Below are 57,671 nucleotides of genomic sequence, written 5' to 3' on the forward strand. Positions count from 1 at the left end.
TCTAAGATACACTTTATGGACACAACTTTTTTGAGGAACCTCATAAAAACGAAAAAAAAATAACACCTTCCATTTAATAAACAGCAAAAATAGTTGATATTAAACAACTTACATGTTTTTACCGTATTTTTTTAAGGAAACTCCAGTTTTTTAACATCAAAAATATTCATCTTGTTTTTCTTTTTGTTTGAAATATTTTTATAATTTTGAACGTTTTAATCAATTATTCAAAAATATAAGGATGCAATATTCTTACAGAAGGTAACATGAAAGAGACAATTATGCATGCGGCAAGGGAGGTCTTCAGTAAGTTCGGCTTCAGGAAAACAACGCTTGAGGATATTGCGAAACATATTGGTAAGGGAAAAACCGCCTTGTATTATTATTACAAAAACAAAGAAGAAATATTCGGGGCGGTGCTTGATTTTGAAGTTGAAAGGTTCAGCAACGAAATGATAAACACCCTTGAACATGAAACAAGCCCTCAGAAGAAACTGAGACGTTACATCACGAAACGCATGGAATTATACAATTATGTTTTAAATTTCTATAGCGCCATAAAAAGTGAATACCTGGAAAATGTCGCTGTCTTTGAGAAAATCAGGCAAAAGTACGACCAGATGGAAATTGAAATCGTTTCGGACATTCTCTCGGAAGGAATTGCGAAAAATGAATTTGTTGCCCGCGATGTTCATCTGACAGCCTATGCTATCATCCTTGCCATGAAAGGCTTTGAATACCCTTTTTCATACCAGCAGGATATCATAAAAATGGAAGAGGATATTGATAAACTCATGGATGTACTCTTTTACGGAATAATAAAAACCCCAACAAAATAATAAAACACTTTTTCAAACTTCCCATCAACTCAAAATTTATGTTTAAGTTTTCATCGTTTGTAATAAAATTCAGGTCGGCCATTATTGCCGTATGCCTGTTGTTTACGGCAGTTATGCTGTTTTTTCTTAAAGATATAAAAATTAATGCAGATATAACAACGTATCTTCCCGAAAGCGATTCGGTAGTGGCAAGGTTTAATTATATCAGCAAGCATTACTCCACAAGCCAGCTGGCAGTTATTATTGTTGAAGCTGAGAAAGATATTTTTACCAAAGAAACCCTGGAGCATATCAGCACACTGACCAAGGAACTGGAAAAATTTAACGGGGTAAGTTTTGTTACGAGCATCACCAATGTGCTGGATATAAAACTACCGGCTAATATTAATGAGATGCTGGCTGATAGCTCTCTTACAAAAACTAACATTGATATCTCCGCACTGCCTCAGAATTTCGAAGATTTGAAAAAAATGCAGAATAATGCATCTTTACAGAAATCTTTAGCTCAGTTTGCCAGTTTTCAAAATACGCTTACCATTCCCCGCCTCATTGACGAAAATAATATTCCTCAATCTGCTGAGGAACTGAAAAAGCTTAAGGATTACGCACTGTCTAAAAAACTGTACAAAGACCGCCTGATATCTTCTAACTCCAGATATTCGGTAATCATATGCCATTTAAGCGAGTCGTCAGAACGAAATGATGTTGCCAAAAAAATAAGGGAGCATGTAATTTTGAAAAATTTCCCTGAAAAATTTTATTTCGAGGGAATGCCTTTTCAGGTGCTGAACATATTGGACTTTATCATGAGAGATTTGTTTTTTCTTACACCTCTTATTATTTTAGTTATCACTTTAGCTTTGCTGTTTAGTTTCAGAAGCCTGCGGGGCATTTTGGTTCCGGTGCTGGCTGTGGGTATGGGGACGATATGGAGCATGGGTATTATGAGCCTAGCAGGGGTGAAGCTTTCACCTATTTCTGATGCAATACCTGTTGTGCTTTTTGCTGTGGGGGCGGCATACGGCATCCATATTGTAAATCGCTTCCGGCTGATGGTAAACTCCAGAGAAGAAAAAAAACAACAGATTGTCAAAGCGCTTTCTGAAGTGGGAATTTCAGTGTTGCTGGCAGGGATTACAACCGTAATGGGTTTTATGTCGTTTATCTTTGGTTCTTACCTGAGCGTTATCACTGAGTTTGGCATTTTTACAGCCATTGGAGTTTTGTTCATCCTGATGCTTTCCGTAACATTTACACCGGCTCTATTATCTTATTTTCCTGCTGAAAAGAAAGCGGTAAGCATTGGAAAGACTCATAAATATGATTTTTTGGGAGAATTTATTATCAGGTTATCCAAAGTTATTTTGCGCCGCCCGCTTATGATAATTATCATCGCTGCCGCCGTAGTTATCGTATCGGTTGTCGGAATTCCTTTTCTTCAGAATAAGATTGACATACTGAATTATTTTAAACCCAATTCCGATATCAGACGTTCGGCATCAGTCATGAACAAAGAGTTTGGAGGCTCACTGCCTATCATGGTTCGCGTAAGGGGCGATATCATGAATCCGCAAACCCTGGCGAAAATGAAAATGGTGCAGGGATTTATGGAACAGCAGCCGGATATCAGCAATGCTTTCTCTGTTGTTGATTTTTTTGAAGTGCTAAATAGTGGAGAGGATAAGGTCAACGTGCCTGAGACAATGAACATAAAAGATATTCAGAAACAAATACATCGTAGTACACCCTCAGAAGATAATTTTAAAGGCATGAAGGAATTGATAAATCGTATATGGCCATTGATACAGGGGGAGGAAATGATTAAACAAATGATAAACCCGCAAAAGACAGAAGCTATCATACAGGCTTCGGTCCGTAATGTTGACACGGAACGTTACCGCGAAATTTATAATTCGCTGAACACATTTCTGGCGCCGCTCAATACCTCAAATCTTTTGTTCGAGCAAACGGGTATGCCGGGTGTGTATTCAAACTTTGATAACAGCATGAAGAAAAACCTGATTCAAAGCATTATACTTGCGCTGGTACTTGTTTATATATGTATGGTTTTTTTACTGCGCTCTGCCAAAAGCGCCATAGTGGGAATGATACCCCTGCTGGTTACCATGGTGCTTATTTTCGGTTTTATGGGATTTTCGGGTATCGCACTGGATATTGCTACCATCCTTATTGCAAGTATAACGGTTGGCGCAGGCATTGATTATGCCATTCACTTTATAACCGAATACAAACGGCAAATATCGAAAGGGCTGAATATTGATGATGCCATCACAAATACATTAAAAGTTACCGGCAGGCCGATAATAATTAATGTAATAACTATCATGCTGGGGTTTCTGGTGCTTATATTCGCCAGTATGATGCCACTAATCAATTTCGGAATACTCATTGCCATTACCATGTTTTTTAGCGGCATGGGCTCTATCACCATTTTGCCATCTATTATAAAGCTCTTTAACCTTAGACTTGTGAAAAAATTACCTGGGGAAAAAACATAATTTTTAAATAAGTTTATAAACGGTTTAAAAAACTAGAAAATTATATTATTATCAACTCTTGTATTATAAATTCTTTTGCAGAAAATAAAAAATTATTATGGAACCCAACAGCAGCGTGAAGATTTCAATACTTAAAGCAGCACAAAAAGTGTTCAGCAGGTATGGATATAAAAAGACAAATCTCGAAGATATTGCAAAAATCATTGGAAAAGGCAAGAGTCATCATCGTCAGCATGAAGGGTTTTGAATTTTCTTTTTCAAGTGAAAAAGATATGAAACAAATAGAAAATGATATTGACCAGTTGCTGAATGTATTGTTTTATGGCATAGTGCCGAGGTCATTTTAATCTGGTGTTTCAGGCTTATGAGAAAATTTTCAACATTGGTTATTAAATTCAGGGCATTCATAATAATTGCCTTTACACTACTTACGGCTTTCATGGCGTATTTCCTTAAAGATTTAAAAATAAACCCGGACATCACAACCTACCTGCCGAAAAGCGATTCTGTTGTTGCAAGGTTTAATTATATAGGCAGAAATTATTCCTCAAGCCTGATGGCGATTGTTATTGTGGAAGCTGAAAAAGATGTTTTTACAAAAGAAACTTTGGAACATACCAGCGAGCTTACAACATCCCTGAAACTCGTTGAAGGTGTTGATTATGTTACCAGCCTTACCAATGTACTCGACATAAAAAAAACCGATGATGGTTTCGAAATATCTCGTTTGATTGAAGAGAACAACCTTCCGAAAAGCAGCGAGGAATTAAAAAAAATTAAAGAATATACTTTAGGAAAAAAGCTTTACAGAGGAAACCTCGTTTCGGAAGATTCAAAATATACCGTAATCGTATGCCGCGTCAATCAGGATGTTGACAAAAACAGCGTGGCTAGAAAAATAAAAGAATCCGTTCTTTCAAAAAAATTCCCTGAAAAATATTATTTCGAAGGCGTACCTTTTCAGTTAATGAATATAATGGATTTGGTTATTAAGGACTTAATGCTGCTGACGCCTTTAATTGTATTGCTTATTGCTTTTACTTTATTTATCAGTTTTCGGACATTTCGAGGCATATTGATTCCGGTTTTAGCTGTGGCCATGGGCGTTATCTGGAGCATGGGGCTGATGAGTATTTTACATGTAGAGCTTTCACCGATTTCTGACGCCATACCGGTTGTGTTGTTTTCTGTAGGAAGCGCATACGGGATACATATATACAATAGGTTTAAGAGAGTTGTAAGGGATAAAAGCCTCAAAAAGGAACAATCGGCATCAGCATTGCGTGAAGTTGGGCTGGCTGTTTTATTGGCGGGCCTGACTACCGTTATGGGTTTTCTTTCTTTTGTCTTTAACGCCTACCTGAACATTATCAAGGAGTTTGGAATTTTTTCTGCATTGGGTGTTTTCTTTGTACTTATAATTTCTATCACATTTTCTCCGGCATTGCTGTCGTACTTTCCTGTAGAGAAAACTCATTTCCAACCTTTAAAAGCAGGGAAATTTCATTTCCTGGAAAGATTTCTCAACAAACTCTCCGCTTTTATCACATTTCACCCTAAGAAAATACTTATCTCTTCGCTGTTATTGTTGTTGGGTATGGTTGCAGGCATCCCGCTGATAAAAGATAAAATTGACATTTTAAATTATTTTCGCCCGGAAACGGATATGCGTATCACGGCATCCATAATGAATAAAGAATTTGGTGGCTCACTACCCATTATGGTTCTTGTCAGGGGTGATATTCAGAACCCGCTTGTACTCGAAAAAATGAAAAAAATAAAAATATTTTTGGAACAGCAACCCGATATAAAAAATGTTTCTTATGTGGGCGATTTTATTGAAGAAATGAATGATTGCATGGGCGAGGGAAAAAAGATTCCTGACAGCCGCGATAAGGTTTCGAACCTGATGTTTCTTATTGAAGGGGACGATATGCTGCGCCAAATGATTAATAACGATAAAACAGAAGCGGTTATACAAGCCTATGTCAGGAATGTTGAAACGAAGAGATACAGAGAGATTTATTCTTCTTTGAATAAACTTATAGAAAGTTTAAGCACTAATGAAATTACTTTTACACAGTCGGGAATGCCGGGGATTTATTCCAATTTTGACGACAGCCTGATGAATAACCTATTGCAAAGCCTTGTTCTTTCCCTGGTGTTGATTTTTATTACCATGATATTCTTGCTGCGTTCCATCAAAAGCGCTTTTGTGGGAATAATCCCGCTCTTATTCACTATGGTTGTTATTTTTGGCTTTATGGGTTATGCGGGAATCGCGCTGGATATTTGCACTATCTTAATAGCAAGTATTACCGTCGGAGCAGGCATTGATTATTCCATACATTTTATTACAGAATACAAAAATCATATTATTAAGGGCCGAAGCATTAAAGATGCTATCTCTAATACCATTCTTATATCAGGGAAATCCATAGTAATCAATATCATAACAGTTATGTTGGGATTTTTGGTGCTGATTTTTGCCAATCTTCTTCCTCTCGTCAATTTTGGCATTCTGGTTGCAATAACTATGTGCTTTAGTGGTATTGGTGCCATAACGATATTGCCGGCTGTTATTACTTTGTTTAACCTTAAACTCGTTAATAAAAATAAAATAATTTCCAATTAATAGTTTTAATAAATACTTATTACATGAAAAAGTTTTTAATAATCGTATTAGTATCTTTAACAGTACCTTTTTTCACTTTTTTTAGCGCTTCTGCTCAGAGCGCTTCTGACATTCTCCAAAAAGTGGACGATATCATCAATGCACCAAAAGATCAGTTTATTAACATGACTATTACTATTTATGATAAAAGTTTAAAAGAAAGTGTCCGTACAATGGTTACTAGGCAAAAAGGCAGTGATAAACGCCTGGTAAAGTTTCTGACTCCGGCCGACCAGAAAGGAATCGGGTTTCTTTCGTTGCCAAACGACAACCTTACCGTTTACTTGCCTGCTTTCGGAAAGACAAGAAAGATAGGCTCTTCTGTGAAAAATTCAAAATTTGCCGGTACCGATTTTTCTTATGAAGATATGGAAGCGAAAAGGTATTCAAGTAAATGGAATCCGAAACTTATAACCACAGCAGGAGGGTATTATGTTCTGGAGTTGACACCTAAAACAGGTATTGTTACTGATTATTTAAAGCTCATGATGTATGTCCGTACACAGGATAATTACCCCGTAAAAGTGGAACATTACGATAAAGGCGGAAAACTTTATAAGGTGCTCACAGATAATAAAATTACAAAAATAGGCTCATATACTATTGCCAAAGAACTGGTTATGGAGGATAAAAAGAACGGTACAAAAACAAAAATGGTAATGACCAGTATTAAATTTGATAATGGGTTTACTGATGATATTTTTTCTGAAAGGGAGCTAATAAAATAAAACTTTCTTGTTCAATTTTAATTCGGATATGAAACTGAGAGTTTTTGCAATCACTTTTCTGATATTTATATCATTTGAAAAGATTTATGCACAGCAGGATACATCATTGATTTCATTACCCGATACTTCATTTTTATTTTCTGCTGAAGAATTTCCTGTGGTGGAAGAACCTGTAACAGTGCTGCCCGAAGAGCCCAAATTATCTGTTTTCGGTTACATTCAAACTGATGACAGATTAAAATTTTACGGTGGGAAATTAAATCATCAGGAATATCGATTGGATGTTAAACTGGAGTATAAACCTTTTGAAAGAGGAAAATTATTTGCAGAGGTTTGGCTGAGGTCATATAAGTTCCCCGAAATATACAATATTAGCGATTTGTCAGAAAAGAAAAAGGTGCTCAATTTTGATGCAGATATCCGGGAAGCCTATTTTGATATTTACGGATTGTTTACAAAAAACCTTGATATCAGGATTGGACGCCAGAGAATTGCATGGGGAACAGCTGACAAGCTAAATCCTACAGATAATCTAAACCCTTATGACATGGAAGATATCTGGGATTTTGGCAGGCACTTGGGTTCTAATGCAATAAAACTGACATATTATGCCGGGTCTTTTACTTTTACAGGAGTAGCGATACCCTGGTTTACACCGGCGGTGTTACCTAATTCCGAGTGGACGGCTGCTTACATGCCCTCTTTTGAAATCCCTGAAAAGTTAGTGGATACAAGTTTTATTTCCGGTGTGGCTTTACCAATATATCTCACCCCGGGAAATATCTCCGACACACTCGTACTGCCTCAGCGAACCATCAAACATTATCCTTCATTCGGCTTAAAAGCACAAAAAAGCATAGGGAATTTTAATATTTCGCTTAGCTACTCTTATGGCCGCGATGCGCTTCCTCTTCCAACGGAAATGAGCACTACCCTCACAATTGATACTTTTATGCTGGCGCCTGAATTGCGTGCCGATGCTACCATTGATATTAGAACGAAAGTGGAGTTTCCCGTTATGAAAGTGATAGGGCTGGATTTTGCCGGCTCGGTGAAAGGTATAGGTATCTGGGGCGAAGCAGCCTGTTTTCTTCCTCAGAAAAATTATATGAAACGCTACCTGCATTATACCCTATATGGAGTAACTATTGATTCTGTGCTTTCGGATTCGCTGGTGTTGGATAACAAACCTTATGTGAAATTTGTTGTGGGGCTGGATTATACCTTCAGACATGGATTTTACCTTAATTTTCAATACCTTCACGGCTTTGTAAATGAACGTGGACCAAAGGAACTTAATGATTATTATATCCTTGCCTTTGAATGGACGTCCGATAACGGAAAACTTAAAATCGGAATACTTAACGGTGGAATACAGGTTAACAATTATAAAAAAATCAATAGTAATTTTGCATGGATTTATATGCCGGAAATTTCATACAAACCCATGGATAATGCAGAGCTGATACTCGGAGCTCATTTGCTTGATGGTAGCCCCACCACCAGTTTTGGTAAAGTAACTAAAAACGATGATATTTACCTAAAGCTTAGGTATAGTTTCTGACAACTTATTTTTTAAGCTGATGTGCTATTGCTGTGTTTATGATTTAAGTGCAAAACATTTTTTTATTTAATCATCATTAAACCAAATAGAATTTCCATTGAAAGCACTGTAATTTTGAAAATTTAACCTCGTTTGCTAACAATGAACTTGTTAAAACAATAAAACCGGCAATAAATTTTGAACAAATATTCTTTTGTATATTTGTCCGTAACAAAAAAAATCACATGGCATCTTTAAAAGACAGCGGATATTTTAATTATACTGCCCTAAGCGATACAGGGCTTTTATGTTCTCAAAATAAAGATGAGTTCGCATATTTTGAAAGTATCAACGGTCATGTTTTTATCGTATGTGACGGACAGGGTGGTTGTAACGATAAGCCTGCAGCATCAAAACGTGCGGTGGATTGCATACGTGCATACCTTGAAAATCATTATTTTGATATGCCTGAAGATGCTTTGAAAGCAGCCATTGAATATGCCAACGCCATCGTATTTAAAAATTCAAAGGAAATTTCTGCCTTTGGAGGAATGAGCACTACTATTGTAATGATGATAGTCCGTTATGAAAAAGTATATTATGCTCATGTCGGTAATAGCAGGATTTATATCTTTTCTAATGGAGAATTATCATGTTTGACACAAGACCATTATCTGGTGGTTTTTCCTTCGGAACAAACTGACAAAGAATCTTCTGATAGCAGAAATGAACGAAAACCAGCTTATTTCCCCAGAACCCTTGGGAGCGGGCCAAATATTGATATTACCATTTGCAGTTCTCCCGCTTTTCCCGCCAGGGGCGATTTTATATTAATGTGTACCGATGGAATTACATCAAAACTTGAAGACAATGAAATAGTTTCAGTGTTGGCTGACAGTGCTGTGCCTGAAGAAAAAGCAAAACGCCTGATACAGCTTGCTAATTCTAAAGGTGGAACGGATAACATGACGGTAATGCTTGTGGATTTTTATAATGTTTCTAACCGAAAGTCCAGGTTTGTTAAAGCTACTCAGCAAACAACGGCAGAAATTCCTTTGGTTAAAAGCCCTATTCTAAAAACTCCTGACTTATTCGAACAGGAAATCATTGTGGATAACGGAGAACAAAATGAAGTTGAGGAAATTTCGCCACAGAAAATAGTATCAAACGAAATCTCAGCGAAAGAAGCAGAACCGCTTACACCAGATGAAGAAACGTCTGTAAGTGTTAAAGATATAAATACTGAACCTGAGCCTCAGACATATCAGGAAACAAAAGTATTTCAAGAAATTAAAGCGGAACCATTATTTGAAGAAAGTCCGGAGCCTCAGGAAAATAATAAAATACCTGATGATTCGGAAAGTAATGCCGGTAGTTTTTTTTCGCGCTTGTTTAACCGGCTGAATGTTATTGGTAAGAACAGACCCAGGTTAAAAGTTGTATTGATTGTTTTGGGAGCCGTTTTGCTTGCATATATTGTTTGGGACCTGTTCATAAAGCAGGGAGCGACATCAAAAATCAGTAATAAACCAGACACGATGCTAAACGACACTTCTGAACCTAGCAGGAAGAGTCCAGAAAATGATAAAATAGCCGAAGAAAAAAGCACGGCCCCGGATACAATCTGGATAAGTTATTCCGTAAAAAAAGGAGATTTTCTGGGGACTATTGCTGCCAAATTCGGGCTTACAGTTGACTATATAAAAAAGAAAAACAAGCTAACTAACGACAATATCCGTGAAAAACAAAAACTGGATATCCCAACTAAAGCAAACTACCAGGTAAAAGCCGGAGAAACTTTTGATATGATAGGAAAAAGATTTCAGGTGGATAAAAAAAGAATCATGAAAGCTAATGATATCTCTGATGAGAAAAATATCAGGGAAGGCAGGAATATTATCATCCCATTTAAATGAGCTTTCTATGGCAGGGGAAACATCTAAAGGCGGAAAGAAAGCGTCTTTAAAGCAAAAAGCATCACAGCACAGGCCTCCTATTACCATAGAAAATAAACAAAAAAGAGGACTGCCGGCTAAATATATAAAATGGCTTGTTTTTGCTTTTGCATTAGCGTTATATGCAAATACGCTTGACCTGAAATATGCTTCCGATGATTCATTGATGATTACCGGAAATGAGTTTACAAAAAAAGGAATATCCGGTATAAAAGATATACTTACCAATGATGCGTTTGTAGGTTTTCTTGGTAAAAACAACCTCTTGCCCGGAGGTCGTTACCGCCCCCTGACTCAAGTTATGTTTGCTGTTGAAAAAGAATTGTTTGGCTTTAACCCATTTGTAGGTCATTTGCTTAACATAATTTTTTACGCCATCACCTGCATGCTTCTTTTTGTAATTCTGCAAAGACTTTTTCGAAATTATACAGCAAATTACTGGTATCTGAGCATTGCATTTATTGCTGCGATTTTGTTTACGGCACATCCCCTGCATACCGAAGCTGTTGCAAATATCAAAGGGCGTGATGAAATTATGAGTTTGTTTTTTTCACTGCTCACGGTGTGGCTTGTTCTGGTGTACCTCGAAAAACAAAAACTGTGGATGATTATTTTAAGTGCAGTCACATTTATTATGGCTATTTTGTCCAAAGAAAATGCTGTTACATTTATATTAATTGTTCCCCTGATACTTTTTGTTTTTACAAAGTCAAAAAAAAGAGACCATATACTTTGCCTGTCTTCGCTCATAGCTGCTGCCCTTATATATTTTGTCTTCAGGATAAGCATGATAGGGTTGAGGTTAGGTGATATTAAAGTAGTGGAATTACTCAATGACCCGTTCACAGACGCAACATTTATTGAAAAATATGCAACTGTTTTTTATACCTGGTTAAAATACCTTGGACTGATGATTTTTCCACACCCGCTGACTCATGATTATTACCCAAAACAAATTCCAATAATTAATTTTTCGGATGTCAGGGCTTTGCTGTCTTTTTTAATATATACCACTTTACTTGTGTTTGCCCTCTGGAAGATAAAAAACAAAAACATGTATGCTTTCGGAATATTGTTCTTTTTTATAACTTTTTCTACCGTATCAAATTTTGTGATTAATGTCGGGACTTTTATGAACGAGCGTTTCTTGTTTACTTCTTTGACAGGATTCACAATAATTGTTGCATATTTTCTTGCTGTTACTTTGAGAAAAAAAATTAAAAACACTAGTACATACAGAACATGGGTTATCGTAGTTTTGGTTTTGGTTTTATCGGCTTATTCAATAAAAACTGTTAGCCGCAACAGAGTATGGATGGACGATTTCACGCTTTTTACCACGGATGTTAAGGTCTCGGCAAACAGCACAAAATGTAACACCTCTGCAGGAGGCAAGTTGCTCGAAAAAGCCGACTCCAATGACAACGAGATTCAAAAAAATAAATATATAACACAATCGGTAAAATATCTTACCAAAGCTCTGGAAATTTATCCCAAAAATCTTAATGCATTGATATTGCTCGGCAATGCAAAAATCAAACAAAAAGAATATGCGGCTAGTCGAAATTGCTATGCGGCTTGCCTTGCATATAACCCGAAACATAACCATGCCCTTAACAACTTACTGCACCTCGCACAATATACTTATGATAAAGACGTCTATGATGAGTCAGCGAAAACATATACCCTTTTGTTGAAATACCAACCCGATATACCTGAGAACTATTTCGGCTTAGGCCTTGCATACAGGGGCATGCAGAAATATGATTCCGCCTTATCTTTTCTGAATCATGCACAGAAATTAAAACCTGATTATGTGGAAGCTATAAGCAAAATGGGCGAGATTTATGGGCAGGACCTACACAATCTTGATAGTTCCGAAGCTTTTTTTCAGAAGGCTTTAACAATCAAACCCGATGATGAATCATCACTTGAAAACCTTGGAATTGTTTTTGGCATACGGCGTAACTACGAAAAATCATTATTTTATTTTCGTAAAGCACTGGAATTAGAACCCGACAAACATCAGCTTTATATGAATATTGCCGAAACATACCGCCTTATGGGAGATATGAAGTCATACACTGAGTATAAAATGAAATCTGAACAAATTTTTAATAAAAAACAATAATTTGTAATTCTTTCAGAACCTCCTTATAATTAGCTTCCGCACGTTTTCTTCATCAATTGTATTATATGCAGGTTTAAAAATAAAAATGGAGTATTTTTGCAAATAAATTCCATGTTGAACTATCTGAAACTGATACGTCCTTTAAACCTGCTCATTATTGCCGCAGCACAATACCTGACATTATTTTGCGTAATACTACCTTGGATAAAGATGAGCGGAGCAGTTATGTCTGTGAACCATTTAGATTTTGCACTGTTTGTTTTTGCCCATGTCCTTCTTGCGGCTGCCGGTTATGCCATAAACGATTATTATGATACAGATGTTGATGCCGTGAATAAACCCGGGAAAAATGTTTTAATTGCACGTATTCATAAGAGGCGCGCTTATAACATGAACCTGGTATTGAATATCATCGCAGGAGCTATTGGTTTTTACTGTGCATATAAAGCGGGGTCTGTCAAACTTGGTTTTTTGTTTGTAATAATTGCTTTATTGTTATTTTATTACTCACTTAAATATAAAAGGCAGTTTATTACCGGGAATCTGGTAGTTGCGCTGCTTGGAGCATATATGATACTTGTGGTTTGGCTTTTTCAGTTTTTTATCATAAAAATGCATCCGGATGTTTTCGCCTCATTGATAGGAAGCTTAGGAACAATCACTATATGGGTTGGGGGCCTGGCACTATTCGCTTTTTTAACAACCTTTATCCGCGAACTTGTTAAAGATGCTGAAGATTATGAAGGAGATAGTTCAGCTGGGTACCAAACTATTGTGATAAAACTCGGAATTGGAATTTCCAAAAAAATCATCTTGTGGCTGACTATTTTTACAATGATATTGCTTTTATGTACCCAATACTTGTTATTCGAAACATTTTCTATTGTTTCTCTGTATTTATTTGTAGTGCAAATATTGTTTGTATATTTTTTGATAAAGCTGGTAAAGGCCAATGATAAAAATCATTTTCATTTTTTAAGTGTTTTAGCCAAACTGATAATTATCGCAGGTTTGTTAGCCACACAAGTATTATACATAAGCCAGTAATGATATTAAACGAAAAATTAAAAAATTACAGAATCATCCTCGGATCATCTTCACCAAGAAGAAGAGAATTATTAGAAGGTCTGGGTTTAAATTTTGAAGTAATTGTTCGGGAAGTTCATGAAGATTTCCCCGGTGGGCTGGTTCGGGAACAAATTCCACTTCATCTTGCGGAGCAAAAAGCTTCGGCATTTGTTCCTGCAGAATTTGGTGATAAAGTATTAATCGTCACTGCGGATACTATCGTATGGTTAGAAGATACATTGCTTGGCAAACCAGATAATTACCAGCTTGCCATCGAAATGCTCAAAAGGATATCGGGGAAAACACATGAAGTTTTTACAGGAGTATGTATTAAGACAAATACACTGCAGTACAGTTTTTTTGCTGCATCAAAAGTTAAATTCCGGAGCCTTAATGCCGAGGAAATAATATGGTATGTTAAACACTTCAAGCCTTATGATAAAGCCGGAGCCTACGGAATACAGGAATGGATAGGGTTTGTCGGTATTGAGTATATTGAAGGTTCGTTTTACAATGTGATGGGCTTGCCCACACAAAGGCTTTACAGGGTACTAAATGATTTGTTTTAACTTATGATATCTGTCAACCAACTTTCAATCCACTTCAGCGGGGAATATATTTTCGATAATATTTCTTTTCTTATCAATCCGCGTGACAGGATTGGGCTTGTGGGGAAAAACGGTGCAGGTAAAACGACTTTGTTACGTATTCTGGCCGGCCTTATAGAGCCTGAAAAAGGTTCTGTTGCTTATCCTACGGGGACAAAAATAGGATACCTGCCTCAGGAATTGCAGACGGGAAGCACTGAGACAGTATTCGGAGAAGCCCTGAAAGCTTTTTCTTATATTCTCGAACTTCAGGCGAAAATAAATAAACTTACCCATAACATAACCATTGCCACGGATGTTCATTCTCAGGAGTATATAGGTTTAATTAACACCTTGAATGATAGTGTTGAAAAATTAAAAATACTCGGAGGCGATACATTTCAGGTGGATACCGAGAAAGTTTTGCTAGGTCTGGGATTTGAAACAATCGATTTTCAAAAGAAAATGAGCGAATTTAGCGGCGGCTGGCAGATGAGGGTTGAAATTGCCAAGTTGCTTCTGCAGCAGCCGGATTTACTTCTTCTTGATGAGCCCACCAACCACTTAGATATCGAATCTTTGCAATGGATGGAGGAATTTCTTATTAATTATAAAGGCGCTGTTATGCTAGTATCGCACGACAGGGCCTTTCTCGACAATGTTACGAAAAGAACCATTGAGATTTCACTTGGGAATATTTTTGATTATAACGCATCCTATTCGGCATACATTGACATGAGAGCTGAACGGTTGGATAACCAATTAGCCACCTATAACAATCAGCAGCGGCAGATTGAACAGATAGAACGGTTCATAGAACGCTTCCGCTATAAAGCAACCAAGGCTCGTCAGGTTCAATCAAGAGTGAAAATGCTGAAAAAAATTATTGTGGTGGAAATTGACGAAACAGATGCTTCGGCTATCCGCTTGGTATTCCCTAAAGCTCCACCATCAGGAAAGGTAGTAATTGAACTGAGTAATGCTAGTAAAAGTTACAATGCGAAATCGGTTTTGGAAAAAATTGACCTGACAGTTAGTCGCGGGGAGAAAATTGCTTTTGTCGGACGTAATGGGGAAGGGAAAACTACTCTGGTAAAAATGTTGCTTCATCAGGTGGATTTTGATGGTAAGTTTCAACTCGGTCATAATGTGATACCTGCGTATTATGCTCAAAACCAGACCGATTTGCTGGATATGGAGAAAACCGTATTTCAAACTATTGATGATGTTGCCACGGGAGACATGAGGCCCAAAGTCCGTGCCTTGCTTGGCAGTTTTCTTTTCGGCGGAGACACTATTGATAAAAAGGTAAAAGTATTATCCGGGGGTGAAAAGTCAAGACTGGCACTTGCCAAAATGCTTCTCACACCGGTGAATCTTCTGGTTATGGATGAGCCAACAAACCATTTGGACATGATATCTAAGGATATTTTAAAAAATGCACTTATACGGTTTGACGGTACATTGATAATTGTATCACACGACAGGGACTTTTTACAGGGGCTTACTCAGAAAGTTTATGAGTTCAGAAACAAAAAAATAAAAGAGTATCTCGGGGACATTTATTATTTTTTGGATACCAGAAAAATAAATTCCCTCAAAGAACTGGAAATGAAAAAGGTGGATGGCTCAGTGATACAAAAAACTGTTTCTGATCCCGATAATAAAATCCTTAGGGAGAAGAAGAAAACATTTGAGAGAGAACAGAGACGGCTGATGAATAAAATTAATTCCTGTGAGCAGGATATCACTGTTCTGGAGCAGGAATTAGCACAAATAGATAGCATTTTGACAGACCCCGAAAAATATAAAGATGCATTAAACGATTTGGAAATCTATACTAAATACCAGAAAATAAAAACCGAACTGAAAAACAAAATGGATACCTGGGAAACTTTACACAAAGAACTGGAAATGCTTAAAGTATAATTTTGCCAGGAACTCGCCTCCCTCACTGGTTGAAAAGAAATACACCGTAGAAACAATAAAAGACCACGCTATTACAGATATTGCAAGGTAAACTATGGTGTTTTTGTTGCCGGAATAGTATTTGTTTGCAAGAAATGAGCCCAGAGGGATGGAGAAAATTGTCGGTGTTAGAATGCATATTCCAAGCAAGCCCCATTTTTTTCGGATAGCCATAAACATCTTTTTGTTTAACGAAGATAGCCGTTTTGTCTTTGATTTGTTTTGAACAGGAACACCTTGAGGCTTCCTTTTCTGTTTCAGGTTTTGAAATAACCTGATGAAAAAAGGTTTTATGTTTTTTCTGAAAGCGCGTATCATCCAACCACTAAGGTGATAAAAAATAAAAACTCCCACTATGCCACCGGCTGCAGTGGCAGCAAAAGTTTCAAGGTAGTTCAGGCCTATTTCGATGGATACAGGAGGCCCTACTATGAGCCTGATGCTGCTGAGAACAATTATCTGTATAATTTTAAAGAATGTTTTTACCTGAAGGAGGATGAGCAAAGGTGTCATTTGTTATAAATAAGACAAAATTCAATGACAAAATTATAAAAAAGTCAGATAAAAATGAATATTGTTAATAAGTTTTATATTTTAATGCCATAAGCCAGGTCTCCGGCATCGCCGAGTCCGGGAACAATATATGCTTGAGCGGTGAGTTCATCATCAAGTGCGCCAATCCATAAGGTCGTATTTTTGGAGGAGAAATTCTTTTTGATGTATTCTACACCTTGTGTACTTGCAACAATAGTTACAATATGCGTATGGCTAGGCTTGCCATTTTCAAGCAGGGATTTATGAGTCAGCACCAAAGATGCTCCGGTGGCAAGCATGGGGTCCGAAAGAATTAATACTTTGTCAGTGAGTTCCGGACTGGAAGTATATTCCACCCGTATATCAAACTGCCCGTCTTTATAATGATATCGGTAGGCAGAAATAAATGCATTTTCGGAATGGTCAAAAAAATTTAGTAAGCCTTGATGCAGGGGTAATCCGGCACGAAGTATAGTGGCCAGCACCGGAAATGAAATTAAGACGGGGACTTCAGCCACGCCAAGAGGGGTGGTAACTTCCCTGGTCTCATAAGCAAGTTGTTTGCTGATTTCATAAGCAAAAATTTCACCGATGCGTTCAAAATTCCTGCGGAAGCGCATGCTGTCTTTCTGAATATTTTTATCGCGAATCTCAGCAATGAATTGATTGAGTATGGAATTACTTTTTCCTAAAATTTTTACCATATGTTTTAATGTTATGCAGGTGCTAAAATAGTTTTTTTTTATATTGGATTTGATGTTATGCAAATAAATTTAATGGCCAAGGCAATCTGTTGATTTTGATTTGATGGTAATTCACTTCTTCAGCGCCAAAATTTTTGTAAAAACGATAAAGAGAAGGATAATTACTGCCTTCAAAATCGAGAACGATATCTTTTTCAGCATTCGCTTTTATAAAAGTATCAATCAGATAATGCATTACCGAGAGCTCTTTTGCTTTTAAACTGGTTGCTGAAAACAGGAATATAAATTTCTTAAAACCTTTGGCAAATATTATCCCTGCATGTAAATCTTGACCGACATAAGCTTCCCATGTTTCGCAGTGCCCCCGGAGTTGGAGTTGATAAACAATATTGCGCAGCGAATGGTAAAAATCTTTCGGAAGGCTTTTTAATTCACTTCCTTTATTATCAATAAAAAGCTGGATAATGTTTTCCACATTATGGTTTATTATAACCTTAATTTTTTCTTCAGAAAATTTTTTTAAGTTGCGTTTAAGGTTCTCTGAATAAGATTCTCTCAGGGTATCGTATGATTTATTCAGGTTTAGCTCAAGATTTATTTGTGTTTGTGAGGGGATTATTAATTTATCTACGGGGTTGTTGTGATTAAGGTTTATCTGGCCGTACAGGATTTTTTTTGGTATGTTGTTTACAAATTCCTGAACTTTTTTGGATGTAATTTCTTCGGATGAAAAAATTCCTAATTGTTGAATCATGGAGGGGAGAAACAAATATTGCATGTTGAATTTTCTACGTAAGGGCAGAGGCATCACATAATCATAATCATCTTCCACCAAAGCATCCCATCTCCCGCACACGCAGTCCAAATACCATGAACAGGCATAGAGGTTTGAAATCAAAGAGCTTTCAATGCATCTGTTCCACTTGGTTTTATCTATTTCTCGATGCTGAAGATACGTTATCATTAGCTTGAGTTTTGTACTTCTTGTTTATACCATTTTATCTTCAATCTATTTGCAATTTACAAATAAAAGAAAACAATTTGCCTAATGCTGAAACAAAATCAAAAATAAGTTTTTTCCTATTAACTTTTTTTTAAAAATGAATATTGCAATAACATTAAAGTTACCTGATGCTAAATGTCAAATATAAAGCCTACTTTTGCAAATTCTTTTTTTTTGAACTGCTAATAATCACTATAAATGACTCAAATCAGAAACGTTGCAATCATTGCGCATGTTGACCACGGAAAAACCACTCTTGTTGACCGTATTCTTTACCAGGTAAAATTGTTTCGGGACAACCAGGAAAAGAAAGAGCTGATACTTGATTCTAATGACCTTGAACGGGAAAGAGGAATTACTATATTATCAAAAAATGTTTCTGTCAGGTACAAAGGTGTGAAGATAAACATTATCGATACTCCCGGGCACTCTGATTTCGGAGGAGAAGTAGAGCGTGTACTGAATATGGCTGATGGCGTGCTGTTGCTTGTAGATGCTTTTGAAGGCCCCATGCCCCAGACACGTTTTGTGTTGCAGAAAGCTCTTGAATTGGGTTTAAAACCGATAGTTGTAATTAATAAGGTTGATAAGCCAAATTGCTCTCCCGATGAGGTACAAGAGAAAGTTTTTGACCTGATGTTTAACCTCGATGCAAGCGAAAATCAACTTAATTTTCCTACGGTTTTTGGTTCATCCAAGCAGGGGTGGATGTCTGCTGACTGGCGAAATACAACAAGCGATGTCAGCTATTTACTTGATATGATTATAAAACACATTCCACCACCCGAAAAAGCCTTGGGAACATTACAGCTTCAAATCAGCTCACTCGATTATTCATCATATGTTGGGCGTATTGCAGTAGGGCGGATCTCTCGTGGCAGCATCAAAGCAGGAATGCAACTTTCTATTGTGAAAAACGATGGTTCTATTGCAAAAACAGTTATCAAAGAGTTATATCTTTTTGAAGGTCTTGGTAAAGAAAAGGTTAAATATGAAGTTGGGGCTGGTGAGATTTGCGCTGTGCTTGGCCCCGAAAATTTTGAAATAGGTGATACCATTGCCGACCTCGAAAACCCCGAAGGGCTTTTGCCTATCAGCGTTGATGAGCCCACTATGAGCATGCTGTTCACCGTAAATAATTCACCATTTTTTGGGAAAGAAGGTGTTTATGTTACCTCCAGGCACCTTCGCGAAAGGCTTTTTCGTGAAACGGAAAAAAATCTTGCCCTCAGGGTGGAAGAAACAGATTCTCCGGATAAACTGCTGGTATTTGGAAGGGGAATCTTACATCTTTCTATCCTGGTGGAAACCATGAGGCGTGAAGGGTATGAATTTCAGCTTGGACAGCCTCAGGTAATTATAAAGGACATCAAAGGCTTAAAACATGAACCTGTTGAATCTCTTACCATTCATGTGCCCGAAATATTTTCAGGAAAGGTTATTGAAATAGTGACCAAACGCAGAGGGGAAATTGTGAATTTTGAAACACGCAATGACCGTATGGAATTGAAATTTGACATACCCGCCCGGGGCCTTATCGGATTGACAAATACTTTGCTGACTTCTACAGAAGGCGAAGCCGTGATTGCTCACACCTTTAAAGCGTTTGAACCATGGAAAGGAGAAATCGCAAATCGCAGAAACGGTTCTCTGATATCGGGAGAGACAGGCACGGCTATTACCTATGCACTTGATAAACTTCAGGACCGGGGCCGTTTTTTTGTTGAGCCAAATGATAAAATATATGAAGGCCAGATTATAGGAGAAAATTCCCGTTACGATGATATTGTGGTGAACCTGACGAAAACAAAAAAACTGACCAACATACGTGCATCGGGCTCTGATGATAAAGCTGTTATTATTCCTGCCAAAAAGTTTTCTCTTGAAGAAGCCATGGAATATATCAAGGATGATGAGTATGTGGAAATAACTCCTAAATCAATACGTTTGCGAAAAATAATTCTTGATGAAACCCTGCGTAAACGTAGTAAAAAAGTGTAACAGGATGGTTAATCTGCGGATATTTATCTTTGTTTAAAATATTAATTAAATGGATGTTGATTTTTTTAGTAATTTTGCACTCCAATTTAATTTTTGATGGCGAACTTTAAAATTCCATTGACTTTTCCTGCCTTATTTTCCAATTCGGTTCAGAAGTTTCCTGATAATAACGCGCTCTCATTTGTTGATAAAAGCCCTATTACATACAAACAAATGAATCAAAGGATTTATGCACTCATTGCATATCTCGAGGATTTAAATGTAAAACAGGGTGATAAAATTGCCATACTCAGCACCAACATGCCTAACTGGGGGATTGCATATTTTGCAATTACTTTCATGGGTGCTGTAGCTGTCCCTTTATTGCCGGATTTTAATACAGATGAAATTGAAAAATTCATTAGCCATTCTGAGACCAGGATGTTATTTGTTTCTGAGAATCTTAGATATAAACTTAAAGGTATAGAAGATGAACTGCCCAAGGATATTATTATTATAGATGATTTTTCGTATGCGGATTCCGGCAATCAAAATGTACGTTTTGACATCGAATCAAAACCGGAAAAGAACTATACTGTTGAAGAGAGCACCCTTGCCGCAATCATATACACATCAGGGACCACAGGGAATCCAAAGGGTGTGATGCTCACACACAAAAATATTTGCTTTGACGCAATAAAATCAAGGATTATTCAACCTGTAAATGAAAACGACCGTTTTCTTTCAGTGCTTCCTCTTTCACATACTTACGAAAACACCCTCGGGTTGATATTGTCAATGATCAGCGGAGCCTGTACATATTATCTTTCCAAACCTCCGACACCGGCCATATTGCTACCCGCACTGCAAATGGTCAGGCCTACCATTATGCTGACTGTTCCTTTAATTATTGAAAAAATATTCAGGAATTCTATACTTCCGAAATTCACCAAGGGGAAGTTGATCAGCTATTTATATTCATTGCCGTTTTTCAGAAAGATACTTCATTTGTTGGCAGGAAAAAAACTGATGAAGACATTTGGCGGGGAAATAAAATTTTTTGGAATTGGGGGCGCTAAGCTTGATAAAACTATTGAACGCTTCCTGATAGAAGCACGTTTCCCTTATGCCATTGGTTACGGGTTAACTGAAACTTCTCCGCTGCTTGCAGGAGCAAACCCAAAATTTACCCGGTTGCAATCAACAGGGCCGGCCATGGAAGGTGTTGAATTGAAAATTGCAAACCCTGATAAAATTACCGGTGAGGGCGAAATATGGGCAAGAGGTGCAAATATTATGATGGGATACTATAAAGATATGGAACAAACAAGAAAGGTACTTGATGAAAGCGGATGGTTCAAAACAGGAGACCTTGGGATGTTTGATAAAAATAACTTCCTTTACATTAAAGGCAGGCTGAAGAATATGATTGTAATGAACAACGGAGAAAATGTGTATCCTGAGGAGATAGAGACTGTGATTAATAATTTTAATTATGTGAGCGATTCTTTAGTAGTTGAAGAAAAAGGGAAACTCGTAGCGTTGGTATATTTTAACAAAGAAGAGATTGAAAAAAAATATCAGCACATTAAAACTGAGGTGTCTGCATACGTGGAACATAAAATTGAAGAATTAAAAATCGAGCTAAAAGAATATATCAACAAACGGGTCAATAAATTTTCACGAATTCATTTGGTAATCGCCCGGCCTGACCCTTTCAAAAAAACAGCAACACAAAAAATCAAACGATTTTTGTATTCAAAAAACAAATAATTTATTACAATTTAATTTTCTTTTCCAAGTCGTCCACGTAAAGTTTAAACTGCTTGTCGGTTTCAATCAGGTTGTTGACTGTACGGCAGGCGTGTAGCACAGTGGCATGGTCTTTTTTGCCGCAGTGCAGACCGATGGATGCCAGTGACGCTTTAGTAAGTTTCTTGGCAAAAAACATCGAAAGCTGTCTTGCCTGAACAATCTCGCGTTTGCGGGTTTTGGAATTCAGCAGGTCAATATTAATGCCGAAATAATCGCAGACAATTTTCTGAATAAAATCTATGGATATCTCGCGTGAATTGGTGCGGATGAATTTGTCAATGATTTGTTTCGCCAGGTCAATGGTAATGGCTTTCTTATTGAGCGACGACTGCGCAAGCAATGAAACATAAGCGCCTTCGAGTTCGCGTATATTCGTTGTGATGTTATAAGCCAAGTATTCCACAACGTCGCGGGGCATTTCAATGCCGTTATTATAAAGTTTCTTTTCAACAATGGCGATGCGTGTTTCAAGGTCAGGCAACTGCAGGTCGGCAGAAAGTCCCCATTTAAAACGTGAGAGAAGCCGCGGTTCAATGCCTTTCATGTCAATGGGTGCTTTGTCAGAAGCAATTACAATTTGGCATCCACGCTGATGCAGGTGGTTGAAAATGTGGAAAAAGGCATTTTGTGTTGCTTCCTTTCCTGAGATAAATTGTATGTCATCAATAATCAGAACATCTAACATCTGATAAAAATTCATAAAGTCGTTCTGATTGTTGTTTCTTACAGCATCTATAAACTGGCTGATAAATTGTTCGCATTGAACGTACAAAACAATTTTATCAGGAAAATTGTTTTTTATCTGTATGCCGATGGCATGTGAAAGGTGTGTTTTCCCAAGGCCGGTGTTGCAATACAGCAACAATGGATTGAAAGCCGTTTTCCCGGGGTTGTTCGCAACTGCATATCCTGCTGACCTCGCGAGGCGGTTGCAATCTCCTTCAACAAAATTATCAAAAGAATAATTTTCATTGAGCTGAGGATGTACCTGGATTTTTTTGAGGCCGGGTATCATAAAGGGATTGGGAATGTCTTTGGAGTTGCCTTTGTTAAGGTCAATAGGCATTGCCATGCTCGGGTTTTTCAACGCCCTGCGGTTTACCGTGGGTGCTTTGATAGTTAGCGGTGATGTGTTGCCGTAACTGTTTTCCATCACAATGCTGTATTCCAACTGCCCTTCAGTTCCAAGTTCTTTTACAATGGTTTTCTTCAGCAAGTCAATATAATGTTCTTCCAGCCATTCATAAAAGAACTGGCTCGGAACCTGTATTGTCAATGTACCATCAATTAGCCTAACGGGTACTATAGGTTCAAACCAGGTTTTAAAACTTTGATATGGAATATTATCCTTTATTATGTTAAGACATCTGTTCCAAACATCATTATGGTCCCGTTTCATTCTTTTTTCCTTCAACTTATCAACAATTATTTTATTTTAATAAAAAAATACTTTTACGTAACGCTTGATTCCCTAAGAATTTATTCGTCATATCCCTTAATTCTGTTTGTTGTTGAAATTGTTTACAAATATTATCATTTTAATAGTAAAAAAAAAATTTTTTTATGATTATTTTTAAAAATTTTTTATTGACTGTGCGTAACAATATTTAACTCCCGCCTTATCAGCAAAATACAAATCTATACGGCCAAGTCTGACTCCATTATTTCCCGTTTGAGCAATGATTACATTTTCAAAATCTGAATTTTTTATGCTTTTTGATGGATCGAGCAGTGTATGAGTATGGCCTCCAATAATGATATCAATATTTTTTGATTGTTTCGCCAGGCTAAGGTCGCTTATCTGGGCATCGTCATATGAATGCCCCAGGTGAGACAAGCAAACCACGAGGTCACATTTTTTTTGTTTTTTTAGCATGTATGCCATTTCCGCTGCTTTCTCAATGGGGTCTATGTAACGGGTTTTCCCGTAGTTTGATGCATTGACAAGCCCTTCAAGTTTGACACCAAGGCCGAAAACGCCAACTTTTATTCCAACGATATCATAAATTTTATAAGCGGGGATTTTATCTTTTAAAATTGTTTCTGAAAAATCATAATTGGATGAAATAATGTCAAAAGTGGCATACGGTAATTGTTTCAGTAAGCCTTCAAGCCCTGCATCGAAATCATGATTTCCTATGTTCATAGCTGTATATCCCATCATGCTCATCAACTTAAATTCCAGTTCGCCGCCAAAATAATTAAAATATGGTGTTCCCTGAAAAACATCACCTGCATCAAAAACAAGTACATTAGGTTCTTCACTGCGGATTTTTTTTATCATGCTTGCCCTGCGTGCATAACCACCCATGTTGGCATACCTGGCATCATTGGAAGGATATGATTCTATCCTGCTATGAGTGTCATTTGTATATAGTATAGTAAGTTTGTATACTTTTTTTTTGTTCTGTGTTTGTGAGTTGACAGGAAATAACAGCATAAAACATAACAAAGCTGTCAGCGTCAGATAAAGAATATGTGTGTTTTTATTATTCATAATATATGCGCTTATCAAGTTTTGCTTGTATGTTTTTTCCTTCCATGGTCAACTCCTTCAGGTATTCAATGATAATATCGCGCATCCTGATATTAAGTGGAAAACTTTCTAAAGCGTCTGAAAAACACCTGACATTGTCTCCGCCATTATACAGGTAATCGGAAGTAAGAATATAGTATTCTTTACTTACGTCAAATTTTTCTCCTCCAATTGTAACATTGGATGCGGTGTTATCTTTTATGCCCATGGAAATACCTGCTACAGGCATACCTCCTTTTGAGGCAATAAAATCAAGCATTTCTTTAACTTTTGCTCCGCTGAGTTTAGCAACATAAATCTCATTATCAAAGGGCATCAGTTCGAAGATGTTGCCAACGGTAATATTCCCTTTTGGAAGTTCCGTACGAAAACCTCCGTTGTTCAGTAAGCACGCATCGGCTTTCAGATTAAACGACTTATGAAAGTATTGATTTCCTTTATGAAATACAAGGTCTGTTACGAAATTACTCAACAAACTTTCGGGTTCATCTTTTGTAAGGGCAATGTCGGAGAAAGCAACAACTTCGTTCATTTTTCTTTCGAGCTGCTTTGTATAAGGTGCAATAAAGGTTTTGACGATTGAGTCTTCACCAATAGCGGAGTTTAAAACAATCATTGAAGTCTGTGTACTTTCTTCAAGAAGGTGCAAATGCTTTGAACAGGATACTGATAGTATCAGTATAAAAATGAAAGAAAAAGAAATAAAAAACCTGTTCGTCATGCTTTTGTTTTTGCAGATGTAATTTTTTTGTTTGTTTGTCTGGAACGCTTATTTGATAAGCCTTACAGAAAGGGTTATGTCAATAAAAAACGGGGATGCAAATAACATAAATTTTTTTCAATTATTGAACAAATTTTTTCTGATTTTTTTATTTCTTCTGAAAAAAAACCAGAAGCAAATGATACTCAATATAATGAGTATGGCGGAAATTATTTCTGCCTGCGTTATTTGTATCCCGACTAAATTAAATTTGTTGTTCACGCGGATTTTTTCCATAAAAAAACGTTGCGCTCCCATTAAAAAAATCATCAATGAAAACAATGCCCCGTGAATTTTTATTTTTTTGCGGAGTGACCACAACAAAATAAAAATGACAGTGCAAAGTACGGTGTCATAAAAAGACGTTGGGAATACAGGGTTTTCGAGTATGCTGCAATATTTTGCAGTGCAGTTGTCAATAACGATACCTTCATTAATGACATTATGCGGAAAACGGAATGCCCACATCCATTCCGGTAGCCAGGAGAGCCATTCAGGTTTGGGATTTAGATTTTCTATACCCCAGCAGCCATCGCCGGAAAGCATACAGCCGATTCTTCCGATGCCATATGAAATAATAATCGCAGGGGCAGCAACATCCAGAAATACGGGTATGGAAATTTTGTATCTGCGGATGTACCAGATGACGACAAGTGAACCTATGATTAGTCCGCCGTAAAAAGTAAGCCCCATGAAAGAAAAAAACTGTCCGAGAGGGTCGGCAAGAAACTCACGAAAATTTTCAAGGTGGTGAAAAATTTTTGCCCCCAGCAATCCCGATATGGCTGCAATTATCAGAATGTTTGTCGAAAGCTGGTAAGGATGAATTTCAATATCAACCCATAAGGGTTCCTCAAGTTTTTGTTTTTTGTGCGAAAGGTAACGTATAACAACAAATATTGCAGCAGCGGCAAAAGCACCGATAAGATTGCCCCTTAATGAAAAAAGATATTCCTGCGGATTGTCGGCAAATTCGCTGTAATTGAAAAGTATCCCAATAAATTTATGTCCTATAAGGAAACCTGCAATGCCAATAAGTATCAATTCCGTAATTTTGGGAGGAGCGCCTTTCAGTTCTTTTTTATGGATAATTTCAAGTAGCCCTTCTTTTTCTTTTCTCTTCAGTTCGAGCTTTATCAGGTAGGCTCCAGTTAGGTATGCTATTGCAACCATCAACCCGTAGCTTTGTATGGGGATATTAATATTCGTCCCAAAGAAATAATTTATTATATCACTGAATTGTGGAAACATATCTTTTAATAGTTTTCTGATTCGGGAAAATCCACATGGCAAATTCCTTCGTTGTCAATGGATTTGATTTTTATGGTTCGTATTGAGTTTAAAATATCTTCGGAGAATTTTGCTTTTACCCTTATATAATTATCAGTATAGCCTAAAACAAAGCCTTTATATATTTTTGATTCAAAAAGGGCATCGCATTCCCTGCCAATATTTTCATTATAGAACTTATTTTTTTTATCGTCAGATATTTGGTGTAACTCCCTGCTTCTCATTTTCTTTATTTTTTCGCCGACTTGTTGTGTTGCTTTTTCCGCTTTTGTATCCGGACGGGAAGAGTATGTGAATACGTGAATATAAGAGATGTCCGTTTTGTTTATAAAGTCAACGGTTTCCTGATGTTCTGTTTCTGTTTCCCCGGGGAAGCCTGTAATAATATCTGTTGCTACACAGGCATGAGGGATAAGTTTTTTTATTTTTTCAACTCTTGCTGCAAACAATCCGGTATTGTAATTTCTTTTCATCAGTTTCAGTATTTTATCAGAGCCGGATTGCAAAGGAATATGAAAGTGCGGCATAAACTGCGGATGTGATAATATGAATTCAATAACTTGATCATTTACAAGGTCGGGCTCAATGGAAGACAGCCGGATACGTTTTATATTTTTAAATTTTTCTATTTCGGTAAGTAAGTCTAAAAGCGTTTCGGAATTTTTTCTTCCAAAATCTCCCAGATTGATACCTGTCAGAACAAGTTCGTTGCATTTTCCGGAAGTGGCATCTTGGATGTTTTTTATTGTGCTTTCCACAGTGGCACTTCTGCTACGGCCTCTTGCCAATGGTATGGTGCAATAAGAACAGAAATAATCACAACCGTCTTGCACTTTGAAAAAAATACGTGTACGCCCTTCATGCGACCACGAAGGGACAAAGGTTTCAGCAGTATTTCTTTGAAATATTTTTTTGTTTTCAAGTATGTCAACGATGTCATATTTACTGTTGTTGCCGAGCAGTAGAAGATTTGTCCCTTCTTTGCTCAGCCTTTCTTTTTTTAATTCAGCCATGCAACCGATAACGGCCACACAAGCTGCCGGATTTTTTTTTTGTGCCTGCCGTATGCTGGCGATACATTTACGTTCAGCTTGCTGTGTCACCATGCATGAGTGTATCACATAAATATTTGCAGTGGAAGTAAAATCTACAAGGCGATATCCTTTTTGTATGAATTTCTGCGAAATAGCCGAAGATTCTGCAAAGTTCATTTTACAACCGAGTGTATGAAAAGCTACTGTAGTCATAAGCGCGTGCAAAGATACATTTTTATAACCGGAAAGAGTTAATGTACTTGAAAAATATAAAGATTTACTGGATTTACTGTGGTGTGCTGATTTTTCAGATATGAAATCTTGTTATAGCATAAAAATATAAACGATATGTATAAAAATAAGAATAATTCCTTCCCGGCTTTCGAGCCTGCGTCCTTTTCCGGTAAAAAGAAAGAGAAAAAGCAGAAAACCTGCCAGTATGTTAATCCAAAGGTCAAGAATGGATGCAGAAATAACCTGTACAGGATAAATCACTGCTGAGGCGCCGAGTATAAAAAATATATTGAAAATGGTTGAACCCACTACATTACCGATGGCAATGTCCACATTTTTTTTCTGACTGCGACAATAGATGTTGCCAGTTCAGGTAAAGAAGTGCCGATAGAAACAATTGTAAGCCCGATGATACGCTTCGACATGCCAAAATCCATAGCAATGTTTATTGCACTAGATACAAAAAATTTTCCGCCTAATATCAAGCCTGCCAATCCTATAAAAATTTAAAATACAGAATTTATATATGAGCGTTTTTTCTTTGATACTTCCTCAGTTATATTGTTTGTTTTGTTTTTCGAGATTTCAAAGTTATAAACCAGAAAAATTACAAAAATAACAATAGTAAGAAACCGTCAGTTCGTGAAATAAAACTTTCATTGCTTTGGTCAAGGATAATATCATTGGTGGCAAACAACAGGGCAATGGCAGCAAGCAGACTCAGAGGTGTTTAAAACCATGTGGTGTCTCTTTTCACTGCCAAGGGTCTGATGATGGAGCAAATACCCAAGATAAATAATACATTGAAAATGTTGCTGCCAAGCACATTTCCCATAACTATTTCATTGGATTTGTCAACTGCAGCAAAAACATTCACAACAAGTTCCGGCGCTGAAGTGCCGAAGGCCACTATTGTTAATCCTATGACAATATCAGAGATGCCCATGCGGACAGCCAGGCTTGATGCCCCGTCAACAAGTTTGCTGGCCCCCAGAATAAGCAGGACGAATCCTGCAATCAGTTATAGAAAATCAAGCATTCAATGTATTTAGTATAACTTCAAATTATGACACAAAAAAAATGTAACATGTTTTTGAAGTCACAAAAATACACTTTGTATCAAAATAAATCGGGCTATAGTTTTAATATTTTCTTTTTTGCCAGAAATGTTTTATTGTCAGAAATTGTTATAAAATATATTCCATTGCTGTATTGATTAACAGCAACTCTATCTTTAAGGCAGCCTGTTCCCGACAATTTAGTTTTGTGCAGTATATTCCCATTATAATCAAACAAGGTAATATAGAAGTCGTTAGGATTTATACTTTCAAATTCTATACATAAGTATTCATTTACCGGATTGGGATAAACTTTTATTTCATATAAATTCCACGGTAAAGTATAAATAAAAGCATCTGTTTCAAAAACAACATGTATGCTATGATTTTCGGTAACATTCACAAATTCATAGTTGGAAACGATACCTATGCTGTTTCCGTCAACCAACACATCAGCAATATAGTAGTTAGCATCCGGAGTAAAAGTAAAACTTTGGTTGCTGCCGTACTGAACTTCCACATCCCCTGCAGGATTTATAGTTCCATTTGCACTTGATGTAGCGGTTATTATCAGTGTATCAATATCAAAAATTACATGTATGGTGTGGTCTTCGGTAACATTCACAAATTCATAGTTGGAAACGATACCTATGCTGTTTCCGTCAACCAACACATCAGCAATATAGTAGTTAGCATCCGGTGTAAAAGTAAAATTTTGGTTGTTACCATACCAAACCTCCACATCCCCTGCGGGGTTTATAGTTCCGTTTGCACTAGCTGTTGCAGCTATTATCAGCGTATCCGTGTCAAAAATTACATGCAGGGTGTGATTTTCAGTAACATTCACAAATTCATAATTTGAAACAACGCCTATACTGTTTCCGTCAACCAACACATCAGCGACATAGTAGTTTGCATCCGGAGTAAAAGTAAAACTTTGGTTATCACCGTACTGAACTTCCACATCCCCTGCGGGGGTTATTGTTCCGTTTGCACTAGCTGTTGCCGTTATGGTCAGTGTGTCAATTTCAAAAGCTGCATGTATGGTGTGGTCGGCGTTTACATTATTAAATGTATAGGTAGCAACAGGGCCGACACTTGCGTCATCAACAGCAACATCTAATATATGAAAACCTGTTTCCGGTGTTATAGTGTATAACTGGTTGTTGCCCGCATCAACATAAACTGTATCGGGAGGGTTGATAGTTCCTCCTGTATCGGTTGTAGCTATAATTTCATAAAATGCAACTTTGGTAAAATTATGGATGTAGGTATGGCCGTACTGTGAAAAAGCATTTTTTGCCCGTATGCCAAGAAAATTGCTTCCTATGGGCAATGCCGACAAATCAAATGTTTCTGAAAAATCCCAGAGCGTGTCAGCAGGCAGCGTCATGGGCGTGGCGTTTCCTATACCGGGCTCGGTGTTGAAAAAATATTCATACTCAGTCAGGTCTGATATGGGCACATTGCTGTAATTGTCAACGTAAAAACGATAAGTATGTGTTATGCCCCAGTTATTATATGCATCTCCGGCACGGATACCAATAAAATGCATACCATTTCCAAGAGCACTGATGTCAATAATCTCATTCAGTGCCAACAAGCTGTCCGGCGTAATGGGAAGGGATATTTGTTTGCAATAGCCGCTGTCATGGTCAAAAAAGTATTCCACTTTAATAATATCGGGAATTTCGCTTTCCGTAGTATAATTATCAACCAGAAAATGGTGAACATGTGTAATACCCCAGTTGCCAATGCTGTCTTTGGCACGTATGCCGAGAATATGATGTCCGTTGGTTAAGCCGGTAACAGGAAAGAGCTCATTCAGATTGAGTAGGCTATCGGGTGTGATACTTATCTGAGTGGCAAGCCCGTAACCTGGGTCGGAATCAATGAAGTATTCTGCAGCTGTTACATCCGACAATACAGTCTGGGCCTGGATTGGCATGAAGAACAGCATAAGCAGAATACCTGATATATACTTAAGATATGCTTTCATAAAACTAATTGTTAGATTTAATTTTTATGTCTGAAGGCAGGTTGCTGTTTCCGGAGCCGGTGGCGGGTGCGTAAAAATAATATATTGCAGGAACCGGAGGTATGCCAGATAATTTATAAGGGTTGTTGCCTCCAAACATCCCGCAATCCTCTCCCAAAGCACCATACCCTATAGCCGGATTCGATACGTCATCAATCAACCTGTATTTGCCATCAGGGCTTGGATCCGAAAGATTGAAAACCAAATTCATATCTACATTTTGCATGTTGTCGGGCAAAGGGAATTGAGTGCCATTGCCAATGTTGTTGCTGACAATAGAATTGGTGCTGGAAAAATTTCCGTTTTTTATTATGTTATTAAAGACATTGGCATTATACAGGTAAACATTCCCTGAAAAAACATTGTGTGTTACGGTTGCCGAGCCATTGCTTAAGTTGTTTAAAGCAGTTCCTCCTGATGTGTGAGCAATATAATTGTTTGAAATAATAAGGCCTATGGTGCCTGAATTGGGCGTGTAAATAGCCCATCCGTTTCCTGCACGTTCTATATAATTCTGAACAATTATTGTTTTAGATGCATATATTCTAATCGCAGGTTGATTATCGCTGTGCGTTGAGGAAAGATAAAAACAATTTCTCTTAATGGTTATACATGTGTCGTGTATATCTATACAGGTGTAATAGTTTCCGGAAGAAAATTTAATTCCCATAACTATCGAACCGGTTGAACCTTCATAAAAAGAGCTTCCTCCAACAGTGGCATTAAACTGGTTTGCCTGAGTTTGAGGATTGTTGCCCAGAAAATACCCGGGGCCAATAATGACAACTCTTTTACTGCATGAAAAGCCGCTATAGTTAACAGGAGAACCTTCCACATAAATAGTGTCGCCGCTTGCTGCAGCGTTAATAGCTGCATTTATTGTTGTATGGGGTGCGCCCAGCCCCTGATTGTTTACTCTTATCCGGGCTGCCTGGGTTGTAAAAGCAGTAATCATGATTACTGCAAACATGATGTAAAACTGTTTTTTCATGATTTTTAGATTTATGGATGAATAATTATTTTACAAATGAATAAATTTGAGATGTTAAAAATAATATAAATTTTATTTACAAACAACTTTTTTAAATTAAATTTAAAAAATGTTCTCTCCTGATAAAATATCAGTATTTGCCCTGCGATTTTTTTTCACGCCTAACGATTCTCACCCCAATAATAAGAATTGCCAGTGAAATCATACTAAACAAAAGCCCTATAAAATTAAAATTGAGAATCAGGTCAATCATTCCGTATATGATACCTAGGCAAAGTATCCCTACAATAGAATAAAGTATAAATCTGTTTAATCTCCGGATATTACGTGCATAGTGTTTTGGGTATGCCGGGGGTTGATGCGTACTGCGCTGGTAATAGCTGGCATCTGCAGGATGCCGGAAGCGGGGGTCGGTGTTTACTTTATGTGACCCGGGGTATTTCAGCTCAAAATCATAGCGTTTTCTCAATGCGGGGTCAATCAGGGTGTGATAAGCTGTATTTAACAACTGAAAAATTTCAACCGAGTCTTTACCGTGATAAACGTCAGGATGATATTTGCGGGCTTTTTCTTTGTATGCTTTTTTTATTTCATGGGGTAATGCGTGGTGTGATATCCCTAATATTTTATAATAATCAATAACCGCCATACCCTTATTTTTGGGTTTCTTTAATGATTTTGCCGTTTGCTTTTTTCAGTATTTTTCCGCCTTTATTAATTATTTCTACGCCTTCTTTTATAAAAAGACAGGCATTTTTTTTTAGTATGATTTGCGCTTTATTATTAAGAGTGAGTTTGCTATTGGCTTCTAAAATCATGGTGCTTCCATTGTCAATGACCAATTTCGATTTTGGTTGTAAAATGATTTCGCTTCCTGTTTTGGCAACGAAATTAGTAGTAGGGGAGAAGTACCCGCTGATGCTGTCGCGAAACAACTGATTGGGCGTATAATTCTGGTCTAATAAAATAGTTTTTCCGCCTTGCAATATCAGCTTTTCATGAAGGATAATTTTTCCCGTCCATCGGGTGTTGTTTTTAACTTCGTAATCGTCCCAGCCGATATCCACTTTGAAGGTTCCATTATTAAGGTCTTGCATTTTTATGTACAATCCGCTGAGATAAATACTTCTTGTATTGGGAAGTGATGTTTTATTGAATTTTTTTGACCCCTGATTTACATAATATGTTACTGTATTGACAGGTGCGGGGTTAGTTCCAATATCCATCACAGCCCCATCGGTAAAGGCATCCAGGTTGTCGCCGAGGTAGGGCAGATTATCGTATCGTTTTCCTTTACGATAAACAATAGCGGGAAATTCAAACCTGCCGCGGTCGCTGATGCTTTTAAGATTTCCTTCTGTATCAAAAAAATGTGTTTGCTGGTCCACATAACCCGAAAGCGGGTTGGGTTTGTTGCAGGATTCTGAATGATACACCGACTTCCATGCTACGCAAAATACCGTATCTGTAAGCGAAATGAGTTCCATATCCCAATTGCCTTTGGCGTTTACAACCCTGAGGTTGTCAGTTTCATTAAGCGGAAAAACTTCTTCATATTTATTACCCTCGATAATATCCCTGCCTACCTGAATATAGGAGTATATACCCGGTGTTCCTGCGTCTCTGCATTCGGCAGAGTTTGAAAACTGCAGAAAATCTAATTTTCCGTTTTTCCCTACCTGGTGGTTTTCGAGCCACAGGTATTGATTTGATGCATTTTCATCCACATAAGGAAGTTGTATCCGGATGGCGTCACCTGTGCTGACAAAGTCGCGCAGGATAAATGTTTGTCTGCCTGATGCTTTGTTGATGTCTGAATTTTTTCCACTGGCAGCAATGGCAAATTGGTCGGGATTGTTGATGCTGTCAAACCATCCCAGCCGCCAGCGTTCGTATGCGTTACAACTTATCAGGCTGGAGCTGTAGCCGCCGATGATACCCCAGCCGCCCTGAATGCCTATGAAAGTACAAGCCGAGTAAGTCCCGTAATGATTTCCTCCTGAAGCATGAAACCCGTTGCCGCCCAGCAGGGCGTGAGAAAACTCATGAATGAGTATGGATTTTCCTGGTATTGAAAACTCAGACATTCCAAGGTTTTGGCACGAAAGCATTCCGTGTTCGTAGTAAACGCTGTTATAAAATTTTAACATATTGGATTTGCCGGCGCTCATAAAAAAGTTTCCTTCACCGGGGTTGTGTTGACCGTAATTATAGAGCTGCTTACTTCCTTCGTAAGTTCTGCCGCTGTTTCTGAGGATTACCTGAATAAAATCAATCTTTCCGTTGGGCGTTGTACTTTTTTTTAAGCCTGATTTTCCGCGTTCAAAAAAGTCGTAGTCGGATATCGAATCGTGGCCGAACACCGTCCTTACGCCTCCCTTCTGGTTAATTAGGTTTATAGAAGCTTTTATCAGGTCATTATATGTAAAGTCTTTGCCGGGTTTATCTGGTGTGATAGCCGATTGAGCAATGTTCACTATAATAAAATCTCCCAGATAGATAAAGTTACCCAGGCTCGATTCGTAGAAATATTTTGTGACCCAGCCTGTGGGTTTGTGGTTGTGTAAGTCGCTGTTCATAAAACCCGAAAGCATAGCGGTGGGGACATTATCGTTGATGCTGTTTGCTTTTCCGGCTTGCCAGGGGTGGGTCTTGTCGTTGTACAGCGGGTCACGTTCAGGTGTTTGGTCGTAAACGATATTGATAAGGATGTTCAGGGCACGCATTTTTATTTTTGCAGGAATGCTGTTACCGTTACGACTCGAATATTTGAACTGGGCTAAAGATAGAAGCGGCAAGGTGATGAATAATAGGATGAAAAAATTTTTTTTCATAAATGAAAAGGCTTGCTGTTTCATTATCAAAAATAACTAAAAATGCGGAGTCTGCAAAAAATAAAGCAGCAGTTCCGTAAGCCGGGTTCTGTTTTAGCCTGTCATTTATCTGGCTGCGCAGTTACCTGAACAATCTAACGGCCTACCCTCCGGAATCGGGCGGGCAGCCCTCTGTCTCCGGTTTATTTGGCCTTTCAACCCATAAGGTTTGCCCGTGTGCTATGTTGCCATAGCAAGCCGTGAGCTCTTACCTCACGTTTTCACCCTTACCTAAATACCGAAGTATCCTGGCGGTTATTTTCTGTGGCACTGTCTGTCTTCCGGTTGCCCGGAATCCTTCCCGTTAGGAAGTATGGCGCCCTTTGTTGCCCGGACTTTCCTCCCCCCCGACAGGCAAATCTGTCGGGACAGCGACAAGCCGAACTGTTGCTTTATCAATGCAAAATTATGAAAAATAACTGATATGAAGCGTGTATATTAGTATGTGAATTAACCAACTGATTATTTTCCAAAAAATAGCTACTTTCGCACTACAATAATTTCATGGATGGCATCAGAAAAAGTTTATATAAAAGGCATGGGGATGATATCTGCCATTGGTTTTAATGTGCAGGAAGCCCTGCATTCGCTCCGTGAATTGAAATACGGAGTGGGGCCAATAACCCATTTGGATACGGTTTATAAAGGAACTATCCCTGTGGCGGAGGTAAAAAAAACCAATGAAGAACTGAAGAACTTTCTTTGTATTGACACAGATACTGTTATTTCCAGGACATGCCTTCTTGGAATGTGTGCTGCATCAGAAGCTGTTAATTCGGCAGGCATTGATACCGGCAAATTCCGTTGCGGGATTGTTTCCGCTACCTCTGTAGGAGGTATGGACCTCAGTGAGATTTTTTATGATGAGTTTTACAACGACCACAGCAAAGGCGATAACAGGTATGTGAAAAGCCATGACTGTGCCGACAGCACCATGCGTATTGCCCTATTTCTCGGTATAAAAGACTTTCAGGCTACCATCAGCACGGCGTGTTCTTCGTCAGCCAATGCCATCATGTATGCTTCCCGGCTGATAAAGAATAATATCCTTGATATAGCAATTGCCGGAGGCACCGATTCGCTGACAAGGTTTACTGTCAACGGCTTTAACACCCTGATGATACTTGACAAAAATCATTGCCGCCCGTTTGATGCAGGTCGTGCGGGCTTGAATATCGGCGAAGGCGCTGGTTATGTGGTACTTGTCTCTGAAAAAGTATTAAACGAAACACAGAAAGAAGCTTTTGCCGAAGTGAAAGGTTATGGCAATGCGAACGATGCTTATCATCAGACCGCTTCTTCTCCCGACGGACAGGGAGCTTTTCTGGCGATGAGCAAAGCTATGTCGATGAGCGGCCTGCAACCCTACGAAATTGATTACATCAATGTTCACGGGACAGGAACAGGGAACAACGACCTTTCGGAAGGCATTGCCATGAAGCGCATTTTTGGAGACCACGTGCCGCTGTTCAGTTCTACGAAACCTTTTACAGGGCATACCCTTGGAGCTGCAGGGGGAATAGAAGCTATCATATCCATTCTTGCAATAAAGAATAAATTGGTTTTTCCAAACCTCAACTTTAAGGAGCCTATTCCCGAGCTGAATATTTCGCCTGTTACCCGTTTAACGGAAAATGTTAAAGTTACTAATGTTTTATCCAATTCTTTTGGTTTTGGAGGCAACAACTCATCCCTGATTTTATCCGAAGTGTAATAAATGGACAAACTTCAAACTCTCTTATGAAAGCATATATAAAATCATTTTCGTTAATAAGCCCTTCACCCTCGTTTGAAGAAGTGTTGCAAGTATCAGCACAGATTGAATATAATTCCCAATACCTGACCTGTATTGAACCGAATTATAAATCTTACATCAACCCTACTTTGATACGCCGCATGAGCCGGGTTGTTAAGATGGGAGTAACAGTGGCGTTGCGATGCCTGAAAGATGCCGGTATCGAGAACCCCGATGCGATTATAGCAGGCACAGGCCTGGGTTGCATTGAAGACACTGAAAAATTCCTGAATGAAATCATCATCAACAAAGAACAATTTCTACCTCCTACATCATTCATACAATCCACACACAATACCATAGCTGGGCAGATTGCACTTCTGCTGAAATGCAACAGTTATAACTACGCTTATGTTCATCGAAACTTTTCGTTTGAAAATGCCCTTCTGGATGCCCTGATGATGTTACATGAAGAAGAAAATAAGAATATACTTCTTGGTGGTGTGGATGAAATTACGGCAGTTTCTTACGAAATAATGAAGCGTTTGGGGATTTATAAAAGCGTTGAAGGGCTGACAACAAATGTTTTTATAAACCCCACAGAAGGAAGTATAGCTGGAGAGGGGGCATCTTGTTTGTTGCTATCCGACAAGAAAGAAAATGCTATTGCTCTTATAAATGGAGTAAAAACATTTGTTAATCCTGAAACTTCAGAAGAAATAAATAAACAGATTAATGAGTTTCTAAAATCTCACGAATTAACGCCAGAAGATATTGACAATATTATTATGGGATACAACAGTGATAGCCGTTACGATGTAATTTATAATAGTGTAGAAAAGGAATTGTTTCCCAACAAAAACATTTTGTATTATAAACATCTCTGCGGTGATTATTTTACATCTTCGGCATTTGCAGTCTGCATGGCAGCTTATATACTAAAAATAAAACAAATTTCTCCTGCCATAATATTTAAAAAGGGAAATGAAGCTGTTCCCAAACACATTTTAATTTATAATCAGTTTTCCGGACAAGAGCATTCATTAATTTTATTATCAGGATGCTGAAATACAGAACATTCACTATTATTTTTATTGTCAGCATTGTCAGCATTGCAATGCTTTTCCTTTACTCTGGTATCTCTCCTTGGTGGTTTTTTGTGGCAGCTTTATTGTATTTGTTTTTTTTGGTGGTCGGTTCTTCATTTATTAAGATGTCATTTTTCATTGAAGCATTATGCCGCTTTCAAAGCCGGGACAAGATAATTCTTTCTTTTGATGACGGCCCGGATGAAACTAACACCCCAAGGATACTGGAAGTATTGAAAAAACATGATGCAAAGGCTATATTTTTTTTAATCGGAAGCAATGCCGAACAACACCCAGAACTTGTAAAAAGAATATCTGCAGCCGGGCATAATATAGGCAACCATTCATATCAGCATAATTTTTTATACGACCTCAAGACATCTCAGGCTATCGAAAAAGACATAACAAAATGTAATGAAATAATTAAGGGCATAACAGGCAAAGAATCGGAATTTTTCAGGCCACCTTATGGAGTTACAAACCCTGCAATAAAAAAAGCACTCAGCAGAATTAAGTTGATTCCTGTTGGTTGGAGTCTGCGTACTTTTGATACCGTTACAAAAAACAAAAACAAGCTTTTCAGAAAATTACAAAAAGTTAAACCGGGATATATCATACTTTTTCATGACAGAGTGAATGATATTGAAATGATTCTGGATGATTTTCTGTTATTTTGCAAAGAAAAAAAACTCATAACTGTATTACCCGAAGAAGTGCTAAAGAAGTAAAAGGATGAAAAAAATATTTTATATTCTGTTGTTGATTGTTACTGTCCCTATTGGCACCCTGCATGCTTTACCTCCAGATACAACATTTCGCGTGTTGAAAGATACATCTGTCCTGAAGCGTAAAATAAGTGAATATACTGCAAGCCTGCAAAGTCTTGAAAGCAATTTTGTGCAGCATAGGTATATATCTGTATTAACCGTTCCCGTAGAGTCTAAAGGATATTTCTGTTATAAAAATGATGCGATGATACGCTGGGAATACATTGAACCGTTCAAATACCTGATGATAATTAATAACGAAACGGTATATGTCAGCGATGAGGGTAAAAATACTGCCTTCAATATGTCGGGAAACACCGGCTTTGGCAGAATTGCAAATTTATTTGACAAAATGTTCAAAGGAAATGTAATGGATGATAAAAAGGATTTTTCGTGTGGGTATTTCGAAAATGACTTGTATTATAAAATGGTACTGAATCCAAAAAATAAAAACATTAAAAACTTTTTTATTGAAATTCACCTATATTTTGAAAAATCATTATTTTCGGTGGAAAGAATTATTATGAAAGAGCAATCGGGCGATATAACCGATATCATTTTCCATGACAGAAAGCTTAACGGAAATGTGCCTGACGATAAATTTATCATAAAATAGTTTTATGCTGAAAGATACTTTTTTTAAGATATTGGAATTTTCAAATGAAGGAAACAAGGATGTGTTCAAAGTTGAGATAAACCAACAACATAAAATTTTTGAAGGGCACTTCCCCGGAAATCCTGTTGTTCCGGGAGTTTGCCTTTTTCAAATGGTAAAAGAATGTATTGAAGTTAAAGAGGCAAAGAAACTTCAGCTTTCAAAAGCGAAAGAGATTAAATTTCTAAGCATAGTTAACCCGCAATTAAATAATGTTTTGCATATTGAAATCATTCCCGGAATGGAAGAAGATGGTTTGTTGCCATATAATATCGTTGTTTACGACGGTACAAATGTATGTTTGAAAATGAAATCTGCTTTTGCAGTGAGCAGTTATCAGTGAGCAGTTATCAGTAAACAGTTATCAGTGTACACTTATAGGTAATCAGTTATCATTTTCATAATTTTCCAGTGACTAATTTAACTTTAAATAATAGAAAAATGACGGAACTATTGCAGATGGCTGTTTCGACCGCAGTTGATGCAGGAAAAGAAATAATGAAAATATACCATGACAGGGTGAGGATAAGTATTAAAAGAAATTTAACTCCTGTTACCAATGCCGACAAGGCGGCGAACAGGCTTATCATTGAAAGATTAGCCGTATCAGAAACACCCGTAATTTCTGAAGAAGCATCGATAATACCTTATACCGAGCGCAAACAATGGCCATTATGCTGGTTGGTTGACCCGCTGGACGGAACTAAGGAGTTTATTACTAAGAGTAAGGATTTTACAGTGAATATTGCTTTGATTAGAAAAAACATTCCCGTGCTTGGTGTCATTTATGCACCAGCCTATGAAACACTTTTTTTTGCAGGGGAGAATATTGGCTCATTCAAAATCAGCAATGTTTCAGAGATAGTGTCTGTAAATAATGATATTAGCGCCATGATGGTTAAAGCTACAAAGTTGCCATGCACCCGAACTGAAACTTATACTTACATTGTTAGTAAGTCACATATTAATACAAGGACACGCAAATACCTGAAAAACGATACACGCCCAAAGCAATTTCTAAGCAAGGGCAGCTCATTAAAATTATGCGCTCTTGCCGAAGGCAGTGCCGATGAATACCCGCGTTTCGGGCGTACCATGGAATGGGATACTGCCGCCGGTGATGCCATATTGCAAAACGCCGGAGGAAAAATTGTCAGTGCGGCAGGAGGGGAGGCATTGAAATACAACAAAGCCGACCTCGCAAACCCCGAATTTATTGCGTACCGTTTATCCAGTTGACAATAGATTCAGAAAAAGGTTTTACTGATGATGCAAAGGTGTTGAACAATTTGCCATTCTTGTCAATAAGATATTTCTGAAAATTCCACTTTACATTGGAATCCATCACGCCATTCAGTTTTTTGTCGGTAAGCCATTGATATACCGGGTCCATATTTTTTCCAGTAACGCTGACTTTTGACATCATCTGGAAAGTAACGCCATAATTCCGTGAACAGAATTCTTTAATCTCCTCGTTATCCAATGGCTCCTGATTCATGAAATCGTTTGAGGGAAACCCAAGTATAACAAAGTTCCCGCTTCCATATTTTTTGTGTAGCTCCTCCAAGTCTTTATATTGTGGTGTATAACCACATTTTGAAGCGGTGTTAACAATCATCACTTTTTTTCCTTTCAGAATAGAAAAATCAAATTCATTTCCATCAAGAGTTTGTGCTTTAAGCATGTAAAAACCTGAACTGTTTTGTGCAAACATAATGTTAGCTGTCAATAAAGTAAATATTAAAGTAATTGTTCTCATTGTTTTACTTTTTTTACATTTATCAAAAATTGAACCATTATTTAGAATTAATTTAAATAATTTTTTTAATTTAATTGTTAATAGAATTATTAAAAATTTTACTCATAACTTTCTGTTTTTTACGTTTATTTACTTAAATTTGCTAGTTTATTAATAATATTTCATGTTTATGTATTTAAAATCCAGCCTCATACAATTTTTTTTATTTGTTATTTCATTGAATTTATTTGCCCAAACAAATACCGGATGGTTACCTATCGGTTTATCTGCAAGCGGTAAAAATATGCAAAATGGTGTGGAAGCATTTTACCAGCTTGGTAAATGCAATAGTGAAGATGTAATTTGTATTAAATTTATTAACAATAATAATTTTGGTGTAAATATGGAATGGAATGATGCTGTTTTTACTATGGAACATAAATGGATTAGTAACGTAAAAACCGAAAAAAGAAAATGCTTAACACTTGGACAAGGAGAAACTGTATCAGGAGATTGCAAGAAAAATAAGAACAGTGAACTGCGGGTAAAAATAAATGAATTTATTACTGACATTAAAGATTTTAACTTGTTTGGTTTAAATAATTTTAAAGTAACAAGTATTATTGAATAATATTTCGTTCTAATGATATATCATCCCAAAATGAAACATTATTACATAAAAAGTTTTTTATTAATAATTTTTATACTTCTAGGTATTTTCTCTTCATTTTCTCAACAAACAGTATCCACCACTGTTTATTTTTCGGGATTTCAGGCTTGTGGGGGGTGTACTGTCTGTGGTGATGACTATTGGTGCACTAACACTCCGGGAAGTTATTGCGGGGATACTGAACCATGCCGATCAATATCTTTCTTTGACCCTGTTCCTCCCGGAAATGTTATATCCAATGTTGTTGTAAATTATTGGACGGGAAGTTGCGAGGGAGCAGCAATTTATGGCACTTTAGCTAATAATTCTACAGATATTTTTACACTCCCTGTAGCTTATGATGGCAATACCGGATGCTTGTGCAGTGACCTTCCATGCGTGCTTACAACTTCCGTTTCAGCCAGCTTCCCTTGTGGAATCAATGGCTATAATTATGGAGGCATTAATTACTTCACAGTATGTTCTAATGCGCCCATGTGTATTAACAGGGCAGAACTTATTTTTTCATATGTAGATATTAGTGTTATGACTCCAACCATAACCGCATCAGGGCCAACATTTTTCTGTGGAGGCGGAACAGTTACGCTTACTGCCAACAGCGGATATATTTCTTACAATTGGAGTACAGGAGATAATACACAGTCAATCACTGTTTCACCAACTTCTACAACAACTTATACTGTTTCAGTTACCACTACTACAGGATGCACTACAGCAAATGCATCATTAACAGTTACAGTTGTCCCTTATCCTACTATTACTGCTACAGCAACATCACCTACAATATGTGTTGGGCAATGCACTGACCTTAATGCATCAGGGGGAACTACTTACGGATGGGCGCCGGGGAATCTTACCGGAGCTACAGTTAATGTATGTCCAACATCAACTACTGTATATTCAGTGCTGGGCGAAAATTCAGGTTGTACGGGTACAACAAATGTAACTGTTAATGTGTTTCCTAATCCGGTTACAACTGCAACAGCATCACCAACTATTATTTGTACGGGGCAAAGTTCAACTTTGACAGCAAGTGGTGCCAGTACTTATACCTGGCAGCCTGGTGATATGACGGGAAGCAGTGTTACTGTTTCTCCAACGACAACAACAATTTATACTGTTACAGGAGCAAATGACATTTGTACATCCCAGGCAACTGTTACCATTACTGTTGACCCAACCCCAGCTATTACAGTTACGCCATCAGCCCCTTCAATTTGTTATGGTCAATCAGTCGATTTGACAGTAAATAGTTCAGTTCCTTTAACAAACTGTACGTGGAACCCTACTACAGGGTTAAATCCACCGAATTCATGCAATCCCACAGCAAACCCAACCACAACTACTACATATTTTGTCCAGGGGCAGTCAGGGGCAGGATGTTCCAATACTACAAGTGTAACTGTCACTGTTAATCCATTGCCATTAGTAAGCGTATCTTCAGATGCTCCCAATAATACCATCTGCAGCGGTCAATGTACTCAACTTTCTGCTACCAGCACTCCAGCCGATACAGGATGGTTGTGGGCGCCGGGTAATGGATTAAGTTCAACTACAATATCAAACCCTGTAGCTTGCCCAACAGCAACAACTACTTACACAGTAGGTGCTCAGACTGCAGCAGGGTGCACAGGCACTAACAGTATAACTATAACTGTAAATCCGACATCAACACTTATTGTGTCTCCCGACCCTGCAAATATTTGTGCTGGCAATAGTGTGCAGATGGATATAACCGGTATTCCACCCTTGAGTAATTGTACCTGGAGCCCAACCACCGGCCTGACACCTCCGAACGGCTCTTGTTCACCGACTGCTTCACCGGCTTCGACAACAACCTATACAATCACTGGGGAGAATGCTTACAATTGCACCAGCAGCACATCTGTAACTATAACAGTTCACCCGAACCCTGTAATCACCATCACTCCTGAAGCTGATACGATATGTTATGGAGAGTCTACAACACTCCAAGCTTCCGATAATCCATCAGGGCTTGTTACTACATGGACCTGGGACCCTCAATCATATCTGAATCCGGCAAACAGCAGCACAACAATTGCTAATCCGCCCTCCACAGTAACTTATACACTTACAGGCACTTCTGACGCAGGCTGTACTGATTCTGAATCAATCAATGTTGTTGTTGACCCTTTACCAGTACTCACGTTTGATATCTTGCCAAATTTATGTATCACTTCCACTCCCTTTTTGCTGACACAAGCTTTGCCTTCAGGAGGCTATTATTCAGGTCCAGGAATTTTCAATGATACTTTATTCCCATCTATGGCAGGTGTCGGTACTCATACTATTACATATTACTACACTGATCAATTGACGGGTTGTTCAAATACTATTACACAAACCATCACTATAGATGCAGGCATTACAGTTTTGGTCAATCCTTCCAGTGTTACCATTTGTCCAGAAAACAATGCTATGCTCACGGCCAGTGGTGCTACCACTTATGTTTGGTCGCCATTTCTTGGGCTTAGCTCCAGCACAGAACCTATTGTTATAGCTCATCCGCCTACAAGCCAGATTTATACTGTGGTAGGTTCTGACCCTAACGGGTGCAGCGGAGCGGCAACCGCAACAGTAAATTATTATAACACTAATATTGTAAATATTTTTGCAGAACCTCCTTGGGGATGCAACCCTGTTCATATTACAGGTAGTTATGTGCCAGAATGGCTTATTAGAGATTCTTCATGGGTGTGGAATTTTGGAGATTACTATAGCAATAGTGATGTGTATCACGAAAAGAACCCTACTCATTTTTATCAGCATGAAGGTAATTATGTAATATCGTTTCATGCTCAGGATACAAACGGGTGTGCTGTAATTGATACCGAATACGTTGAAGTATTCATCACTCCCCAAGCTGATTTTTATTCCATACCCGATGTCGCATACACCGACAACCCCCAAGTTCAGTTTATTGATTTGTCACTTGGTGCAAACTACTGGTTCTGGAATTTTGACGACTATGCCTCCTATGAGTATAACTTTTCTGATCAACAGAACCCCTTCCATATCTTTTCAGACTCCGGCACTTATCTGGTTCAGTTGATAGTAACCAGCAGCCATAATTGTTCTGACACCGTTGAAAAGCCAATAAGGATTAATCAGGAAACTACCATATTCATTCCAAATGCATTTACGCCAAACAATGACTTACTAAATGATGTTTTCAAACCCAGCATTATAGGTATAGATAATGCGTCTTATAAATTCTATATTTTCGACAGGTGGGGCAGGCAGCAATTCTTCACAGATAATGTTGAAAAGGGGTGGAATGGTAAATATGATGATAAAGAATGCGAGACAGGTGTCTATGTTTACCTGATATTATATAAATCATATACAGGAAAAGATTTTAAACTAAAAGGCACTGTGACGTTGGTCAGGTAATTCTTAACAATGTTTAAAATGTTTTGATAAAGAAACGGCCGATAGTTGGTTAAATGTTTTATTATGTGTTATTTTAAAGCTATATCCGTTATTGTTCTTGTGTTTGAAATCGTAAAATTATTAATTGAAATATTTATAACTATACTACAATAATGGCTTTTAAAAATTTTAAAATTGACGAACTTAAAGATATTTCAAAAAATATTCGTAAAGATATATTGCTGAGCCTTGCTGAGGCAGGCTCTGGCCATACCGGAGGCTCACTGGGGTTGGCTGATATATTTACCTGCCTGTATTTTTCTATAATGAACCATAAACCTGATGACCCGGGATGGCCTCTGAGAGACCGGCTTATACTTTCCATTGGCCATGTTGCACCGGTTCTGTATGCTACTTTGGCTCATGTAGGCTATTTCCCTATCGAAGAGTTATTGAGTTTACGTAAATTGTGTTCCCGCCTTCAGGGGCATCCGGGAAGAGACCATGGCCTGCCGGGTATTGAATTGTCTGCCGGTTCACTTGGACAAGGCTTATCTGTTTCGGTGGGGATGGCGCTTGCAGCAAAATATGATAAAGCAAACTACAGGATTTTCTGTGTTATGGGCGACGGAGAATTACAGGAAGGTTCTGTGTGGGAAGCGGCTATGAGTGCAAGCCATCACAAACTTGACAATTTATACGTGATAGTTGACCGCAACAATCTTCAGATTGATGGCAAAACATCAGATGTTATGGAAATAGAGCCCCTGCATGAGAAATGGAAATCTTTTGGATGGGAAGTTATGGAATGTGATGGAAATAATCATGAAGATTTTATTTCTGTATTTGATAAGTTCGAAGAACGAAATTCAAAACCCAGGATTATTATTGCTCATACGATAATGGGAAAAGGAATACCTCCTATAGAGAACGATTACCGCTGGCATGGCAAAGTGCCATCAAAAGAAGAGGCTGAAACATTTATTGGGATGTTAAAATAATTTATTATGGAATTTATCAACAGAGGTAGCAGGCCTACAAAAATCGGTTTTGGAGAAGGTATAGCAGAAGCGGGAAAAAGATTTTCGGATTTATTTGTTTTAGGAGCGGATATTACAGCATCTGTCGGTCTGGATTTATTTGCAAAAACATTTCCCGAACGCTTTTTTTCGCTGGGTATCGCCGAACAAAACTGTGTCGGCGTTGCTGCGGGTTTGGCACTCAATGGGAAAATTCCTGTATTTGCTACCTATGGCGTTTTTGCTGCGTTAAGAGCTGCAGATCAGATAAGGGTTTCTATATGTTACAACAATTTGCATGTGATAATAGGCGGAGCACATGCCGGCATTTCTGTCGGACCTGATGGCGCTACTCACCAGGCTTTGGAAGACTTAGCCGTGATGCGTGTATTGCCTAATATGACTGTGCTTTCACCTTGCGATGCCACGCAGGCAAAATTATTGGTGCTGCATGCAGTTGAAAAATTAAAAGGCCCCGTTTACATTCGCTTTGGACGCGAAGCAGTGCCGGATTTTACATCTGAAAATTTACAAACTGAAATAGGTAAAGGGCAAGTATTTAAAGAAGGTGCTGATGTTTGTATTATTGCGACAGGGCATATGGTGTGGGAAGCCTTGCAGGCGGCTTACCGGCTTGAAGAAAAAGGTGTTAATGCAAGGGTAATAAACTTACATACCGTAAAACCCATTGATAAAAAGATTATTATTGATGCGGCACGAGAATGCAAAAAAATTATTACCGTTGAGGAGCACCAGGTTTCTGCGGGGTTTGGTAGTGCAGTGTCGGAGGTTGTATCACAGGAATGTCCGGCAATTATGAAATTAATTGGTGTTCATGACCGTTTTGGCGAATCGGGGAAACCTGACGAACTGATGAAAAAATTTAAACTGAATGCAGAAGATATTTACAATCTGGTTTTGGAATTCATGGCTGAAAAACATTGAAGCGGATATGAAGATTTTTAAAAGCAGCGGTATATTTATGGCAGTTGTGCTGATTTTTTTATTATCATACTATTTTATAGTGTATAAAAATAAACCTAATCCCCCTCAGGCAAATAATCAGCCTTTGCTCAATACTGCTGATACTTCAAAAACGTTAAGAAAACAATATCAGTTTACAAATGATACGACTGTTACTATTGAATTTCTTACCGGGAAATTTAACCCTGCTAAAGACACAAATTTCATTGAAGTAGATGAAGAATATGCCAACAGAAGAAATATTTATCTGTTGAAAGAAACTTATCAAGCATTTATTGAAATGTATTATGCTGCCCAAAATGAAGGCGTAAAACTGAAAATTATCTCAGGAACAAGAAATTTCAATTATCAGAAATCCATATGGGAACAAAAATGGAATGGCTCCAGGCTTGTTGAAGGCAAAAACCTTGCTGCCACAATAAAAGATACTCTAGAGCGTGCCAGGATAATTTTAAAATATAGTTCAATGCCTGGAACATCACGCCACCATTGGGGCACCGACATTGACCTGAACAGCATGGAAAATAATTATTTTGATTTGCCCGAAGGAAAAAAAGTGTATGAATGGTTGTGTAATTATGCTTCAAAATATGGATTTTGCCAACCTTTCATCACCATGGGGGATTCCCGAAAAACCGGCTATCAGGAAGAAAAATGGCATTGGTCGTATATGCCACTATCCAAAGTTTTTTTAAATGAGTACAGAAAAAAAGTAACATATAGCTCAATCAGTGAATTTTCAGGAAGCAAAGCTGCGAAGGAGTTGGATGTAATCACTAATTATGTAATGAGCATAAATGAAGATTGTGTTACGATAACATATTAATTTGTAGAGCGTTATTTTGGTGAGATTATTGAGTATATTTTTATTTAAAAGTATGTCTCTTTTTTAATGAATTTATTTGAAAGTATTGTAAATAAAAAGTGGTTTTTAATTAATTAGTAACTCAGAATAATTATTGTATTTTTGTGCAAACGAATGTAATGAAAAAACCTCTCATACTCGTAACAAATGACGATGGTATAGCAGCCCCGGGCATTAGATTTCTGACAGGTTTAATGTGTAAATTGGGAGATGTGGTTGTGCTCGCTCCGGACAAACCTCAGTCAGGCATGGGGCACGCCATTACTGTCGCTAACCCAATAAGGATGCAAAAGATTTTGGTGGAAGAACATTACAAAGAATATTGCTGTAGCGGAACACCGGTGGATTGTGTGAAACTTGCTATTGACAAAATACTGCACCGCAAACCTGACTTGCTGGTTTCTGGTATTAATCACGGCTCAAATTCATCGGTAAATATTATTTATTCCGGCACAATGTCGGCAGCGCTTGAAGGTGCTATGGTCAACATTCCTTCGGCAGGATTTTCATTAAACGATTATTCATATCATGCAGATTTTTCGCATACTGCAGGCTATATTAAGAAAATATGTCAGAACCTGTTAAAATCGGGATTGCCTGGAAAAACATGTCTAAATGTTAATTTTCCAAAGAATGAAAAAAAACTCAGGGGGTTAAAAATATGCAGGCAGGCTATTGGCCATTGGAAAGAAGAATTCAGCGAGCGCAAAGACCCTCATGGCAAAAATTACTACTGGCTTACAGGAGTTTTTGAGAACCCCGATAAAGGAAAAGATACCGATGAATGGGCACTGAAAAATAATTTTGTTTCAGTAGTTCCTGTGCATATTGATTTTACAGCACATGACGTTATACCTGTAATTAAAAAGTGGAAATTAGATGTTTAAATTTTTGAAAAAAGATTCTTTTATTCTTGGGCTGATACTGGGAATTGTATTACCGGGCCTGTGTTTTGGTATTTTGTATCTTTTAAATACAACTTTGTTAGTAAACAAGGAAACAGGCCTTTCCATTTTCAAGCTCACCACCATTATTATTTTGAGCCTGATACCCAATGCGGTCGCTTTACGCATTTATCTTGTGAACCTGAAAGCCGATAAAACCGGCAGGGGGATACTATTTTTTACTTTTATTATTGCTATTATTTTTATCATTTTCTATTACATGTAATGAAACATAAGTTAAAAGGAAAAAATATTGTCCTTATTCTTATTATTATCGTTATTGCAGTGATTATAATCCTGATAATTTGGCCTTCAAAACCTCATAATAAAAGAAAACGACAGATACAGAATGAAGTGGTTCGTGAGCCTGTATTCAGAAAAGACGGCGAGTTGAAATTTGTTGATGATGGTTCAATTAAGAAAACCATTAGTATTGAAATTGTACAGTCTGAAGCTGAACGTACACAGGGCCTGATGTTCAGGAAATCAATGCCAGACAGTTGCGGCATGTTGTTTATTTTTGAAGATATGCAGCCGCTTTCTTTCTGGATGAAAAATACACATATCCCTCTCGACATAATCTTTATTGACAATGATTTCAAAATTGTCAGCATTGCAAAAAATACTGTTCCGTTTTCCACAACATCTATTCCTTCAGGTAAAGAAGCTATGTATGCCTTGGAATTAAATGCAGGCTTTTGCGATAAAAATGGTATTAAAGAAGGTGTGAAAATTAAATATAACTTAACCAACATCATATGAATTTATTGAAAATTATATGGAATCCATCTCCTGAGATTTTTACTGCAGGAAATTTTGGCTTGCGCTGGTACGGATTATTGTTTGCAACAGGTTTTTTTCTGGCTTATGCGATATTATATTATATCTATAAACGCGAAAAAATATCTCTCACGCTTCTTGACTGGCTTACATTTTACATTTTTATTGCAGTGCTTATTGGTGCCAGGCTCGGTCATTGCCTGTTCTACGAATGGGACTATTATAAAAACAACCTGTGGGAAATCCTGATGGTGTGGAAAGGCGGCCTGGCCAGTCATGGGGCTGCTATTGCCATCATCATCGCGTTGATTATTTATGTAAAAAAATATAAAGTCAATCTCTGGTGGCTCTTCGACAGGATGGCTATCGTCATCCCTGTTTCGGCGGCTTTTGTGCGTTTAGGAAATCTTATGAATTCAGAGATTTACGGAATAACAACTTCTGTGCCCTGGGGATTTGTGTTTGCTGCTGACAGAGGAGCAGGAAATTTGCCCAGGCACCCTACACAACTTTATGAAGCATTTTCATACCTGCTCATAGCTCTGGTGCTTATTATCCTTTACAGAAAAAATATTGGTATAAATCGTCCCGGTTTGTTTGTGGGCGTTTTTCTGGTAGCCCTATTTACTGCTCGTTTTTTGATTGAATTTCTAAAAGAAGTACAAGTAAACTTTGAGAATAATATGTCGCTTGACATGGGGCAATGGCTGAGTGTCCCCTTTATTCTTCTCGGAATCGGATTCATTGTATTTGCTTTAAGAAAAAACCCAAAAATAATTCAATAAAAAAAGCTGCCTTGAGGGCAGCTTACAGAACTATTTGATTTTTCAGATTATTTTAATTGGGTGGAGTTACTTTTTAAAGCAGCAATTTTTTTAGGTTTTGCTTTCAATACTGTTTTTGCATTCTTGTCTACTTCGGGAGTTAACACAATATCAACAACATCTGATTTTTCGATACTTACTGATTTCATTTGATATCCTGTTGCTACAACATTAAGTGTAACCGTATTTGATGGAACTTTAATGGTGAATTTACCATTTATATCTGTCGCAACGGACGCTTCTTTCGAATCCTTGACCGTTATCATTGCATTCATTATTGGTTTGCCGTTTGTCTTGGTTTTCACAGTCCCGCTTATTGTTGATTGGGCTGATGATAAACTCATTCCTAAAATAGTTGCAATACAAAAAATGATTAAATGTTTCATGATTTTAATTTTTGGTTTGAAACGGATATGACAAAATATATGCCAAAAATTCTATCTCAGAAAAGTACTTAAGAATTCAAAAAAACTATTTTCTGGCTTCAATCAATATTTCCAGCATCCTGATCGCTGCTTCCGGAATTTTTGTTCCCGGACCAAATATGGCGATAGCGCCGGCTTTATAAAGATAATCATAATCCTGAGGAGGAATAACCCCGCCCACAATAACCATGATGTCTTCACGCCCAAGTTTTTTCAGTTCTTCAATAACTTGTGGCACTAGAGTTTTGTGGCCTGCTGCCAGGCTGGAAACTCCCAAAATATGCACATCATTTTCCACGGCTTGTTTGGCGGCTTCTGCAGGAGTCTGAAATAATGGCCCGATGTCAACATCAAAGCCGATATCAGCATAACCTGTGGCTACAACTTTTGCACCCCGGTCGTGGCCGTCCTGTCCCATTTTGGCAATCATGATTCTCGGCCTGCGGCCTTCCAGAGCTGCAAACTGCTCGGCCAGTTCACAGGCTTTTTTATAACTATTATCATCCCTCGATTCGGATGAATAAACTCCTGAAATTGAACGTATCACGGCTTTGTACCTCCCGAATATTTTTTCGCATGCAAAAGATATCTCGCCTAAAGATGCACGTTTCCGTGCTGCATCTACGGCAAGTTCCAGAAGGTTTCCGCTTCCGGTTTCGCATGCTTTTGTTATTTTTTCTAATGCTTGCAATACTTCTTCATTATTTCTTTCAGCCTTGAGTTGTGCCAGCCTTTTGAGCTGCGATTCACGAACAGCCGTGTTGTCAACTTCCAGCGTTTCTATCGGCGCTTCTTTTTCAAGACGGTATTTATTTATACCAACAATCGTGTCTTTTCCAGAATCGATACGTGCCTGCTTGCGCGCAGCTGCTTCTTCAATACGCATTTTGGGCAGCCCTGTTTCAATAGCTTTTGCCATTCCGCCCAGTTCTTCCACTTCCTGAATATGAGCCCATGCCTTATGTGCCAGCTCGTGGGTCAGATATTCCACATAATACGAACCCGCCCAGGGGTCAACTACTTTGCAAATATTGGTTTCTTCCTGAAGGTAAATTTGTGTGTTACGGGCAATTCGAGCAGAAAAATCTGTTGGGAGCGCAATGGCTTCGTCAAGCGCGTTGGTGTGCAATGATTGGGTATGCCCGAGTGCTGCGGCTAAAGCTTCCACGCATGTACGGGCAACATTATTGAACGGATCCTGTTCGGTCAGACTCCAGCCCGATGTCTGGCTATGTGTGCGTAACGCCAGAGATTTCGGGTTTTTCGGGTCGAACGTCTTTACCAGCTTAGCCCATAACATACGCGCAGCCCTTAATTTGGCAATTTCCATGAAATGATTCATGCCAATACCCCAGAAAAACGACAAACGAGGAGCAAAGGAATCGATATCCATTCCGGCATTGACCCCGGCTCTCAGATATTCAAGTCCGTCGGCAAGTGTGTATGCCAGCTCGATATCAGCGGTTGCCCCGGCTTCCTGCATATGGTAACCGCTGATGCTGATCGAGTTGAACTTCGGCATGTTCTTCGAGGTAAACTCAAAAATATCGGCGATGATCTTCATGGATGGAAGAGGAGGGTAGATGTATGTATTTCGAACCATGAACTCTTTCAGAATATCATTTTGTATAGTTCCGGTAAGTTTTTCCATCGTTACACCCTGTTCTTCGGCAGCAACTATGTAAAATGCAAGTATCGGCAATACCGCTCCGTTCATGGTCATGGAAACAGACATTTTATCCAGGGGAATATTGTCGAACAGGATCTTCATGTCAAGTATCGAATCTATTGCTACGCCTGCTTTCCCGACATCACCCACCACGCGATCATGATCGGAATCGTAACCACGGTGTGTAGCAAGGTCGAAAGCCACTGATAACCCTTTTTGTCCGGCAGCCAGGTTACGGCGGTAAAATGCATTGGATTCTTCGGCTGTGGAAAAACCCGCATACTGACGGATAGTCCATGGCTGCATAACAAACATCGTAGAATAAGGCCCCCTGAGAAAAGGAGGGAGGCCGGCAGCATAATTCAGGTGTTCCATTCCGCACTGATCATCGGCTGTATAAAAAGGTTTTAATGGGATCAGTTCGGGGGTGAGCATATTCTCGATCGCTTGTACGGCAACTTCTCCTTCTGATGTGGCTTTGGGCTCCGGTTTGTAATCTATGTTCTTAAAGTCTGGTCTCATACTATTGAGTTTTATTTAGTTCAGCTTTTTGAGTTTTTATTTTTTTAATCTTGACAAGTGGCAATTGGCTCTTGGCTCCTGACTAATCCCTATTGTCAATAAAAATTTCAATTTATACCAAGTAACTTATTGTATCTGGCAAGTGTTTCGACTGCGTTAACACGCATGTGAATAAAATCGTCAACACCGTCGTTTTTTAGTTGATCTACCAGTTCTTTCGGGAATCCGGCTACGATCACCGTTATCTTCGGGTCTTTTTCTTTTACAGCCTTTGCCAGTTCGCCTGCCTGTTGTGCATACTCTTCATCGGAGCTGCAAATAACCACCAAGTTAGCGCCAGATAATAGTATCTCATCCATGGTACTGCTGGTATCTTTCACCACAAATTCATCGGTAATTTCATAACCCGAGCACCCGAAGAAATTAGTGGTAAACGTAGCCCTGGCTTTACGCATGGCAAGATTGCCGTAAGTTGCCAAAAATACTTTCGGGCGTGTGTTGCCGTTTTTTACAAACTTTTCGGTAGCGAACCGGAGTTCTTCAAAAAGTTCCGCGCCGCGGTACAACTTCAGATAGGCTTCGTCATTGCAGTTCTTCGGGCATTGGTATTCGTCCAGTATGGTTTCTTTGAGGTTGGGGAAAATATTGGTTCCAAGTATCGGGGTTTTACGCATGGCGATATCCATGTTACGCTGGGCAGCAACCTTTTCTATATCTTTTTTAACACTGCCGTTTTCCATTACGGTAATCATTCCGCCGGATTCTTCTATTTCCCTGAATTTATTCCATGAAATCTGCGCGATTTCATCTGTAAGCGATTCGATATAGTATGAACCGGCAGCCGGGTCGATAACTTTATCCAGATAGGCTTCTTCTTTTAATATAATCTGAATGTTGCGGGCGATACGGGCGCTGAATTCATCGGTTTCTTTGTATGTGTTGTTAAAAGGAAGTACGGTAATGGCATTGGCTCCGCCGATTGCGGCCGACATGCATTCGGTGGTGAGGCGCAGCAGGTTCACATAAGGATCGTAAACCGATTTGTTCCATGTACCGGTGGTAGCGTGTATGGCTACTTTCAACGATTCGGGGTTATGCGGTTTGTATTGTTCGGCTATGCGTGTCCATAACATCCGTGCGGCGCGCAGTTTGGCGATTTCCATAAAATAGTTCGAGCCGATACCGAATGTAAGCTGAATATCTCCGCAAACGTCATCCATGTCCAGCCCGCGGTCCGACATCTGGGCCATATATTCGTTGGCAGAAGCCAGCACGTATGCCAGTTCCTGAACAGCGGTAGCGCCGGCATTAAAAAAATGGATGCCGTTTATATTTAAAACTTTGAATAGCGGAAGATGCGTTTTCATATACTTGATGAGTGCCGCGGCTTCGTTGAAATTATCTTCCCTGCTGTTGTAATATTCGCCGTGCAGCAAATAATATGAAACAGAATCAAAGTTAAACGACCCTCTTAATTTATGGGCATCGAAACCTGATTTTTTTACATGTTCGATAAGCAGATCGGCTAAAATGGAATACGAATGCGAAGAAAAGAAATGAACCGCTATTTCTTCCATATTAATTCCTTTTAACAACTGTGCCATTTCTTCTTCAAAGGCGAGTTCTTTTACCTTGAAACTCACGGCCGTAGCGCCTTTTGCAATTGCATTCAACGCTTCCGCATTTGCTTTGGCGACATCATTCACGATGATTTCTTCGCGGATACGCCATGTGTTTGTGGTGCCTTTATATCCGCGTATAAAAGGATAGGTCCCGGGCAGCGCGTTTTGATAATCAAACTGCCGTATGTTTTCGGCACGATAATACGGTTTTATTTTTATTCCTTCGTAAGTATTCCAGATGAGTTTTTTTTCGTAATCGGCGCCTTTCAGGTCTTGTTTTATTTTCTCCTCCCACATTTCGGTGCTGATCGGTGGAAACTCTTCAAAGAGCCTTTCATTGCGTTTATCATTATTCATACCTTGTACATTTAACTAATTTTTAATTTTGAATACAAAATTAGTAATTATTAATTGCAGGAGGAGTAATAGTTTAATTTTTTATTATACAAAATTTGAAAAAGATATTTTATGTAAATTTGTTTAAAACAATTAACAATGGAAATAAAATCAATTTTTATATCATTATTTTTGAATTTATTATGCCTTGCGGTTTTTGCTCAGGGCAGTTGGACTCAGAAAGCAGATTATCCTTTGTTTGCGCGTTACCATTCTTCAGGATTTGCAATTGGAGATAAAGGATATTACGTATTTGGGGGCTCTTACATTATTGATAATAATACCGCCGACCTTGTTGAGTACTACCCTGCTTCAAATACCTGGACTGTAAAGTCAACATTTCCCGGTGGTGAACGCATTTACGCTCATGTTTTTGTAATTAATGATATTGCTTTTATCGTAAGCGGTGCCTATTATACTCCAGGGGTTGGATATGCATGTTATCAGGATGTCTGGAAATATACTCCTACAAACAATTCCTGGTCTCAACTCAATAATTTCCCCGGGACTCCTCGACATGGCGGTTTTGCATTTGCACACAATGGTAAAGGCTATTTAGGGCTAGGTTATGGTAATTTGGACGATCCTTTTATCGATGTATGGGAATATAATCCGGCTACTGATTCGTGGACACAGAAATCGAATTTTCCGGGTACTCCTTTTAAAAGTGGTTTTCAGTTCAGCATTGATAAATGTGCATTTATTGGCATGGGATATTCCACGGGTTTAACCCAACTCGATGATGTTTGGCAATATGACGCAGATCAGGATATTTGGACTCAGAAAAATGATTTTACTTCTTATGCCATGAGTTGGGTTAGTAACTTTACGATGAACGGAAAAGGATATGTGGTTTGTGGAAAAAAGCTAGACCTTGGTTTAGAAACAAATGAATTTTGGGAATATAATCCACAAACTGATTCCTGGATAGGTATGCCTGCTTTTTCAGGTGCAGCAAGGCTGGCTGCATCCGGCTTTGCAATCAATGGGAAAGGATATACTGGTCTTGGGGCTTATGGTTCCTCAACATACATGGCAGATTTTTGGGAATTCACACCAAGTGGTTATGGTGTTGACCAAACGAACGTAAAGCAGAAAGCCGAAGTCAATATCTACCCCAACCCTTCAAATGCAGAAGTGAATGTTGAGATTAATAACCCTGAACATAAAGACCTGACATTGAGTGTTTTCGATGCGGATGGAAAATGTGTAAAACAGTTCAAGGCAGGCAATAATTCTCAGCTAATTACAGCCGAGCATTCAGTTTTTTCTGCAGGAACTTATTTTATAGCTGTTAGTTTTGGCGAAAACACAATAGTGAAAAAACTGGTTATCGAATAATTTCAATAGTTCAATTTATCAGCAGCATTTTATTTTCACGTATATTTGTTCTCTAAAGCATATCAATGAGAACGCTTTATCCATTAAAATTCAAGCCGATTTTTAAAGAAAAGATCTGGGGCGGAAAAAAGATTGCAACAGTTTTAAACCAGGATTTTGCTACGCTCACGAATTGCGGTGAACTATGGGCAATTTCGGGTGTTGAAGGTTCTGAAAGCATTGTTGCAAATGGTTTTTTGAAAGGGAATACTTTGCCCGAGTTGCTGGAAGTATATATGGGCGATTTAGTAGGGGAAAGGGTTTACGAAAAATTCGGGAATGAATTTCCACTGTTGTTTAAATTTATTAATTCAGAAGATTTTCTTTCTGTTCAGGTGCACCCCAATGATGAACTGGCACTGAGCAGGCATCAGTCTTTAGGCAAAACCGAAATGTGGTACATTATTGATGCCGATGATGAGGCCTCATTGATTTGCGGTTTTAAAAATACCATTGATAAGAATAAGTTTCTCAAAAATCTTTCCGAAAATAAGTTGAAAGATATTTTAAATTTTGAACCGGTTGTAAAAGGTGATGTTTTCTATATGCCATCAGGAATGGTGCATGCCATAGGGCCGGGTATTCTACTGGCAGAAATACAGCAGTCGTCGGATATTACTTATAGAATTTACGACTGGGACCGCTTCGACCATGCCGGATTAAAACGTGAACTTCATACGGAACTGGCGCTGGATGCTATAGATTTTAAATCGGATAAGCAATGCAAAACTCATCCGGTGATTGCAAAAAACAGGCCTGTGCTGTTGCAACAATCAGAATATTTTACTGTCAATTTGATAGACACCGATAAGCAGCTTATATTAAACTATTCTGACAAAGATACTTTAGTAGTTTTGATGTGCATAGGTGGCTCATGTAAAATACAATATAATGAGGGCCAGGAAAAATTAAACCCTGGAGAAACACTACTAATTCCTGCGGAGATGATTGAAATAGAACTAAATCCTGATAAGTTTTGTAAAATTCTGGAAACTTATATTGAATAGTTTTTATTATGATAAGAAAAATCAAGTTTATTAAAAAGAGCATGCCGGTAATGGAAGGTGCAGGAGTGAGGCTGAACAGGGTTTTTGGGCACAATGATATTCCCGATTTTGACCCTTTTCTCTTACTGGATGATTTTCGCTCGGATAATCCGGAAGATTATCGTAGAGGCTTTCCTTGGCATCCTCATCGTGGAATAGAAACCATTACTTATATTCTGAGGGGGAAAGTTGAGCATGGAGATAGCCTGGGAAACAAAGGAGTTATTGGTGATGGCGAAGTTCAGTGGATGACGGCCGGCAGCGGAATTATTCACCAGGAGATGCCA

General features: G+C 38.2%; 47 protein-coding genes, 1 other RNA gene and 1 pseudogene (1 of these 49 only partly in view). 31 read left to right on the top strand and 18 right to left on the bottom strand.

Features of this window, described 5'->3' with window-relative positions; genetic code table 11:
- Positions 1-266 precede the first annotated feature (266 nt).
- From M0R16_04495 to M0R16_04545, 11 genes are all read left to right on the top strand, one after another.
- Entirely contained in the window at positions 267-839 is a 573-nt protein-coding gene (locus tag M0R16_04495) for a TetR/AcrR family transcriptional regulator (GenBank protein ID MCK9612142.1), read from the top strand.
- Between the two features lie 38 nt (positions 840-877).
- The gene (locus M0R16_04500; protein ID MCK9612143.1) at positions 878-3,358 is read left to right on the top strand and encodes an MMPL family transporter; all 2,481 of its coding nucleotides are present in this window, start codon (positions 878-880) and stop codon (positions 3,356-3,358) included.
- A gap of 161 nt (positions 3,359-3,519) precedes the next feature.
- Positions 3,520-3,705, top strand: a complete 186-nt coding sequence (locus M0R16_04505) for a hypothetical protein (GenBank protein MCK9612144.1) — start codon at positions 3,520-3,522, stop codon at positions 3,703-3,705.
- A 17-nt stretch (positions 3,706-3,722) separates the two neighbouring features.
- On the top strand, positions 3,723-5,993 hold the full coding sequence (locus M0R16_04510; protein ID MCK9612145.1) for an MMPL family transporter: 2,271 nt from the start codon (positions 3,723-3,725) through the stop codon (positions 5,991-5,993).
- A gap of 23 nt (positions 5,994-6,016) precedes the next feature.
- Positions 6,017-6,760, top strand: a complete 744-nt coding sequence (locus M0R16_04515) for an outer membrane lipoprotein-sorting protein (protein MCK9612146.1) — start codon at positions 6,017-6,019, stop codon at positions 6,758-6,760.
- 7 nt (positions 6,761-6,767) lie between these two features.
- The gene (locus M0R16_04520; GenBank protein ID MCK9612147.1) at positions 6,768-8,324 is read left to right on the top strand and encodes a hypothetical protein; all 1,557 of its coding nucleotides are present in this window, start codon (positions 6,768-6,770) and stop codon (positions 8,322-8,324) included.
- A gap of 224 nt (positions 8,325-8,548) precedes the next feature.
- On the top strand, positions 8,549-10,219 hold the full coding sequence (locus M0R16_04525; protein MCK9612148.1) for a LysM peptidoglycan-binding domain-containing protein: 1,671 nt from the start codon (positions 8,549-8,551) through the stop codon (positions 10,217-10,219).
- On the top strand, positions 10,170-12,389 hold the full coding sequence (locus M0R16_04530; protein ID MCK9612149.1) for a glycosyltransferase family 39 protein: 2,220 nt from the start codon (positions 10,170-10,172) through the stop codon (positions 12,387-12,389). The genes M0R16_04525 and M0R16_04530 overlap by 50 nt, the downstream gene beginning before the upstream one ends.
- A 111-nt stretch (positions 12,390-12,500) precedes the next feature.
- On the top strand, positions 12,501-13,436 hold the full coding sequence (locus M0R16_04535; protein ID MCK9612150.1) for a geranylgeranylglycerol-phosphate geranylgeranyltransferase: 936 nt from the start codon (positions 12,501-12,503) through the stop codon (positions 13,434-13,436).
- Positions 13,436-14,026 carry a Maf family nucleotide pyrophosphatase gene (locus M0R16_04540; protein ID MCK9612151.1) on the top strand — a complete coding sequence of 197 codons (591 nt, stop codon included), beginning with the start codon at positions 13,436-13,438 and terminating at the stop codon, positions 14,024-14,026. The genes M0R16_04535 and M0R16_04540 overlap by 1 nt, the downstream gene beginning before the upstream one ends.
- A 3-nt stretch (positions 14,027-14,029) precedes the next feature.
- Positions 14,030-15,973: an ABC-F family ATP-binding cassette domain-containing protein gene (locus M0R16_04545; protein MCK9612152.1), complete on the top strand. Its 1,944-nt coding sequence runs from the start codon at positions 14,030-14,032 to the stop codon at positions 15,971-15,973.
- Here the strand turns inward: M0R16_04545 and M0R16_04550 are convergent.
- The 3 genes from M0R16_04550 to M0R16_04560 all read right to left on the bottom strand — a co-directional run bounded on the left by M0R16_04550 (position 15,941) and on the right by M0R16_04560 (position 18,214).
- A complete protein-coding gene (locus M0R16_04550) occupies positions 15,941-16,516 on the bottom strand; it encodes a hypothetical protein (GenBank protein ID MCK9612153.1) in 576 nt (191 codons plus the stop codon). The genes M0R16_04545 and M0R16_04550 overlap by 33 nt on opposite strands.
- A gap of 83 nt (positions 16,517-16,599) precedes the next feature.
- A complete protein-coding gene (upp, locus tag M0R16_04555) occupies positions 16,600-17,250 on the bottom strand; it encodes a uracil phosphoribosyltransferase (GenBank protein MCK9612154.1) in 651 nt (216 codons plus the stop codon).
- Between the two features lie 55 nt (positions 17,251-17,305).
- The gene (locus M0R16_04560) at positions 17,306-18,214 is read right to left on the bottom strand and encodes a hypothetical protein (GenBank protein MCK9612155.1); all 909 of its coding nucleotides are present in this window, start codon (positions 18,212-18,214) and stop codon (positions 17,306-17,308) included.
- Positions 18,215-18,451: 237 nt separating this feature from the next.
- On the opposite strand from M0R16_04560, the gene typA reads away from it, so the two are divergent.
- Positions 18,452-20,254, top strand: a complete 1,803-nt coding sequence (gene typA / locus M0R16_04565; GenBank protein MCK9612156.1) for a translational GTPase TypA — start codon at positions 18,452-18,454, stop codon at positions 20,252-20,254.
- Between the two features lie 96 nt (positions 20,255-20,350).
- On the top strand, positions 20,351-22,006 hold the full coding sequence (locus tag M0R16_04570; GenBank protein ID MCK9612157.1) for an AMP-binding protein: 1,656 nt from the start codon (positions 20,351-20,353) through the stop codon (positions 22,004-22,006).
- A gap of 4 nt (positions 22,007-22,010) precedes the next feature.
- On the opposite strand, the gene dnaA is transcribed toward M0R16_04570, so the two are convergent.
- From dnaA to rnpB, 11 genes and pseudogenes are all read right to left on the bottom strand, one after another.
- On the bottom strand, positions 22,011-23,447 hold the full coding sequence (gene dnaA, locus M0R16_04575; protein ID MCK9612158.1) for a chromosomal replication initiator protein DnaA: 1,437 nt from the start codon (positions 23,445-23,447) through the stop codon (positions 22,011-22,013).
- A 174-nt stretch (positions 23,448-23,621) separates the two neighbouring features.
- On the bottom strand, positions 23,622-24,545 hold the full coding sequence (locus M0R16_04580; GenBank protein ID MCK9612159.1) for a metallophosphatase: 924 nt from the start codon (positions 24,543-24,545) through the stop codon (positions 23,622-23,624).
- Positions 24,538-25,305: a 5'-nucleotidase C-terminal domain-containing protein gene (locus tag M0R16_04585; protein MCK9612160.1), complete on the bottom strand. Its 768-nt coding sequence runs from the start codon at positions 25,303-25,305 to the stop codon at positions 24,538-24,540. Before M0R16_04585 ends, M0R16_04580 begins: the two co-directional genes overlap by 8 nt.
- A gap of 117 nt (positions 25,306-25,422) precedes the next feature.
- Positions 25,423-26,595: a prolipoprotein diacylglyceryl transferase gene (locus M0R16_04590; GenBank protein ID MCK9612161.1), complete on the bottom strand. Its 1,173-nt coding sequence runs from the start codon at positions 26,593-26,595 to the stop codon at positions 25,423-25,425.
- 5 nt (positions 26,596-26,600) lie between these two features.
- Positions 26,601-27,845, bottom strand: a complete 1,245-nt coding sequence (mtaB, locus tag M0R16_04595) for a tRNA (N(6)-L-threonylcarbamoyladenosine(37)-C(2))-methylthiotransferase MtaB (protein ID MCK9612162.1) — start codon at positions 27,843-27,845, stop codon at positions 26,601-26,603.
- A 147-nt stretch (positions 27,846-27,992) separates the two neighbouring features.
- Positions 27,993-28,923 (bottom strand): annotated as a pseudogene (locus M0R16_04600) (calcium/sodium antiporter).
- A 113-nt stretch (positions 28,924-29,036) separates the two neighbouring features.
- Complete coding sequence (locus M0R16_04605; GenBank protein MCK9612163.1) at positions 29,037-30,959, bottom strand: T9SS type A sorting domain-containing protein; 1,923 nt, start codon at positions 30,957-30,959, stop codon at positions 29,037-29,039.
- Between the two features lie 4 nt (positions 30,960-30,963).
- A complete protein-coding gene (locus tag M0R16_04610; GenBank protein ID MCK9612164.1) occupies positions 30,964-31,989 on the bottom strand; it encodes a hypothetical protein in 1,026 nt (341 codons plus the stop codon).
- A 130-nt stretch (positions 31,990-32,119) separates the two neighbouring features.
- Positions 32,120-32,638, bottom strand: a complete 519-nt coding sequence (locus M0R16_04615; GenBank protein MCK9612165.1) for a DnaJ domain-containing protein — start codon at positions 32,636-32,638, stop codon at positions 32,120-32,122.
- Between the two features lie 4 nt (positions 32,639-32,642).
- A complete protein-coding gene (locus M0R16_04620) occupies positions 32,643-34,823 on the bottom strand; it encodes a hypothetical protein (GenBank protein MCK9612166.1) in 2,181 nt (726 codons plus the stop codon).
- 61 nt (positions 34,824-34,884) lie between these two features.
- Positions 34,885-35,253: RNase P RNA component class A (rnpB, locus tag M0R16_04625), an RNA gene on the bottom strand.
- A 117-nt stretch (positions 35,254-35,370) separates the two neighbouring features.
- On the opposite strand from rnpB, the gene M0R16_04630 reads away from it, so the two are divergent.
- The 6 genes from M0R16_04630 to cysQ all read left to right on the top strand — a co-directional run bounded on the left by M0R16_04630 (position 35,371) and on the right by cysQ (position 40,346).
- Positions 35,371-36,576 (top strand): beta-ketoacyl-[acyl-carrier-protein] synthase family protein, encoded by a 1,206-nt coding sequence (locus tag M0R16_04630; protein ID MCK9612167.1) that lies wholly within the window; start codon positions 35,371-35,373, stop codon positions 36,574-36,576.
- A gap of 26 nt (positions 36,577-36,602) precedes the next feature.
- Positions 36,603-37,664: a beta-ketoacyl synthase chain length factor gene (locus tag M0R16_04635; GenBank protein MCK9612168.1), complete on the top strand. Its 1,062-nt coding sequence runs from the start codon at positions 36,603-36,605 to the stop codon at positions 37,662-37,664.
- Positions 37,658-38,413: a polysaccharide deacetylase family protein gene (locus M0R16_04640; GenBank protein MCK9612169.1), complete on the top strand. Its 756-nt coding sequence runs from the start codon at positions 37,658-37,660 to the stop codon at positions 38,411-38,413. Before M0R16_04635 ends, M0R16_04640 begins: the two co-directional genes overlap by 7 nt.
- Positions 38,414-38,417: 4 nt before the next feature.
- Complete coding sequence (locus M0R16_04645) at positions 38,418-39,068, top strand: outer membrane lipoprotein carrier protein LolA (protein MCK9612170.1); 651 nt, start codon at positions 38,418-38,420, stop codon at positions 39,066-39,068.
- Between the two features lie 4 nt (positions 39,069-39,072).
- Positions 39,073-39,450 carry a hypothetical protein gene (locus tag M0R16_04650; protein ID MCK9612171.1) on the top strand — a complete coding sequence of 126 codons (378 nt, stop codon included), beginning with the start codon at positions 39,073-39,075 and terminating at the stop codon, positions 39,448-39,450.
- A 98-nt stretch (positions 39,451-39,548) separates the two neighbouring features.
- Entirely contained in the window at positions 39,549-40,346 is a 798-nt protein-coding gene (cysQ, locus tag M0R16_04655; GenBank protein ID MCK9612172.1) for a 3'(2'),5'-bisphosphate nucleotidase CysQ, read from the top strand.
- Here cysQ and M0R16_04660 read toward each other — a convergent pair.
- Complete coding sequence (locus M0R16_04660) at positions 40,321-40,866, bottom strand: glutathione peroxidase (protein ID MCK9612173.1); 546 nt, start codon at positions 40,864-40,866, stop codon at positions 40,321-40,323. The genes cysQ and M0R16_04660 overlap by 26 nt on opposite strands.
- 217 nt (positions 40,867-41,083) lie before the next feature.
- Between M0R16_04660 and M0R16_04665 the strand changes: the two genes are divergently transcribed.
- From M0R16_04665 to lgt, 9 genes are all read left to right on the top strand, one after another.
- The gene (locus M0R16_04665; GenBank protein ID MCK9612174.1) at positions 41,084-41,476 is read left to right on the top strand and encodes a hypothetical protein; all 393 of its coding nucleotides are present in this window, start codon (positions 41,084-41,086) and stop codon (positions 41,474-41,476) included.
- Between the two features lie 30 nt (positions 41,477-41,506).
- Complete coding sequence (locus M0R16_04670) at positions 41,507-44,929, top strand: gliding motility-associated C-terminal domain-containing protein (GenBank protein MCK9612175.1); 3,423 nt, start codon at positions 41,507-41,509, stop codon at positions 44,927-44,929.
- Positions 44,930-45,081: 152 nt separating this feature from the next.
- Positions 45,082-45,909, top strand: coding sequence for a transketolase (locus tag M0R16_04675; GenBank protein ID MCK9612176.1), 828 nt, complete (start codon positions 45,082-45,084; stop codon positions 45,907-45,909).
- A gap of 6 nt (positions 45,910-45,915) precedes the next feature.
- Entirely contained in the window at positions 45,916-46,872 is a 957-nt protein-coding gene (locus tag M0R16_04680) for a transketolase family protein (protein ID MCK9612177.1), read from the top strand.
- The gene (locus M0R16_04685) at positions 46,820-47,737 is read left to right on the top strand and encodes a M15 family metallopeptidase (protein ID MCK9612178.1); all 918 of its coding nucleotides are present in this window, start codon (positions 46,820-46,822) and stop codon (positions 47,735-47,737) included. Before M0R16_04680 ends, M0R16_04685 begins: the two co-directional genes overlap by 53 nt.
- 158 nt (positions 47,738-47,895) lie before the next feature.
- Complete coding sequence (surE, locus tag M0R16_04690) at positions 47,896-48,663, top strand: 5'/3'-nucleotidase SurE (GenBank protein ID MCK9612179.1); 768 nt, start codon at positions 47,896-47,898, stop codon at positions 48,661-48,663.
- The gene (locus M0R16_04695) at positions 48,656-48,946 is read left to right on the top strand and encodes a hypothetical protein (protein MCK9612180.1); all 291 of its coding nucleotides are present in this window, start codon (positions 48,656-48,658) and stop codon (positions 48,944-48,946) included. The genes surE and M0R16_04695 overlap by 8 nt, the downstream gene beginning before the upstream one ends.
- Positions 48,946-49,482, top strand: a complete 537-nt coding sequence (locus tag M0R16_04700) for a DUF192 domain-containing protein (GenBank protein MCK9612181.1) — start codon at positions 48,946-48,948, stop codon at positions 49,480-49,482. The genes M0R16_04695 and M0R16_04700 overlap by 1 nt, the downstream gene beginning before the upstream one ends.
- Positions 49,479-50,285, top strand: coding sequence for a prolipoprotein diacylglyceryl transferase (lgt, locus tag M0R16_04705; protein MCK9612182.1), 807 nt, complete (start codon positions 49,479-49,481; stop codon positions 50,283-50,285). Before M0R16_04700 ends, lgt begins: the two co-directional genes overlap by 4 nt.
- A 47-nt stretch (positions 50,286-50,332) precedes the next feature.
- On the opposite strand, the gene M0R16_04710 is transcribed toward lgt, so the two are convergent.
- The 3 genes from M0R16_04710 to M0R16_04720 form a co-directional block, all read right to left on the bottom strand.
- Positions 50,333-50,710: a carboxypeptidase-like regulatory domain-containing protein gene (locus tag M0R16_04710; GenBank protein ID MCK9612183.1), complete on the bottom strand. Its 378-nt coding sequence runs from the start codon at positions 50,708-50,710 to the stop codon at positions 50,333-50,335.
- Between the two features lie 85 nt (positions 50,711-50,795).
- A complete protein-coding gene (gene scpA, locus M0R16_04715; GenBank protein MCK9612184.1) occupies positions 50,796-52,940 on the bottom strand; it encodes a methylmalonyl-CoA mutase in 2,145 nt (714 codons plus the stop codon).
- A 107-nt stretch (positions 52,941-53,047) separates the two neighbouring features.
- The gene (locus tag M0R16_04720) at positions 53,048-54,919 is read right to left on the bottom strand and encodes an acyl-CoA mutase large subunit family protein (protein MCK9612185.1); all 1,872 of its coding nucleotides are present in this window, start codon (positions 54,917-54,919) and stop codon (positions 53,048-53,050) included.
- A 138-nt stretch (positions 54,920-55,057) separates the two neighbouring features.
- Between M0R16_04720 and M0R16_04725 the strand changes: the two genes are divergently transcribed.
- The 3 genes from M0R16_04725 to M0R16_04735 form a co-directional block, all read left to right on the top strand.
- Positions 55,058-56,299 carry a T9SS type A sorting domain-containing protein gene (locus M0R16_04725; protein ID MCK9612186.1) on the top strand — a complete coding sequence of 414 codons (1,242 nt, stop codon included), beginning with the start codon at positions 55,058-55,060 and terminating at the stop codon, positions 56,297-56,299.
- Between the two features lie 65 nt (positions 56,300-56,364).
- A complete protein-coding gene (locus M0R16_04730) occupies positions 56,365-57,345 on the top strand; it encodes a class I mannose-6-phosphate isomerase (protein ID MCK9612187.1) in 981 nt (326 codons plus the stop codon).
- An 8-nt stretch (positions 57,346-57,353) separates the two neighbouring features.
- On the top strand, positions 57,354-57,671 hold the beginning of the coding sequence (locus M0R16_04735) for a pirin family protein (GenBank protein ID MCK9612188.1). It continues 549 nt past the right edge of the window; the window shows 318 of its 867 coding nt (coding positions 1-318); the start codon lies at positions 57,354-57,356; its stop codon lies beyond the right edge, outside the window.

It is taken from the genome of Bacteroidales bacterium, assembly GCA_023228145.1.
Lineage (GTDB): Bacteria > Bacteroidota > Bacteroidia > Bacteroidales > CAIWKO01 > CAIWKO01.

Excerpts from the sequence above, each read along its gene's own strand:
- M0R16_04495 (MCK9612142.1), top strand. The coding sequence starts at position 267 with ATGAAAGAGACAATTATGCATGCGGCAAGGGAGGTCTTCAGTAAGTTC.
- M0R16_04500 (MCK9612143.1), top strand. The coding sequence starts at position 878 with ATGTTTAAGTTTTCATCGTTTGTAATAAAATTCAGGTCGGCCATTATT.
- M0R16_04505 (MCK9612144.1), top strand. The coding sequence starts at position 3,520 with ATGGATATAAAAAGACAAATCTCGAAGATATTGCAAAAATCATTGGAA.
- M0R16_04510 (MCK9612145.1), top strand. The coding sequence starts at position 3,723 with ATGAGAAAATTTTCAACATTGGTTATTAAATTCAGGGCATTCATAATA.
- M0R16_04515 (MCK9612146.1), top strand. The coding sequence starts at position 6,017 with ATGAAAAAGTTTTTAATAATCGTATTAGTATCTTTAACAGTACCTTTT.
- M0R16_04525 (MCK9612148.1), top strand. The coding sequence starts at position 8,549 with ATGGCATCTTTAAAAGACAGCGGATATTTTAATTATACTGCCCTAAGC.
- M0R16_04530 (MCK9612149.1), top strand. The coding sequence starts at position 10,170 with ATGAGAAAAATATCAGGGAAGGCAGGAATATTATCATCCCATTTAAAT.
- M0R16_04535 (MCK9612150.1), top strand. The coding sequence starts at position 12,501 with ATGTTGAACTATCTGAAACTGATACGTCCTTTAAACCTGCTCATTATT.
- M0R16_04540 (MCK9612151.1), top strand. The coding sequence starts at position 13,436 with ATGATATTAAACGAAAAATTAAAAAATTACAGAATCATCCTCGGATCA.
- M0R16_04545 (MCK9612152.1), top strand. The coding sequence starts at position 14,030 with ATGATATCTGTCAACCAACTTTCAATCCACTTCAGCGGGGAATATATT.
- upp (MCK9612154.1), bottom strand. The coding sequence starts at position 17,250 with ATGGTAAAAATTTTAGGAAAAAGTAATTCCATACTCAATCAATTCATT.
- M0R16_04560 (MCK9612155.1), bottom strand. The coding sequence starts at position 18,214 with ATGATAACGTATCTTCAGCATCGAGAAATAGATAAAACCAAGTGGAAC.
- typA (MCK9612156.1), top strand. The coding sequence starts at position 18,452 with ATGACTCAAATCAGAAACGTTGCAATCATTGCGCATGTTGACCACGGA.
- M0R16_04570 (MCK9612157.1), top strand. The coding sequence starts at position 20,351 with ATGGCGAACTTTAAAATTCCATTGACTTTTCCTGCCTTATTTTCCAAT.
- dnaA (MCK9612158.1), bottom strand. The coding sequence starts at position 23,447 with ATGAAACGGGACCATAATGATGTTTGGAACAGATGTCTTAACATAATA.
- M0R16_04580 (MCK9612159.1), bottom strand. The coding sequence starts at position 24,545 with ATGAATAATAAAAACACACATATTCTTTATCTGACGCTGACAGCTTTG.
- M0R16_04585 (MCK9612160.1), bottom strand. The coding sequence starts at position 25,305 with ATGACGAACAGGTTTTTTATTTCTTTTTCTTTCATTTTTATACTGATA.
- M0R16_04590 (MCK9612161.1), bottom strand. The coding sequence starts at position 26,595 with ATGTTTCCACAATTCAGTGATATAATAAATTATTTCTTTGGGACGAAT.
- mtaB (MCK9612162.1), bottom strand. The coding sequence starts at position 27,845 with ATGAACTTTGCAGAATCTTCGGCTATTTCGCAGAAATTCATACAAAAA.
- M0R16_04605 (MCK9612163.1), bottom strand. The coding sequence starts at position 30,959 with ATGAAAGCATATCTTAAGTATATATCAGGTATTCTGCTTATGCTGTTC.
- M0R16_04610 (MCK9612164.1), bottom strand. The coding sequence starts at position 31,989 with ATGAAAAAACAGTTTTACATCATGTTTGCAGTAATCATGATTACTGCT.
- M0R16_04615 (MCK9612165.1), bottom strand. The coding sequence starts at position 32,638 with ATGGCGGTTATTGATTATTATAAAATATTAGGGATATCACACCACGCA.
- M0R16_04620 (MCK9612166.1), bottom strand. The coding sequence starts at position 34,823 with ATGAAAAAAAATTTTTTCATCCTATTATTCATCACCTTGCCGCTTCTA.
- M0R16_04630 (MCK9612167.1), top strand. The coding sequence starts at position 35,371 with ATGGCATCAGAAAAAGTTTATATAAAAGGCATGGGGATGATATCTGCC.
- M0R16_04635 (MCK9612168.1), top strand. The coding sequence starts at position 36,603 with ATGAAAGCATATATAAAATCATTTTCGTTAATAAGCCCTTCACCCTCG.
- M0R16_04640 (MCK9612169.1), top strand. The coding sequence starts at position 37,658 with ATGCTGAAATACAGAACATTCACTATTATTTTTATTGTCAGCATTGTC.
- M0R16_04645 (MCK9612170.1), top strand. The coding sequence starts at position 38,418 with ATGAAAAAAATATTTTATATTCTGTTGTTGATTGTTACTGTCCCTATT.
- M0R16_04650 (MCK9612171.1), top strand. The coding sequence starts at position 39,073 with ATGCTGAAAGATACTTTTTTTAAGATATTGGAATTTTCAAATGAAGGA.
- cysQ (MCK9612172.1), top strand. The coding sequence starts at position 39,549 with ATGACGGAACTATTGCAGATGGCTGTTTCGACCGCAGTTGATGCAGGA.
- M0R16_04660 (MCK9612173.1), bottom strand. The coding sequence starts at position 40,866 with ATGAGAACAATTACTTTAATATTTACTTTATTGACAGCTAACATTATG.
- M0R16_04670 (MCK9612175.1), top strand. The coding sequence starts at position 41,507 with ATGAAACATTATTACATAAAAAGTTTTTTATTAATAATTTTTATACTT.
- M0R16_04675 (MCK9612176.1), top strand. The coding sequence starts at position 45,082 with ATGGCTTTTAAAAATTTTAAAATTGACGAACTTAAAGATATTTCAAAA.
- M0R16_04680 (MCK9612177.1), top strand. The coding sequence starts at position 45,916 with ATGGAATTTATCAACAGAGGTAGCAGGCCTACAAAAATCGGTTTTGGA.
- M0R16_04685 (MCK9612178.1), top strand. The coding sequence starts at position 46,820 with ATGCAGAAGATATTTACAATCTGGTTTTGGAATTCATGGCTGAAAAAC.
- surE (MCK9612179.1), top strand. The coding sequence starts at position 47,896 with ATGAAAAAACCTCTCATACTCGTAACAAATGACGATGGTATAGCAGCC.
- M0R16_04695 (MCK9612180.1), top strand. The coding sequence starts at position 48,656 with ATGTTTAAATTTTTGAAAAAAGATTCTTTTATTCTTGGGCTGATACTG.
- M0R16_04700 (MCK9612181.1), top strand. The coding sequence starts at position 48,946 with ATGAAACATAAGTTAAAAGGAAAAAATATTGTCCTTATTCTTATTATT.
- lgt (MCK9612182.1), top strand. The coding sequence starts at position 49,479 with ATGAATTTATTGAAAATTATATGGAATCCATCTCCTGAGATTTTTACT.
- M0R16_04710 (MCK9612183.1), bottom strand. The coding sequence starts at position 50,710 with ATGAAACATTTAATCATTTTTTGTATTGCAACTATTTTAGGAATGAGT.
- scpA (MCK9612184.1), bottom strand. The coding sequence starts at position 52,940 with ATGAGACCAGACTTTAAGAACATAGATTACAAACCGGAGCCCAAAGCC.
- M0R16_04720 (MCK9612185.1), bottom strand. The coding sequence starts at position 54,919 with ATGAATAATGATAAACGCAATGAAAGGCTCTTTGAAGAGTTTCCACCG.
- M0R16_04725 (MCK9612186.1), top strand. The coding sequence starts at position 55,058 with ATGGAAATAAAATCAATTTTTATATCATTATTTTTGAATTTATTATGC.
- M0R16_04730 (MCK9612187.1), top strand. The coding sequence starts at position 56,365 with ATGAGAACGCTTTATCCATTAAAATTCAAGCCGATTTTTAAAGAAAAG.